This window comes from Polaribacter sp. OB-PA-B3 (assembly GCF_054589375.1).
The window spans coordinates 57,672-115,342 of sequence record NZ_BAAIIX010000007.1 but is presented as its reverse complement, the minus strand read 5'-3'; the positions used below and the strand labels follow the sequence as shown (position 1 = coordinate 115,342).

At 30.3% G+C, this 57,671-nt stretch carries 51 protein-coding genes, 3 tRNA genes and 1 pseudogene (2 of these 55 cut by a window edge); 31 read left to right on the top strand and 24 right to left on the bottom strand.

What is annotated here, in order from left to right:
• The 9 genes and pseudogenes from ACYPV9_RS12735 to ACYPV9_RS12695 form a co-directional block, all read left to right on the top strand.
• Window positions 1-747, top strand: partial view of a DUF5107 domain-containing protein gene (locus tag ACYPV9_RS12735; RefSeq protein WP_459744275.1) — the 3' end only. The gene continues 2,553 nt to the left of window position 1, outside the view; 747 of the gene's 3,300 nt are visible here — the last part of the coding sequence; its start codon lies beyond the left edge, outside the window; the stop codon is at window positions 745-747.
• A gap of 15 nt (window positions 748-762) precedes the next feature.
• On the top strand, window positions 763-2,274 hold the full coding sequence (locus tag ACYPV9_RS12730; protein ID WP_459744272.1) for a sulfatase family protein: 1,512 nt from the start codon (window positions 763-765) through the stop codon (window positions 2,272-2,274).
• Between the two features lie 172 nt (window positions 2,275-2,446).
• Complete coding sequence (locus ACYPV9_RS12725; RefSeq protein WP_459744270.1) at window positions 2,447-2,629, top strand: hypothetical protein; 183 nt, start codon at window positions 2,447-2,449, stop codon at window positions 2,627-2,629.
• Window positions 2,630-2,721: 92 nt separating this feature from the next.
• Window positions 2,722-5,445 carry a sugar-binding domain-containing protein gene (locus ACYPV9_RS12720; protein WP_459744267.1) on the top strand — a complete coding sequence of 908 codons (2,724 nt, stop codon included), beginning with the start codon at window positions 2,722-2,724 and terminating at the stop codon, window positions 5,443-5,445.
• A 24-nt stretch (window positions 5,446-5,469) separates the two neighbouring features.
• Window positions 5,470-6,354: a glycoside hydrolase family 16 protein gene (locus ACYPV9_RS12715; RefSeq protein WP_459744265.1), complete on the top strand. Its 885-nt coding sequence runs from the start codon at window positions 5,470-5,472 to the stop codon at window positions 6,352-6,354.
• Between the two features lie 102 nt (window positions 6,355-6,456).
• On the top strand, window positions 6,457-7,305 hold the full coding sequence (locus tag ACYPV9_RS12710; protein WP_459744264.1) for a T9SS type A sorting domain-containing protein: 849 nt from the start codon (window positions 6,457-6,459) through the stop codon (window positions 7,303-7,305).
• Between the two features lie 131 nt (window positions 7,306-7,436).
• Complete coding sequence (locus tag ACYPV9_RS12705; RefSeq protein WP_459744262.1) at window positions 7,437-7,724, top strand: hypothetical protein; 288 nt, start codon at window positions 7,437-7,439, stop codon at window positions 7,722-7,724.
• A 249-nt stretch (window positions 7,725-7,973) separates the two neighbouring features.
• Window positions 7,974-8,102: pseudogene (locus ACYPV9_RS12700) on the top strand (sugar-binding domain-containing protein); the annotation flags it as partial.
• A gap of 178 nt (window positions 8,103-8,280) precedes the next feature.
• Window positions 8,281-8,436 (top strand): glycoside hydrolase family 2 TIM barrel-domain containing protein, encoded by a 156-nt coding sequence (locus ACYPV9_RS12695; RefSeq protein ID WP_459744426.1) that lies wholly within the window; start codon window positions 8,281-8,283, stop codon window positions 8,434-8,436.
• A gap of 103 nt (window positions 8,437-8,539) precedes the next feature.
• Here the strand turns inward: ACYPV9_RS12695 and ACYPV9_RS12690 are convergent, their stop codons facing one another.
• The 5 genes from ACYPV9_RS12690 to ACYPV9_RS12670 all read right to left on the bottom strand — a co-directional run bounded on the left by ACYPV9_RS12690 (window position 8,540) and on the right by ACYPV9_RS12670 (window position 13,747).
• Window positions 8,540-9,241 carry a hypothetical protein gene (locus ACYPV9_RS12690; RefSeq protein ID WP_459744260.1) on the bottom strand — a complete coding sequence of 234 codons (702 nt, stop codon included), beginning with the start codon at window positions 9,239-9,241 and terminating at the stop codon, window positions 8,540-8,542.
• A gap of 2 nt (window positions 9,242-9,243) precedes the next feature.
• A complete protein-coding gene (locus ACYPV9_RS12685; RefSeq protein ID WP_299063283.1) occupies window positions 9,244-12,318 on the bottom strand; it encodes a T9SS type A sorting domain-containing protein in 3,075 nt (1,024 codons plus the stop codon).
• Between the two features lie 1,151 nt (window positions 12,319-13,469).
• Window positions 13,470-13,555 (bottom strand) — tRNA-Leu (locus ACYPV9_RS12680).
• Between the two features lie 25 nt (window positions 13,556-13,580).
• Window positions 13,581-13,652: transfer RNA gene (locus tag ACYPV9_RS12675), tRNA-Gly, on the bottom strand.
• A 21-nt stretch (window positions 13,653-13,673) separates the two neighbouring features.
• Window positions 13,674-13,747: transfer RNA gene (locus ACYPV9_RS12670), tRNA-Asn, on the bottom strand.
• 185 nt (window positions 13,748-13,932) lie between these two features.
• Between ACYPV9_RS12670 and ACYPV9_RS12665 the strand changes: the two genes are divergently transcribed.
• From ACYPV9_RS12665 to ACYPV9_RS12645, 5 genes are all read left to right on the top strand, one after another.
• Window positions 13,933-16,668 carry a 2-oxoglutarate dehydrogenase E1 component gene (locus tag ACYPV9_RS12665; protein ID WP_299063286.1) on the top strand — a complete coding sequence of 912 codons (2,736 nt, stop codon included), beginning with the start codon at window positions 13,933-13,935 and terminating at the stop codon, window positions 16,666-16,668.
• A gap of 187 nt (window positions 16,669-16,855) precedes the next feature.
• Window positions 16,856-18,079, top strand: coding sequence for a 2-oxoglutarate dehydrogenase complex dihydrolipoyllysine-residue succinyltransferase (gene odhB / locus ACYPV9_RS12660; protein ID WP_459744256.1), 1,224 nt, complete (start codon window positions 16,856-16,858; stop codon window positions 18,077-18,079).
• Window positions 18,080-18,236: 157 nt separating this feature from the next.
• Window positions 18,237-18,917, top strand: a complete 681-nt coding sequence (locus tag ACYPV9_RS12655) for a YiiX/YebB-like N1pC/P60 family cysteine hydrolase (RefSeq protein ID WP_459744252.1) — start codon at window positions 18,237-18,239, stop codon at window positions 18,915-18,917.
• Window positions 18,918-18,946: 29 nt separating this feature from the next.
• Window positions 18,947-19,315 (top strand): DUF2200 domain-containing protein, encoded by a 369-nt coding sequence (locus ACYPV9_RS12650; RefSeq protein WP_459744249.1) that lies wholly within the window; start codon window positions 18,947-18,949, stop codon window positions 19,313-19,315.
• Window positions 19,316-19,369: 54 nt separating this feature from the next.
• Window positions 19,370-21,775, top strand: coding sequence for a helix-turn-helix domain-containing protein (locus ACYPV9_RS12645; RefSeq protein ID WP_459744247.1), 2,406 nt, complete (start codon window positions 19,370-19,372; stop codon window positions 21,773-21,775).
• Window positions 21,776-22,020: 245 nt separating this feature from the next.
• Here the strand turns inward: ACYPV9_RS12645 and recJ are convergent, their stop codons facing one another.
• Together recJ and ACYPV9_RS12635 are read right to left on the bottom strand one after the other, a co-directional pair.
• The gene (gene recJ / locus ACYPV9_RS12640) at window positions 22,021-23,706 is read right to left on the bottom strand and encodes a single-stranded-DNA-specific exonuclease RecJ (RefSeq protein WP_459744245.1); all 1,686 of its coding nucleotides are present in this window, start codon (window positions 23,704-23,706) and stop codon (window positions 22,021-22,023) included.
• A gap of 18 nt (window positions 23,707-23,724) precedes the next feature.
• Entirely contained in the window at window positions 23,725-24,150 is a 426-nt protein-coding gene (locus tag ACYPV9_RS12635; RefSeq protein ID WP_299063304.1) for an OsmC family protein, read from the bottom strand.
• Between the two features lie 81 nt (window positions 24,151-24,231).
• Between ACYPV9_RS12635 and ACYPV9_RS12630 the strand changes: the two genes are divergently transcribed.
• Both ACYPV9_RS12630 and ACYPV9_RS12625 read left to right on the top strand, forming a co-directional pair.
• Complete coding sequence (locus tag ACYPV9_RS12630; protein ID WP_299063306.1) at window positions 24,232-24,822, top strand: carboxymuconolactone decarboxylase family protein; 591 nt, start codon at window positions 24,232-24,234, stop codon at window positions 24,820-24,822.
• 209 nt (window positions 24,823-25,031) lie between these two features.
• Window positions 25,032-26,009 (top strand): hypothetical protein, encoded by a 978-nt coding sequence (locus ACYPV9_RS12625; RefSeq protein ID WP_459744241.1) that lies wholly within the window; start codon window positions 25,032-25,034, stop codon window positions 26,007-26,009.
• On the opposite strand, the gene ACYPV9_RS12620 is transcribed toward ACYPV9_RS12625, so the two are convergent.
• The 4 genes from ACYPV9_RS12620 to ACYPV9_RS12605 all read right to left on the bottom strand — a co-directional run bounded on the left by ACYPV9_RS12620 (window position 26,006) and on the right by ACYPV9_RS12605 (window position 30,117).
• Entirely contained in the window at window positions 26,006-27,727 is a 1,722-nt protein-coding gene (locus tag ACYPV9_RS12620; RefSeq protein WP_459744239.1) for a M28 family peptidase, read from the bottom strand. The genes ACYPV9_RS12625 and ACYPV9_RS12620 overlap by 4 nt on opposite strands.
• Before the next feature lie 34 nt (window positions 27,728-27,761).
• Window positions 27,762-28,334 (bottom strand): uracil-DNA glycosylase family protein, encoded by a 573-nt coding sequence (locus ACYPV9_RS12615; protein ID WP_299063313.1) that lies wholly within the window; start codon window positions 28,332-28,334, stop codon window positions 27,762-27,764.
• Window positions 28,335-28,339: 5 nt separating this feature from the next.
• Window positions 28,340-29,701 (bottom strand): dihydrolipoyl dehydrogenase family protein, encoded by a 1,362-nt coding sequence (locus tag ACYPV9_RS12610; protein WP_459744236.1) that lies wholly within the window; start codon window positions 29,699-29,701, stop codon window positions 28,340-28,342.
• Window positions 29,702-29,775: 74 nt separating this feature from the next.
• The gene (locus tag ACYPV9_RS12605; RefSeq protein WP_459744233.1) at window positions 29,776-30,117 is read right to left on the bottom strand and encodes a HopJ type III effector protein; all 342 of its coding nucleotides are present in this window, start codon (window positions 30,115-30,117) and stop codon (window positions 29,776-29,778) included.
• A 129-nt stretch (window positions 30,118-30,246) separates the two neighbouring features.
• On the opposite strand from ACYPV9_RS12605, the gene ACYPV9_RS12600 reads away from it, so the two are divergent.
• Genes ACYPV9_RS12600 through ACYPV9_RS12590 form a run of 3 tightly spaced genes read left to right on the top strand, consistent with a single transcriptional unit; the run spans window position 30,247 to window position 31,656 of the window.
• Entirely contained in the window at window positions 30,247-30,762 is a 516-nt protein-coding gene (locus tag ACYPV9_RS12600) for an RNA polymerase sigma factor (RefSeq protein WP_459744230.1), read from the top strand.
• On the top strand, window positions 30,743-31,147 hold the full coding sequence (locus tag ACYPV9_RS12595) for a hypothetical protein (protein WP_299063325.1): 405 nt from the start codon (window positions 30,743-30,745) through the stop codon (window positions 31,145-31,147). Before ACYPV9_RS12600 ends, ACYPV9_RS12595 begins: the two co-directional genes overlap by 20 nt.
• Before the next feature lie 26 nt (window positions 31,148-31,173).
• Window positions 31,174-31,656, top strand: coding sequence for a hypothetical protein (locus ACYPV9_RS12590; RefSeq protein ID WP_299063328.1), 483 nt, complete (start codon window positions 31,174-31,176; stop codon window positions 31,654-31,656).
• Window positions 31,657-31,721: 65 nt separating this feature from the next.
• Here the strand turns inward: ACYPV9_RS12590 and rsmI are convergent, their stop codons facing one another.
• Together rsmI and ACYPV9_RS12580 are read right to left on the bottom strand one after the other, a co-directional pair.
• The gene (rsmI, locus tag ACYPV9_RS12585) at window positions 31,722-32,399 is read right to left on the bottom strand and encodes a 16S rRNA (cytidine(1402)-2'-O)-methyltransferase (protein ID WP_299063331.1); all 678 of its coding nucleotides are present in this window, start codon (window positions 32,397-32,399) and stop codon (window positions 31,722-31,724) included.
• 6 nt (window positions 32,400-32,405) lie between these two features.
• The gene (locus tag ACYPV9_RS12580; RefSeq protein WP_459744227.1) at window positions 32,406-32,765 is read right to left on the bottom strand and encodes a cupin domain-containing protein; all 360 of its coding nucleotides are present in this window, start codon (window positions 32,763-32,765) and stop codon (window positions 32,406-32,408) included.
• A gap of 182 nt (window positions 32,766-32,947) precedes the next feature.
• On the opposite strand from ACYPV9_RS12580, the gene aspS reads away from it, so the two are divergent.
• From aspS to ACYPV9_RS12565, 3 genes are read left to right on the top strand one after another with little or no spacing between them, the layout of a single operon-like run.
• The gene (aspS, locus tag ACYPV9_RS12575) at window positions 32,948-34,708 is read left to right on the top strand and encodes an aspartate--tRNA ligase (RefSeq protein ID WP_459744224.1); all 1,761 of its coding nucleotides are present in this window, start codon (window positions 32,948-32,950) and stop codon (window positions 34,706-34,708) included.
• A 45-nt stretch (window positions 34,709-34,753) separates the two neighbouring features.
• Window positions 34,754-35,464 (top strand): DUF6503 family protein, encoded by a 711-nt coding sequence (locus ACYPV9_RS12570; RefSeq protein WP_299063339.1) that lies wholly within the window; start codon window positions 34,754-34,756, stop codon window positions 35,462-35,464.
• Entirely contained in the window at window positions 35,465-37,240 is a 1,776-nt protein-coding gene (locus tag ACYPV9_RS12565; protein WP_459744221.1) for a chloride channel protein, read from the top strand. It abuts the gene before it with no gap.
• Window positions 37,241-37,368: 128 nt separating this feature from the next.
• On the opposite strand, the gene ACYPV9_RS12560 is transcribed toward ACYPV9_RS12565, so the two are convergent.
• Together ACYPV9_RS12560 and glpQ are read right to left on the bottom strand one after the other, a co-directional pair.
• On the bottom strand, window positions 37,369-37,902 hold the full coding sequence (locus ACYPV9_RS12560) for a tubby C-terminal domain-like protein (RefSeq protein ID WP_459744219.1): 534 nt from the start codon (window positions 37,900-37,902) through the stop codon (window positions 37,369-37,371).
• Window position 37,903: 1 nt separating this feature from the next.
• A complete protein-coding gene (gene glpQ, locus ACYPV9_RS12555; protein ID WP_459744216.1) occupies window positions 37,904-38,884 on the bottom strand; it encodes a glycerophosphodiester phosphodiesterase in 981 nt (326 codons plus the stop codon).
• A gap of 48 nt (window positions 38,885-38,932) precedes the next feature.
• Here glpQ and ACYPV9_RS12550 point away from each other — a divergent pair, with 48 nt between their 5' ends.
• Window positions 38,933-39,172, top strand: a complete 240-nt coding sequence (locus ACYPV9_RS12550; RefSeq protein ID WP_459744212.1) for a hypothetical protein — start codon at window positions 38,933-38,935, stop codon at window positions 39,170-39,172.
• Here ACYPV9_RS12550 and ACYPV9_RS12545 read toward each other — a convergent pair whose 3' ends face one another.
• Window positions 39,173-40,150, bottom strand: coding sequence for an endonuclease/exonuclease/phosphatase family protein (locus tag ACYPV9_RS12545; protein ID WP_299063353.1), 978 nt, complete (start codon window positions 40,148-40,150; stop codon window positions 39,173-39,175).
• Window positions 40,151-40,477: 327 nt separating this feature from the next.
• On the opposite strand from ACYPV9_RS12545, the gene ACYPV9_RS12540 reads away from it, so the two are divergent.
• Window positions 40,478-40,816, top strand: a complete 339-nt coding sequence (locus ACYPV9_RS12540; protein WP_459744209.1) for a hypothetical protein — start codon at window positions 40,478-40,480, stop codon at window positions 40,814-40,816.
• Between the two features lie 188 nt (window positions 40,817-41,004).
• Window positions 41,005-42,216 (top strand): GTPase HflX, encoded by a 1,212-nt coding sequence (gene hflX, locus ACYPV9_RS12535; RefSeq protein ID WP_299063359.1) that lies wholly within the window; start codon window positions 41,005-41,007, stop codon window positions 42,214-42,216.
• Window positions 42,217-42,273: 57 nt separating this feature from the next.
• On the opposite strand, the gene ACYPV9_RS12530 is transcribed toward hflX, so the two are convergent.
• The 6 genes from ACYPV9_RS12530 to ACYPV9_RS12505 all read right to left on the bottom strand — a co-directional run bounded on the left by ACYPV9_RS12530 (window position 42,274) and on the right by ACYPV9_RS12505 (window position 46,695).
• Window positions 42,274-43,392 (bottom strand): CNNM domain-containing protein, encoded by a 1,119-nt coding sequence (locus tag ACYPV9_RS12530; RefSeq protein ID WP_459744206.1) that lies wholly within the window; start codon window positions 43,390-43,392, stop codon window positions 42,274-42,276.
• Between the two features lie 89 nt (window positions 43,393-43,481).
• Window positions 43,482-44,399: a DUF3078 domain-containing protein gene (locus ACYPV9_RS12525; RefSeq protein ID WP_459744204.1), complete on the bottom strand. Its 918-nt coding sequence runs from the start codon at window positions 44,397-44,399 to the stop codon at window positions 43,482-43,484.
• Window positions 44,400-44,463: 64 nt separating this feature from the next.
• Window positions 44,464-45,330, bottom strand: coding sequence for a DUF3078 domain-containing protein (locus ACYPV9_RS12520; protein ID WP_299063366.1), 867 nt, complete (start codon window positions 45,328-45,330; stop codon window positions 44,464-44,466).
• Window positions 45,331-45,377: 47 nt separating this feature from the next.
• Window positions 45,378-45,887, bottom strand: coding sequence for a DUF2480 family protein (locus tag ACYPV9_RS12515; protein WP_459744201.1), 510 nt, complete (start codon window positions 45,885-45,887; stop codon window positions 45,378-45,380).
• A 50-nt stretch (window positions 45,888-45,937) separates the two neighbouring features.
• On the bottom strand, window positions 45,938-46,258 hold the full coding sequence (locus tag ACYPV9_RS12510) for a DUF59 domain-containing protein (protein WP_077810979.1): 321 nt from the start codon (window positions 46,256-46,258) through the stop codon (window positions 45,938-45,940).
• Window positions 46,259-46,269: 11 nt separating this feature from the next.
• The gene (locus ACYPV9_RS12505; protein WP_299063373.1) at window positions 46,270-46,695 is read right to left on the bottom strand and encodes a SufE family protein; all 426 of its coding nucleotides are present in this window, start codon (window positions 46,693-46,695) and stop codon (window positions 46,270-46,272) included.
• Between the two features lie 73 nt (window positions 46,696-46,768).
• Between ACYPV9_RS12505 and ACYPV9_RS12500 the strand changes: the two genes are divergently transcribed.
• The 3 genes from ACYPV9_RS12500 to ACYPV9_RS12490 all read left to right on the top strand — a co-directional run bounded on the left by ACYPV9_RS12500 (window position 46,769) and on the right by ACYPV9_RS12490 (window position 53,265).
• On the top strand, window positions 46,769-47,695 hold the full coding sequence (locus ACYPV9_RS12500) for a PfkB family carbohydrate kinase (RefSeq protein WP_299063376.1): 927 nt from the start codon (window positions 46,769-46,771) through the stop codon (window positions 47,693-47,695).
• An 83-nt stretch (window positions 47,696-47,778) separates the two neighbouring features.
• Complete coding sequence (locus ACYPV9_RS12495; protein WP_459744197.1) at window positions 47,779-49,677, top strand: amidophosphoribosyltransferase; 1,899 nt, start codon at window positions 47,779-47,781, stop codon at window positions 49,675-49,677.
• Between the two features lie 126 nt (window positions 49,678-49,803).
• Window positions 49,804-53,265 carry a T9SS type A sorting domain-containing protein gene (locus ACYPV9_RS12490; protein WP_459744195.1) on the top strand — a complete coding sequence of 1,154 codons (3,462 nt, stop codon included), beginning with the start codon at window positions 49,804-49,806 and terminating at the stop codon, window positions 53,263-53,265.
• A gap of 74 nt (window positions 53,266-53,339) precedes the next feature.
• Here ACYPV9_RS12490 and ACYPV9_RS12485 read toward each other — a convergent pair whose 3' ends face one another.
• Both ACYPV9_RS12485 and fbp read right to left on the bottom strand, forming a co-directional pair.
• Window positions 53,340-53,948 carry a superoxide dismutase gene (locus ACYPV9_RS12485; protein ID WP_299063384.1) on the bottom strand — a complete coding sequence of 203 codons (609 nt, stop codon included), beginning with the start codon at window positions 53,946-53,948 and terminating at the stop codon, window positions 53,340-53,342.
• A gap of 109 nt (window positions 53,949-54,057) precedes the next feature.
• A complete protein-coding gene (gene fbp / locus ACYPV9_RS12480) occupies window positions 54,058-55,068 on the bottom strand; it encodes a class 1 fructose-bisphosphatase (protein ID WP_459744191.1) in 1,011 nt (336 codons plus the stop codon).
• A 211-nt stretch (window positions 55,069-55,279) separates the two neighbouring features.
• Between fbp and ACYPV9_RS12475 the strand changes: the two genes are divergently transcribed.
• The 3 genes in view from ACYPV9_RS12475 to ACYPV9_RS12465 are tightly spaced (at most 53 nt apart) and all read left to right on the top strand, a layout consistent with a single transcriptional unit that may run on beyond the window.
• The gene (locus tag ACYPV9_RS12475; protein WP_459744188.1) at window positions 55,280-55,759 is read left to right on the top strand and encodes an N-acetyltransferase family protein; all 480 of its coding nucleotides are present in this window, start codon (window positions 55,280-55,282) and stop codon (window positions 55,757-55,759) included.
• A 2-nt stretch (window positions 55,760-55,761) separates the two neighbouring features.
• Window positions 55,762-57,015, top strand: coding sequence for an aspartate kinase (locus tag ACYPV9_RS12470; protein ID WP_459744185.1), 1,254 nt, complete (start codon window positions 55,762-55,764; stop codon window positions 57,013-57,015).
• A 53-nt stretch (window positions 57,016-57,068) separates the two neighbouring features.
• A protein-coding gene (locus tag ACYPV9_RS12465) for a GNAT family N-acyltransferase (protein ID WP_459744182.1) crosses the window boundary here: on the top strand, window positions 57,069-57,671 show its 5' portion. The gene runs 1,212 nt beyond the window's last position; 603 of the gene's 1,815 nt are visible here — the first part of the coding sequence; its start codon is at window positions 57,069-57,071; the stop codon falls past the right edge of the window.

Sequence of the window (57,671 nt, the reverse complement as noted above, 5' to 3'; positions counted from 1 at the left end):
TTAGATTTAACCAATTCTAGAGACGATTTATATTTGGAGCGTATTTCACTATACAATTTAAAAGGTGATTTTGAAAAAGCCAAAGAATTGATAGAAAACCGTCAGTTTCATCCTTGGGAAGGGGGAGAAGGTAAAGTGCCATTTCAATATTTGACTTGTTATACAGAACTTGCTAAGAAAAATATCAATGCAAAGAATTTTGAATATGCAATTGAGTTGCTAATTGCGGCAAAAACGTATCCTCATAATTTAGGAGAAGGTAAATTGCATGGCACAGTTGAAAATGATATTGATTATTGGTTAGGTTGCGCTTATGAAGGTTTAGGAGATACAGATAAAGCAAAAGCATATTTTCAACTAGCCTCAGAAGGGTTAAGTGATCCAAGTCCTGCAATATTTTATAACGATCAACAACCAGATAAAATTTTCTACCAAGGTTTAGCTCTACAAAAATTAGGAAAATCTAAAAAAGCAGAAAAGAGATTCGATAACCTCTTAAACTATGGTACAGAGCACATGAATGATAATGTAAAGTTAGATTACTTTGCCATTTCACTACCAGATTTGTTAATATGGGAAGAAGACTTAAATGTTATCAATAAAATACATTGTAACTATTTAATTGGTCTTGGTCAGTTAGGTAAAGGTAATGATGCCGAGGCTATTGAAGCTTTCGATAAAGTAAAACATACAAACCTATCACATATACCGGCAAATATTCATGCGCAATTGATAGGTGTATCATAATATTATTTAAACTTTATGAACTTTAAATTTTTAATTTATTACAGTATTATTTTCTTCTTTACGGGAGTAAATAATACTGTTTTTTCTCAAAAGAATAAAACCAATATTGTCATTATTTATGTAGATGATTTAGGTTTTGGTGATATTGGAGTAAATGGTGCAATAGGTGTAGAAACACCTTATATTGATACTTTAGCAAAAAACGGTTTAATTCTTACTGATGCACATAGTTCATCAGCAACTTGTACACCATCTCGTTATTCTTTATTAACAGGTAGTTACGCTTTTAGAAGTAATGCTGCTATTTTAGAGGGTGATGCTCCCTTAATAATAGATACCAAAAAAGAGACATTACCAAAAATGTTGCAAAAAGCAGGGTATACAACAGGTGTAGTTGGTAAATGGCACTTAGGTTTGGGTAAAGGAAAAATAGACTGGAACAAGCGTATTCCTATAGGGCCAAAAGAAGTTGGTTTTGATTATAGTTTTTTAATTCCTGCAACTGGAGATAGAGTACCTTGTGTGTTTCTTGAAAACCAAGAAGTTGTTGGTTTAAATAGTAACGACCCAATAACTGTAAGTTATGGCACTAGAATTGAAGGTTATCCATGGGGATTTAAACATCCAGAATTATTAAAACAACATACTGATCCTTATCATCAAGGAGCTGTAATTAATGGAATTAGTAGAATTGGTTATATGAAAGGCGGAAAAGATGCACTTTGGATTGATGAAGATTTTCCTTTTGTATTAACTAAAACCGCTAAAAGTTTTATAGAAGATCATAAAGAAAAACCATTCTTTTTATATTTTTCTTTGCATGATATTCATCAACCAAGAGTAGCCAATAAAAAGTTTGTAGAAAGCAGTACCATGGGACCTCGTGGAGATGTTATCGCTCAAATGGATTGGTGTGTGGGTCAAATTACAGAAAGTTTAAAAGAACAAAATCTTTTAGAAAATACGTTAATCATTTTTACTAGTGATAACGGACCTATTTTAGATGATGGGTATATTGATTATGCTAGAGAACTAGTTGGAGAGCATAAGCCAGGAGGTATTTTTAGAGGAAGTAAATATTCTGTTTATGAAGCAGGAACTAGAATGCCAACAATAGTGCATTGGCCAAAAGAAGTAAAACCAGGTACAAGTTCTGCATTGTTATCTCAAGTAGATTTGTATAAATCTCTGGCTTGTTTAGTAAAGCAAGATGTTGAAAAAGATGCGGCTCCAGATAGTCAAAATTTTTTAAAGTCATGGCTAGGTAAATCTAATAAAGGACGTAAATTTTTATTAGAAGAGGCATATACTTACGGCTTAAGAATGGGGAAGTGGAAATACATAAAACCTAAAAAGAAACCTGTACCTAATTGGATTGTACAAAAATTTGTAGATCCAGGATTTAGAGAAGAAGTGCAATTATTTAATTTAGATGAAGATCCATCAGAAGAAAATAATTTAGCTTTAAAATATCCAGAAATTGTTGATAAAATGAAGGCAAAATTGAGTGAAATATTAGAGAAATAGATTGTTTTGAAATACGTATTCTACATATTATGCTTCTTTACAATCTTGTCAAAAGCAATTAAATAGAGCTCTTTTAGATAATTACCCGCCAGTTTCAATAACGATTTCTGCTTTACCATATCAAAAATTTGATAAAAATAATAAGGCGATAGAAGTTTTAAATAAATATTGTATGAGTAGCAATCAAGATTGGCAGTTATCTTTAATGTGTATAAATTATACGCTTTATTTTAAAGATAGAAAACCATTTCAAATAGCAGTTGAAGAGCTATTAAAAAGACATAATCTTAATGGGCATGTTAAGAGTGCGTGCCATGATTTTATTAATAGTCAAAAATTTAAAAACACGATTTAAGCAGTACTTAAAAAACTGAAAAACACATGAGAAAAATACTCCACATTACAATTATAATAGCGCTTTTAATTTTAAGTTCTTGCACTTCCAAGATGCATAAGATAGATCTTTCTGGTCAATGGCAAGTAAAGTTAGATTCAACAAATATTGGTAATTCACTAGGTTGGGCCAAAGACAAATTTACAGGAACTTCTATAAACTTACCAAACACTTTAGATGGTGCAAAAATAGGAACACCAGATACCCTAAAGCCTGCTATTAACAATTATGTAATGTCTAATTTAACTAGAAAACATCAATATATTGGTAAAGCATGGTATCAAAAAGAAATAGAAATTCCAACTTCTTGGAAAAATAAAAATATTCAATTAGGTTTAGAGCGCATAATATGGGAATCAACAGTTTATGTAGATGGAAGATTGATAGGAAGTGCAAATAGTCTTGTAGGTAGTCACAATTATAATCTAACAAATAACTTAACCCCAGGAAAACATTTGCTTACAATATGTATAGACAATTCGAATAAGTTTCCATTAATTAATGTTGCAGGTACAATGTATCCAATTAAGGTTAACCAAGATATGGCTCATGCCTACACTAACCATACGCAAATAAAATGGAATGGTATTTTAGGGGATATGAAGTTAGTTTCTCATGATAAAAACGAACCAGAAAACATTCAAATCTACCCAAATGCAGAACTGAATAAATTGAAAGTAACATTTACGCAACCGAGTCAAGTTGGAGAGTTTGTAAGTCTTATTATAAAATCTACGGATGGTGTAGAGGTGTATAATAATAAAGTAAAAGCCATTAAAACAGAAGGTAATGAGTTTGTATTAGATATAAATAAACCTAACGATTTAGAGTTATGGAACGAATTTAATCCTAAGCTTTATGATGTTGAGGTAGTTACCAATACAGGTAAAGCTAGTGCAAGATTTGGTTATAAGTTTGTGAGTAGTAAGGATGGAGATTTGTTATTAAATGATAAACGAATTTTCTTAAGAGGAAATTTAGAATGTGTAATTTTTCCTTTAACAGGTCATCCACCTACAAAAAAAGAAGAATGGGCTACATTAATAAAGCAAGCCAAAGATTATGGATTAAATCACTTACGTTTTCATTCATGGTGTCCACCAAAATCGGCATTTGAAGCAGCAGATGAAGCAGGTTTTTATGTGCAAGTAGAATTGCCTCATTGGAGTTTAAAAGTTGGTGAAGACAAAAACACAACCAAGTTTTTAAAAGAAGAAGCAGATAAAATAATTAAAGATTACGGAAATCATCCTTCATTTATTTTTATGGCTTTGGGTAACGAATTGCAAGGAGATATAAGTGTTTTAAATGATATGGTTGCAGATTTAAAACCTAAAGATAATAGACATTTATATGCAACTACTGCATTTTCATTTCAACAACCAACCGGTACAAGACCAGAAAAAGAAGATGAGTTTTTTATAGCACAATGGACAGATAAAGGATGGATTAGAGGTCAAGGTATTTTTAATGCAAAAGCACCTCACTTTAATGCGGATTATACATCAGGAGCAGGTCATATAAACGTACCTTTAATATCCCACGAAATAGGTCAGTATTCTGTATACCCAGATATGAGTGAAATTAAAAAGTACACAGGAGTATTAAAACCATTAAATTTTATAGCTGTAAAAAATGATTTAGAGAAAAAAGGACTTTTAGATTTAGCGCCAGATTTTACGTATGCTTCAGGAAAATTAGCGGCATTATTATACAAAGAAGAAATAGAACGCGCACTAAAAACACCAAGTTTTGATGGTTTTCAATTATTGCAATTGCAAGATTTTCCGGGTCAAGGTACAGCTTTAGTAGGTCTGTTAAATGCATTCTGGGAATCTAAAGGTGTAATTTCTGCAGAAGAATTTAGTCAATTTAATAGTGAGTTAGTTCCGTTAATTCGATTTGAAAAAGCAGTTTATGAAAATGGAGAGACATTAGAAGCTTCTATAGAAATTGCTAATTTTTATAAAGAGTTAAAAAATAAGACTATAGATTGGGTTATTACAGATGAAGCCAAAAATATAGTGAAAAAAGGATCTTTAACAGATGTAAATTTAATGATAGGCAACAATACCGATTTAGGTAAAATTGTCCATACTATTAAAATTAATCAGGCTAAAAAGCTAACCATAACAGTTAGTGTAAATAATACGAAATATAAGAATAGTTGGAATATTTGGGTATATCCTAAAAACCCTTCTATTACAGATGATGATATCGTTTTTACCACATCTATAGCTGTAGCCGAAAAAGCATTAAAAAAAGGAAAAAAGGTGTTTTTAAATCCAAAACCAAAATCTTTAAAGGGAATTACAGGTCGTTTTGTTCCTGTATTTTGGAGTCCTGTTCACTTTCCAAATCAACCAGCAACAATGGGAGTATTGTTAGATGAAAAACACCCTGCATTTAGAAAATTCCCAACAGATTCTTACAGTAACTGGCAATGGTGGGATTTATGTATCAATTCAAAATCAATTGTTGTAGACGCCATTAATGCTAAACCTTTAGTAAGGGTAATAGATAATTTTGTAACTAATCACCACTTAACCAATTTATTCGAAGCTAAAGTTGGTAAAGGTCTATTAGTGTTTTCTTCTATCGACTTAACTTCAAATTTAAATAAAAGACCTGTTGCTAGACAGTTAAAACACAGTGTTATAAATTATATGAAAAGCAGTTCTTTTAATCCTTCAAACGCAATAACTATAGAAGATGTAAACTCTTTAAAATTAAAGGGAAAACAATCTAATTTCTCTGCAAAAGATATTTATCAATAATAATATATGACCTAAAAAAATATAATGTATAACAAATATAATATTCAAAGCAGTCTCTTTTATTTTAGTGTTTTTTTATTCGCTTTTGTATTTGTTACCTGCACAGAGGGTAATTCTACATCACCTGATGATGAAAAATTTAATGATTTAGATGATGATACAGTTACAGCTATTAAACCATTTCTAAATTCGGTAAATACAAGTAATTGGATTTTAATATTTGAGGACAATTTTGATAAATACGAACCTACTAAATGGACTAAAAATAACTCAATAAAAAGTAGAGCTGCACGTCCTGGAATAGGTGTAAATCAATGGTTTTGGAAACCAGAAAATGTAATTTGTAAAGATGGAAACTTAGTTTTAAAAAGCGAAAAAGTAGCTAAAGATATACTGCATTGTGGAGGTGTTTTTACAAACAATTTATTTGAATTCAAATACGGTTATATAGAAGCTAAAATAAAAATTGCAGAAACCTTTTTTGGAACTCATACCGCTCTATGGCTGCAAGGAGATAATATGGGAAATATAGATGGTACAGGCAATGACGGTGCAGAAATAGATGTTTTTGAATCTGCTTGGATTGGTGATTATACAAAAAGTGTCGTACATATAGATGGCTATGGACAAAGCCATAAAGCAAATACAAGACGTTATGAAACTCCTAATATTCACTCTGGTTACCATACTTTTGGATTACTTTGGAATGAAGATAAGTTAGAAGTTTATTATGATGGGCAATTTAAAACACGTTATCAAGGTATATGGGTACCACAAGTAGAAGAATTTCTTTGGTTATCTACAGGCGCAAGTTTTGGAGGTGCTGAAAATACTAATTTCTCAGAAAGAAATATAGGAGAGTTTACAGAAGCTAAAGTAGATTATATTAGAGTATGGAAAATGAAGTGAGTTAAAAAGTAATTATGTTTATGTTTTACTAATTTAAGTCCATTTTTTAGTTAGTTTAAATAGGTAGTTTTATGTAAAACAATTTTAACTAAATACTTTATTATGAAACTAAAAATTACTTATTTATTCATTTTATTAATTAGTTCAGTAAACTTAATGTTTGGGCAGACTACAATTAATGACTTTGAAAACGGTACAACAGATGACGCGCTAACAAATGTAGGTGGAGGTATTACCACCGAAATTGTAGATAACCCAAATGCTAGCGGAGATAATACTACTGCAAAAGTTTTAAAAATTGGTAGAAACGCCGCACAGTGGTGGGTTTTTGCAGGCATCGATGTTGCAGATATTGCCATTTCAGATACTGAAACAAAGTTTTTGAGTTTTATGGTTTATGGCCCTAAAACTGATTTAGCTGTAAGATTTAACGCAATATCTGACGATAATAACGGAACTAATGGAGGTATTATAAGACCTTCAACTTTACATTCAGGAGAAGCTCAATGGGAACAAATTGTAATTCCAATTGTCGATAGCCAGACAGCTACAAGTTTTACAGGCGGTACACTCTTTAAATTAGTATTTCATCCAGATATAGCTGATGCAAGTATTGTTGAAGGTGGACAAATTCTAAACGATACAGATACCTTTTTATATATTGATGAAATCAAAATTTTAGATAGTAATCCACTAAGTATATCAAACTTTGAGTTGACTAATAATATCTCTTTATCTCCTAATCCTGCAAGTAACATTTTTAAAATAAATAGCTTTAATAATACTATTATAAAAGAGGTTTCTATTTATAATGTTTTAGGTAAACAAATAAATGCTCTTAACGTTGGTACAAATCAGTTTGATATTTCTTCTTTATCAAGGGGAATGTATATGGTAAAAATTACGGATGATAGAGGATTAATTGCTTCTAAAAAATTATTTGTCCGATAATAATAACTACATTTTTACTATCGAGTTTACTTGATAAACTTTGACAAAAAACAGATGTATTTATATATCTGTTTTTTTTAATAAACGATTATAATGTTCATATTGTAAAGTTATTTTTACAAATATTCTTGTTGGTTTTACTAATTAGTTCTTGTAATCAAGAGACCAAATTTAATCCTAAATATACTGCAAAAGTATGGGTGAACCCAGAATGGGGAAATCTAGAAATATTTCAAATAAATAGAGAATTTCCAAAAGCTACTTTTTACAATTACGACAACTTAAATAATGTAATTCTTGATACAAACTGGAAACTATCTTTAAATTATGAGCTTTTAAACGGTGCTTGGAATTTTTATAACTCAGATAGCGTTCAAGTAAGACTAGAAGATTTTTATAAAGAGGACACTTTAAGATAGGTAGTTGGGATACCACTTCTGTATCTTCTAACTGAGAATTAAAAGGTTTTAGTGTCTATCTATACTAATGTTGTTTATGTTTTTCCAAAAAACCTACCATCTATTCCTTATAAAATAAACAATGTAGGAAGATATAAACATGATTTTTAAATCTCCAAGAACTAGAAAAATAAAGAAGTTTATTTGCATTTTGCTGGTGTAAGTGCAGCTATATACGGATATATAAATGGATAAAAAGTAGGTTACTCTAAAAGAAGTAAAACCCTAGCTAAGTTTCATATTTCTAAATATATTAAGTCAGGAAAAAATCTGATTGCATTAAAAGTTTTACGTTGGTCTGACACGAGTTATATCGAAAATCTAGATTTTGGAGACTAAGTAGCATAGAAAGAGATATATATCTAAGAGCAGACCACCCAATTGCAATTAATGATTTTAGAGTAGGTAGTGGTTTGATAAATAATTATAAAGATGAGGCATTTAGCATGGTATAGAGCTGAAAAATACAAAACAATCTATTGTAAAAAAAGAAAACTAGAGGTTACACTTTTATACGATTATAAAAAACAAAGTTAAAAATAGTCAATTTTTAGTAAACGGAAAAGCTGTTTTAATTAAGGGTGCTAATCTTCACGATCATGATGAAACTACAGGGCATGTGGTTGATGAGGCTTTAACTATTAAATATCTTAAGGTTAATAAAACAGAGTAATACAAATGTCATACGTTGTAGTAATTATCCTAAAAACACCCTTATTTTAGTTATTGTCGATAAGATAAGGGTGTTTAATTAACAAAAAATCCAAATAATAAATTTAAAAATTATTTACTTTAAAATTCCATATTGGGCTATTGGTTTCTCCACCTTTATCATCTTTAACGGTTACTTGCCAATAGTAAGTAGTTTGAGGGGAGTCGGCAATTACAGTTAATAAAGTTTGCTCTGTATTCTCTAACATTAATTTAAGATCGTTTTTATTTTTACCAAAATAGACATCATACTTTAAAGGATCATTATCTACATCAGAAGCTGTCCATTGCAGGTCTAAAGTATTTATTCCGTCAAAATTTTGTCCAACAAAAGGAGTAACATTATCAGGAGAAAAAGGTAAGTTGTTACTATTGGGGATTTCTTCTGTGTAGAATTGAGAAATGTTTGAATAATCACTTTCAATACCTTTGCTGCTTTTTGCTTTTACTCTCCAGTAATATGCAAGTCCCTTATCAAGAGTTACAATTTTTGACAAAGAAGTTTGCACTTCAGATACGATAGTAGTTGAGAATTGATTGTCTGCTGCAATTTCAAAAATATAGACTACAGAGCTTCCATCATCATTTGTTGATGTGTTCCATTTAAATTCAAGCGTATTATCTATACACAATTGGTTTTGCGCAGGATATACTAAAGAAGGAGCAGAAGGAATACTATCTGTACTTGGGTTTAAATCACCATCATCATTTTTAGAACAAGATGAATATATCATGCTACAAATAAAAATATATAATAATTTTCTCATATTTATTTTTTTATGATTTTAATTGTTTTCGGCTTTTCTAAATTTAATCTTGCAAAATAAACTCCAGAAGCTATGTTTTTAACGCTAACCCTTACTTTATTGTTAATTACTGGATATTGTTTTTTTAATATTAGACCAGATTCTAGAGAGTATAACTCTATAGTGATTTGTTTATCAGTTACAAGAACTGGAACTTCAAAAAAGTTGTCTGTAGGGTTTGGAAATGCCTTTAGTTTAATTGTTTCGCCAATAGTTTTTGTGATTTTTCCTTCGCAAGATGCTTTTGATGCTACTTGAACAAAATCGCCTTCTTTTACAGGTAAGCTAAAAGATGTACTATGCGTTTCTAATACTTTAATAGTGTTTATGTAAACTGTATATGGTGCAGTTCCAGATTTTAGTTTTATATTAATTTTATTAGATTTCACAGAGGTTTTAGCTGATAAAAGTTTAGATTCTTTAATTTCTAAAATAGTACAATAATTATATGTTGTATTGTCTATACCAATGCAAATGTTGTAAGATCCAGGTTCTAAATTTGGTACATTTAAAGTGTTGTCGAAATTATATTTTACACCAGAAATGGTTACATTGTAATTGTGTTTAAATTTTGTTTCAATTTTTAATTTACCGTTTTTACCTACACAGGTTTCATCTACCACTTCAATTTTAAAATTATCTGGGGCTACATAAATAGTAGAAAAATCTTCGTTAATTCTAAAGTCTAAAATACCGCTACCATAGGTTCCGTATCTTACTAAATTTTCATTTGTAATGAACTGTACTGCAGAGTATCTAATTTCTTTTGGGAGTTTATTGCTTTCCATTTTAAACCACTTGTCCTGTTGTACAGAAAAAACCCAAGCACCATCAAATACACAAGCAGCAAAAATATATTGGCCATTTGGAGAGGCAGCTAAACTTACTATTCTGTCTACATCTAATCCGTCGTTATGATTTGAGAATGTTTTTCCTCCATCTGTAGAAATTAAAAAACTATTACCTGCACCTGCATAATACACTGTTGCTTCATCTATAGGGCTTGTTGCAATAGCTGGAGATCTTTTTCTAGAAGTACTGATACTACCTTTTGGCCAAGTGCCAGAATAATTAGATTGTAAAAAGCTGCTACCTCCATCTGTAGAATACATGAGTTTACCTGAAGCTAGTGCTACATACCATCTATTCGTATTTTTTTTTGAATAGCCAAAACTAAGTATAGATTCTGGAAAAACAAAAGGGTGAAATGTTCTATTGATTTTGCTTCCATCATATGAGATTTTATGTAATTGATCTCCCCAAGGAATGTATACAGCATCTTCTGTAATATTTGGAGAGGCAACCATCATTGTAGCTGTCCAGTTATCGTAAAAATCTTTTTTAGAAACTGTATTAATATTGCCACCATCAACTACAGAACTTCTTCCAATTGTACCATAATAATACCAATACCATGCAGATTCGCCGCCTTTTGCTGTAGCCACTCTCAAAACGTCTGTATTTGCTTCTCTTAACGCAGGCGAAACAAATCCTTCTTCCCCTTTGTCATCACCCAAAATACTTTGAGAACCTCTATCTTGATTTCCACTATATATTCTATTATGTTTTTCACTAGTTGTTGAATCATAACTCATCATTGCAGGTGTACCCTTGTTGATTGGAATCCAAGAATCCCATTTTTCTGGAGTAGAGGAATAAAAAGAACCAAAGTCAAATCCACTGAATGTAAAAAAAGTTCCATTTTCTTTTTCGTAAGACCTCATGTGTTGTAAATCCCAAACATGATTTATTGGAGGTAGTTTATTTCCGTTATGAACCCAAGTATTACCATAGTCAAATGAAATATTTAACCTTGTAAATCCAGAAAAACAAATGTTTGGCTTAGTAGGGTGTATGTCTATTATATCTCTATCTTGAGGAGTGCTTCCTGTTTTTGTCCAAGAACTACCTAAATCAGTAGAGTAATAAATTGTGTTATTATTATAACTAACATAAATAGTAGTGATGCCATTAACAGTAGTACCTTTTAAAGAAGTTACAGCGTCTAAACCAGGGTAAGTTTCGCTTAATAAAGTAAAATCTGAGTCGTTTTCCTCCATTTTATAAATTGATAATCTTTTATCGCTTGTTCTTAGAGCAAAATAATATATGGTGTTACTGCCATAGGGCTTAAGTATGTTAGTGTCGTAAGCAGGAGAGTAAACAACAACATTAGATTCACGATAATTTAAACCGTAATCATCAGATATATATATTACATCTTTCCAACCTGTTGTGTTTTTTTGATTACCAAAAGCAACAATTTTTTTGCCTGTTGTTGTTTCTGTTACTAGAGTTTTGTAATTGTTTCCGTTTGTAAAAAATGCTCCATTTGCATTTATCCATGTTCTTCCTTCATCATCAGAAAACTCCATACCACCGTTTTTTTGTTGATGTAGTAATCTAAACGAACCATTTGGTAAGTTAACGCCGTTAAAATGCAAACCTGCAAGTCTAAAATTATTATTTGAAAAATTTTTTTGATCATTTCTTAAAAGCCACTGATTTTCTGCGTCTTCTTCTATTTTATAAAGATGCCCCGCAAAAGAAACAATATAAAAATCTTTATTTACGGGGTCATAAACAGAACCATCTGCTCTAAAACCACTCTTATCAAATAAGGTGAATTCTTTTTGATCCCAAAAACCAGATAAAGTATTATTAGCATAAGAATCTTCTTCAGCCAATGTAGATTTTAGCATATTTTTTGAAGCTTTTTTTCTATAGGCTGCAAAATCTTGCTCACTATTAAACTTAAAACCTGAGGCATTTAGTTTCGTAAACCGTTTATTATAGTCTTCTAATTCTTTACCTTGAAGTTTAGAAGGATCAAAAACTGCTGGATGACCATCTTTTTCCATAGCCATTTCAAAAGCAATTTCTTCCTCGGTTTCTTCATAATCTTCACCATATTCTTTATGGTATTCATCAGTATCATGACTTATACTTTCATCTAATATAGTATTGTTTATTAAAAGTAATATTAAGAAAGCTGATATAGAAATAAAACTTAGAAGCTTAAAAGTATTTTTTTTCATAAATAATAATTTTTTTAGAAAAGTAAACTTATTATAAAATAGGTTTATTTACATTAATTAAACTGCTGTTTATATGGATATTAATACTTCTCTATAATGAAAAAACATTTTAAATCTATCGAACATCACTAGTAAATATCAAAAGTTTAAATTCAGCTAAAAAAAAGAGGGTACAAATTATTTAATTATCAATATCGTTAAGAGTTGTTAGAATTTGTTATCCTGTAGAAAAGGAATAAGAATAAAAGAAAACGAACACGTATCGTGTTAGTTTGTTTTTGTTAAGTTAAAGGGATTTATTATTTTTTTTGAAGTCAAACACATTAATGTACTATTCAATAATATTATAATTATAAACTGTTTGTCACCTTACTTTCTAGAATAGTAATCTTTCATAAATGATTTAGTATTGTAGATTCATTATATACAGAGCTTAAATGGGGTAATTTCATTTTTTAAAGTTATCATTCCTTGTTATAGGTAAAATCACACAAGTAATTAAATAATTTAGTTTAGCTTATACCCTGAGAAGTCATTAATTATTAACTAGTATGTAAACTTGGAATTAAAAAAGGAAGTGTTTCCTACACATATCTACTATACAAGTCTTGAAATAGATTTAAAAGAGATTTGGGCTAAAATGCTCAATGGAAAGATTAGATAACTCGAATAATTCATAAAAAAAGATCTTAAATAATATACAAGAAATGATATACTGATAAAAATTATTGGTTTTAGTTTATCACTCAGCTCCTTTTTTTATTGTCTTTACAAGAAAAGATAACTAAAGGTAGTAGGATTAAAAAATATCTTATTTTTCTTCAAAACAACAATTATAAATTCAACCAATATTTCTTCAAGGAGTTTTAATTTGATATCAATACTCATTTATCTCTTTTGCATTGATGTTAACTTTAGTCTTATTGTTTAACTTTTCTTTTTATTTAAGAATTCAATTACTTTAGTATTAAAAAAGATTTTTAATGAATTATGTGTAGAGGTTCAAGTTTATTATTTTTAAACTGATTTACCTATAATTAGATTCTTGCGAACTAACGTCCTTTGATGAATTATGTGTTTTGATCTTAGATAGAACATCAATTTGTTGTACAAATAAAAAAAACCGTAACAAATTAATGTTACGGTTTTAGTACTGAAGATGGGACTTGAACCCATACGAGCATTACTGCTCACTGGATTTTAAGTCCAGCGTGTCTACCAATTCCACCACTTCAGCATTGGTATGCTTTGTCATAAATTAGAGCGAAAGACGGGATTTGAACCCGCGACCCTCACCTTGGCAAGGTGATGCTCTACCCCTGAGCTACTTTCGCAGTCAATGTTTATGAACTTTGCTCCTCTTCAAGGACTCGAACCTTGGACCCTCTGATTAACAGTCAGATGCTCTAACCAACTGAGCTAAAGAGGAGTTTGCGACACTATTTGTGTTTTGCGAGTGCAAATATACACCTTTTTTATACTTCACCAAATAAATTTTAAAAAAAAATGATTTTTTTTTCATTTTAATATATTTGGAATAAATTCTTCTTTAATTTCAAAATATTGTATTTTTGCTATAATAATATGCTTAAAACATAAAGCACAAACTATTATATGGACAAATTTTCGTTCTTAAACGCAGCACATACGGGCTTTATAGCCGATTTATACGATCAATATTTAATTAATCCTGATTCTGTAGAACCAAGTTGGAGAAGCTTTTTTCAGGGATATGATTTAGCAAATGAAAATTATTCTTTTTCTGATGAAGAAACATCTATAGAGATTCCTCAAGATGTAAAAAAAGAATTTTTAGTAGTAGACTTAATAAATGGATACAGAACTAGAGGTCATTTATTTACTAAAACAAATCCTGTTAGAGATAGAAGGCAATACAAGCCAACATTAGAATTATCTAACTTTGGATTAACCGAAAACGATTTAGACAAAGAGTTTTCTGCAGGAGATGTATTAGGTTTAGGTAGAGTAAAACTATCTGTAATTATAAATCACTTAAAAAGCATTTATTGCGATTCTATTGGTGTCGAGTATATGTATATGCGTAATCCAGAAAAATTAAAGTGGTGGCAAAATCGTTTGAATGAAAACGATAATCATCCTAAGTATTCTGTAGATGCAAAGAAATATATCTTATCAAAATTAAACCAAGCAGTTTCTTTCGAAAGTTTTTTACAAACTAAATACGTTGGTCAAAAGCGTTTTTCTTTAGAAGGAGGTGAAGCTTTAATACCAGGTATTAGTGTTGCATTAAGAGAAGCAGCAGAAACTTTTGGTGTTAAAGAATGTGTTTTAGGAATGGCACACAGAGGTCGTTTAAATACATTGGTTAATATCTTTAAAAAACCAGTTAGAGATTTATTTAGCGAGTTTGAAGGTAAAGATTTTGAAGATGATGATATTGATGGAGATGTAAAATACCACTTAGGTTTAACTTTAAGTAAAACTTACAGAGATGGTAATGAAATAAAAATGAATTTAGTTCCTAATCCTTCGCATTTAGAAACTGTTGCAGCAGTAGCAGAGGGTATTACAAGAGCTAAAATTGATAGAAAATACAACGGAGATTCTAGTAAAATTTTACCAATCGTTATTCATGGTGACGCAGCAATTGCTGGTCAAGGTATTGCTTATGAAATTGTTCAAATGGCAAAACTAAATGGATACAAAACAGGAGGTACAATTCATATTGTAGTAAATAACCAAGTTGGTTTTACTACAAATTATTTAGATGCACGTTCTAGTACATATTGTACAGATGTAGGTAAAGTTACTTTATCACCAGTTTTACACGTAAATGCAGATGATACAGAAGCAGTTTGTCATGCAATGCAAATGGCTTTAGAATTTAGAATGAAGTTTAAGACCGATATTTTTATTGACCTATTAGGTTATAGAAAATATGGGCATAACGAAGGAGACGAACCTCGATTTACACAACCTAAATTATACAAAGCAATATCTAAGCATAAAAATGTTAAAGATATATATGCTGATAAGTTAATTCAAGAAGGTAGTATAGATAAAGGTTATTTAGCAGAAATAACTTCTGAGTTTAAAGGAATGTTAGAGCGCGAATTCGATTTATCTAAAGAAGATAAAACTTCTAAGGTAAAAGAATTTATGCAATCTACTTGGGAAGGTTTTGATAGAGAAGATTTAACTACAATGTTAGAGCCTGTAGATACAAGTTATAAAGCAGAGCAACTTAAACATATTGCGAAAGTAGTTTCTACGGTACCAGAAGGCGTTAAGTTTTTAAGAAAAGCAGAACGTATATTGCAAGGTAGAGCTAAAATGGCTTTTGAAACCAATGAATTAGATTGGGGTATGGCAGAAAACTTAGCGTATGGATCTTTAATGGAAGAAGGTTTTAATGTCAGAATTTCTGGTCAAGATGTAGAAAGAGGAACTTTTTCTCATAGACACGCTATTTTAAGAGATGAAATTACAGAAGAAAGAATTAATCTTTTAAATACAAACCCAGAGAATAAAGGGCAAATGTATATTTACAACTCTTTATTATCTGAATACGGAGTTTTAGGTTTCGATTATGGTTATGCCATGGCAAATCCTAATACACTTACAATTTGGGAAGCTCAGTTTGGAGATTTTTCGAACGGAGCTCAAATTATGTTTGATCAATATATTTCTGCAGCAGAAGATAAGTGGAAGTTACAAAACGGAATTGTTGTTTTACTACCACACGGTTATGAAGGACAAGGATCTGAACATTCATCTGCAAGAATAGAACGTTACTTACAATTGTGTGCAGAAGATAACATGACGGTTGCAAATTGTACAACACCTGCAAATTTTTATCATTTATTGCGTAGGCAAATGAAACGTGACTTTAGAAAGCCGTTAATTGTATTTACGCCAAAGAGTTTATTAAGACATCCGAAAGCAATCAACACTATAGAAGAGTTAGCTACTGGTGAATTCCAGGAAGTAATAGATGATACTTTAAACCCTAAAAACGTTAAGAAATTAGTTTTCTGTATGGGTAAATTCTACTATGACTTATTAGAAGAAAGAGAAAAATTAGGTAGAGAAGATGTTGCTCTTGTTAGAATAGAACAATTATTTCCTTTACATTTAGATAAATTACAAAAAGTAATAGATAGATATCCAAACGTAGAAAATTATGTTTGGGCACAAGAAGAACCAAGAAACATGGGAGCATGGAGCTTTATGTTAGAACGTTTTGATTTGGTAAAATTAAATGTACGTTCTCGTAAATATTATGCAGTACCAGCAGCAGGTTCTAGTACAAGATTTAAAAAACGTCATAAAGCGGTTATTGATAGCGTTTTTAATGATAATGAGTAAGCGCGTTAAGGATTGAAACGACATCCTTTTAATTTTGTCAGTTCGAGTAAATTTGAGAAGAATGAGCAAATTTGTATCGAGAACAAAAATTAAAAGATATAGTGTAAAGCCTGTTTAAACGCCCAAAAAGAATAGAAAATAAAGTAATTAAAAAGCTAATTATTTAGCAAAAGTAAAATAAGAAACCATGAGTGTTTTAGAAATGAAAGTTCCTTCTCCGGGAGAATCAATTACAGAAGTAGAAATTGCAACTTGGTTAGTTGAAGATGGAGATTATGTTGAAAAAGATCAACCAATTGCAGAAGTAGATTCAGACAAAGCAACGTTAGAATTACCTGCAGAAGAAAGTGGAATTATAACTTTAAAAGCAGAAGAAGGTGATGCAGTAGCCGTTGGCGCTGTAGTTTGTTTAATTGATACAAGTGCTGCTAAACCAGCAGGAGATGCTTCTAACGATGATGCAAAACCTACTAAAGAAGCACCTGCACAAACAGAAAAAGTATCGCCTGCAGTAGAGAAAAAAGACACGTATGCCTCTGGTGTAGCATCGCCAGCAGCAAAAAAGGTTTTAGCAGAAAAAGGTATTGACGCTAAATCTGTTAACGGAACAGGTAAAGATGGTAGAATTACTAAAGATGATGCAGTTAAAGCTGTACCTTCTATGGGAACTCAGCCAGCGAATGGTTCTAGAAATACAGAGCGTAAAAAAATGTCTATGTTACGTAGAAAAGTAGCAGAGCGTTTAGTTGCAGTTAAAAGTGAAACAGCTATGTTAACTACTTTTAACGAAGTAAACATGCAACCAATTTTTGATTTACGTAAAGAATACAAAGAAGATTTTAAAGCAAAACACGGTGTTGGTTTAGGTTTTATGTCTTTCTTTACTTTGGCAGTTGTTAGAGCTTTAAAAATGTATCCAGATGTAAATTCTATGATTGATGGAGACTTTCAAATAAAACACGATTTTCAAGATATTTCTATTGCGGTTTCTGGACCTAAAGGTTTAATGGTACCTGTAATTAGAAATGCAGAAAACTTATCTTTTAGAGGTGTAGAAAGCGAAGTTAAACGTTTGGCTTTAAGAGCAAGAGATGGGCAAATTACTGTAGACGAGATGACAGGCGGTACATTTACAATTACTAACGGTGGTGTTTTTGGTTCTATGTTATCTACACCAATTATTAATCCTCCACAAAGTGGTATTTTAGGAATGCATAATATCGTAAACAGACCAATGGCTGTTAATGGTGGTGTTATAATACAACCTATTATGTATGTTGCTTTATCTTACGACCATAGAATTATTGATGGTAGAGAATCTGTAGGATTCTTAGTAGCTGTTAAAGAAGCATTAGAAAACCCTGTAGAATTGTTAATGGACAACAATCCTAAAAAGGCATTAGAAATGTAAATAGTATTTTACTTTATTTATATAAAAAATCCCAAGCTTATTAGTTTGGGATTTTTTTTGAAGCTTTTTTAATGTATTTCAACTTTACATTTTGAAACGATCATAATCAATTCAGTAAAAAATACTTACTTTGTAAAATAGAAAAAATGATATAATAATGACACGTACAACAATAAATAAATCGATATCTACTTTTTTAATCATTCTAGTTTTTTTTAGTTGCAATACTCATAAAAAAGATGATGGTTTTGAATTACAGCACGGAGATTTATTATTTCAAAATACAGGATCAGACGAAATTGATAATGCTATAAAGGATGTAACTGCAACCTCTAAAGCTAAAAATTATTCTCATGTTGGTATTGCTATGAGAGAAGGCGATAAATGGTTTGTGGTAGAAGCAATTCCGAAAATAGGAGTAAGTAAAACACCAATAAACGAGTTTTTAAATCGAAATAAAAACAAACAAAACAAATCTCAAACTACTGTAGCAAGATTAGATAGTATATATCAACCTTATATTTCTGAAGCAATTACGTATGGAATCGACAGAATTGGCACTCCTTATGATGCAGTCTTTCTATGGGATGATAGCTCTTATTATTGTTCTGAGTTAGTTTATAAAATGTTTTCTACACAAAACTTATCTAAAAAAGATTTGCCTTTTCTTACACATCCAATGACGTTTAATGATAAATCGGGTACACCAATGGCAAGTTGGGTAAAGTATTATAAAACACGTAACCAACCAATACCAGAAGGTATAGAAGGTACAAATCCTAATTTAATGGCGAGCAGTTCTAAAATTACATTTGTACACGATTATGAAAAAGAGTAAAAAGATTTCTATAACTTAAATCTAAAAACATGAAAGTTACACCAGACAAAAATGAAAAAGTTGCAAATATGATTTTCGGTTCTATTTATCCTCTTTATTGGAATAGATTAGAAAAAAATGGACGAACGAAAGAAGAATTTCATCAGGTTTTAGAATGGTTAACTGGTTTTAATGAAGAAAAATTACAATCTTTAATTGAAGAAAAAGTAACCTTTAGAGAATTTTTTAATCAAGCCAAAATGCATCCCAATGCAGAAAAGATTAAAGGTGTGGTTTGTGGATACAGAATTGAAGAAATTGAAGATGAATTCGAAGTCTATAAAAAATGTAGACAAATGGAAAAGTTAGTAGATGAGCTTGCCAAAGGAAGAAAAATGGAGAAAATTTTGCGTTCTTAATATTTAGATAGATTTTTCTTTTTGAATTTATTTACCTTGCAATAAAAAGCTACAATGTCAAAAAACCCAGAGTTAGAACTTGCTTTACAATTTATAGAAAAGACAGACCGTAATTTATTTATTACCGGTAAAGCAGGAACTGGAAAAACTACATTTTTACATAAAATAAAATCAGATTCTCTTAAACGAATGGTAATTGTTGCGCCAACAGGTGTTGCTGCAATAAATGCAAAAGGGGTAACGATTCATTCTTTTTTTCAAATGCCGTTTGGACCTATTTTACCAAATCAAATAGCAAATACAAATCAACAACGTAAGTTTTCGAAAACCAAAATAGATATTATTAAATCTTTAGATTTAGTTATTATTGATGAAATTTCTATGGTTAGAGCAGATTTGTTAGATGGTATCGATCAAGTAATGCGTCGTTATAAAAATAGAAATAAAGTATTTGGTGGCGCACAAGTTTTAATGATAGGAGATTTGCAACAATTAGCGCCAGTTGTAAGACCAAACGAATGGAGTTTATTGCAACAACACTATAATACAGTGTACTTTTTTAGTTCTAAAGCATACCAAGAAGCAAACGTTGTTTCTATAGAATTAAAGCATATTTATCGTCAGAAAAATGAAGATTTTATAAAAATTTTAAATGAAATTAGAACAGATACCTTGTCTGATGAATCTGCTAAAATTTTAAATAAAAATTACAATCCATCTTTTTCACCTTCAAAAGACGATGGTTATATAACCTTAACAACGCATAATAATAGAGCCAATTTAATTAACAATTCAGAATTAAATAAAATAAAAAATAAGAGTTATTATTTTGATGCAGAAGTTTCTGGTAAATTTAATGAGAATTCATATCCAAATTCAGAAAAATTAGAATTAAAAATTGGTGCACAGGTAATGTTTATCAAAAATGATTCATCACCAGAAAAAAGATATTTTAATGGTAAAATTGGTATTGTAACAGATATTTCTAGAGAAACGGTAACAGTGCATTGTGGTGATGAATTAGATGAAATTGTTACAGAAAGAGAAAAGTGGGAAAATATCAATTATTCTATCAACGAAGAAACAAAAGAAATTAAAGAAGACATTTCGGGTTCTTTTTCTCAAATTCCGTTACGATTGGCTTGGGCAATTACAATTCATAAAAGTCAGGGATTAACTTTTGATAAAGCAATTATAGATGCAGAAGCTTCTTTTGCTCACGGGCAAACCTATGTAGCCTTAAGTAGATGTACTTCTTTAGAAGGTTTGGTTTTAAAAACGCCAATTACTAGCAACGCAATTATTAACGATAGAACCGTAAGTGTTTTTAATGAAAGTGTAGAAGAAAATCATCCAGACGAAACAGTTTTAAACAATTCTGAAAAAGAATTTCAGTTGAACTTAATTGCAGAATTATTTGATTACCAACCATTTTTATACCCAACTACGCGATTAATCGATATTTATTACAAAAATAAAACAAGTATAAAAGGTGATGTTATCGATCATTTACAAACAATAAAAGACGATGGAGTAGTAGCTTTAATGAAAGTTTCTAACGGCTTTAAAAGGCAATTGTTAGAAATATCAGAAGGTAATATTTTGCCAGAAAATAGTTCTCAAATTCAAGAGCGTTTTATAAAAGCAGTGAATTATTTTTTAAATCAAACTAAAAATAACATTTTAAAACCATTAAATACCATTGCGTTTTCTTCGGATAATAAATCGGTAAAAACTGATTTTAAAAAGCAATTTGATGCACTTCAAGAAAAACTTTTAGAAAAATTATTTGCTCTAAATAAAATGACAGAAGCTTTTAAAGTAGAAAAATATTTAGAAGTTAGAGCAAAAGCAGTTTTACAAAAATCTGCACCCACTGCAAAAAAGAAAAAAATATCGAATAGAAAAGACCCTTTGTTGGCGCTAAAATTACGTGAATTAAGAGACGAAATTAGGGTTGCAGAAAACATACCAGCATTTCAAATATTTACACAAGAAACGCTTTACGCAATGTGTGATGCTTTACCTAGAACCGAAAAAGAGTTGCTAAACGTAAAAGGTATGGGTAAAACACGTGTTTCTAAATACGGAGCAGAAATTTTAGAAGTTATAGAAAAATACTGTCAAGAAAACGGGATAAATAAACAAAACGAGCAAAAAAGAGAAGACAAAAAACCAACCAAACAAATTACTTTAGAGTTGTTTAGATCTGGCTTATCGATAAAAGAAATCGCTAAAGAGCGCAGCTTAACCACCAATACAATAGAAAGTCATTTAGCAAGTTATATCCCTTCTGGTGATGTAGATATTTTAGAGTTAATACCTTTAAAAAAATATAAAAAATTAGTAGACGAGATTGAGAAAATAGAATTTAAAAGCCTAACAGAACTTAAAGAAAAAGTAGATAAATCGTATTCTTTTATGGAGCTGCGTATGGTTTTAATGTCTATGGAAAATTAATTTAAAAAATTTTGAAAGTTTTTAAAATAAATTACGTCTAAAGAAATATGATAAGAAACTTCTTATCATTTCTTTTTCATAGCAATTTTCCCACTTCTTCTTAGAAGTGGGTTTTATTTTTTATTTAGAAGCTATTTCCTGCTTTCACTACTCGCTTTTTTTATTCAGAAAAAGAATAAAAAAGAGCTCAAACAAGCCGTTCAATCAGGGCTATACTTGTTTGCTAAAGTTTAGCTTAATGCTAGTTACTTTAAATCTTTTAAAACTAATTGTATCGATTTGTGACCATTCCATTCATTTTCATCTAATGCATAAGCTATATCAAAATCGTTTTTAACCAATTCAATTTTATTGCCCAAACCAAAACCAATTGCACCAAAAGTTTGCTTATTGTCACCCTGAAAAACATTTAATTTTAAATGCGTTTTATCTGCGCCAACTTGTTTACCATAACCATTATCTCTAACACAATTAGAAACAAAAATTGGTTTCATATTCATTGGACCAAAAGGTGCCATTTGTTCGATAATTCTAAAAAATTTTGGTGTAATTTCAGATAATTCTAAAGTGGCATCCACAGAAATTTCTGGTGTTAATAATTCTTTGTCAATTGTATTTTTAACAACTTCTTCGAACTTATTTTTAAAATTTTGATAATTTTCTGGCAATAAAGTTAAACCAGCAGCGTATTTGTGTCCGCCAAATTGTTCTATAAACTCTTCGCACTCATGCAATGCATTGTAAACATCAAAACCTTTTACAGATCTTGCAGAAGCAGCTAATTTATCGCCACTTTTTGTAAAAACTAAAGTAGGTCTGTAATAGGTTTCTATTAATCTAGAAGCAACAATACCAATAACACCTTTGTGCCAATCTTCTTGATACACTACAGAAGTAAAACGCTTTTCTTCTTCGTTGTCTATAATTTGAATTAAAGCCTGATCTGTAATTTTTTTATCTAAATCTTTTCTGTCGGCATTAAAAATTTCTATTGCAGCTGCAAATTCAACTGCCGAGTCAAAGTCCATTTCTGTTAATAATTCAACAGCATAATTACCGTGTTTCATTCTTCCGGCAGCATTAATTCTGGGTGCAATTATAAAAACTACATCAGTAATAGTAAGCGTTGTTTTTTTGGTTTGATGAATTATTGCTTTAATTCCGTTTCTAGGATTTTCATTAATTACCTGCAAGCCATGATATGCTAAAACCCTATTTTCGCCATTCATTGGTACAATATCTGCAGCAATTGCAGTAGCAACCAAATCTAAATAAGGTATAAAATCTTCTATGGTTTGGTTTCTTTTAGAACCTAAAGCTTGTATCAATTTAAAACCTACGCCACAGCCACATAGTTCATCAAAAGGGTAATTACAATCTGCTCTTTTAGCATTTAGAACTGCAACAGCTTCGGGTATCTTATCACCAGGTTTATGATGATCACAAATTATAAAATCTATGTTTTTTTCTGATGCATACGCAACTTTTTCGATGGCTTTTATACCGCAATCAAGTGCTATAATTAAACAGAAATCATTGTCATGTGCAAAGTCAATTCCCATATAGGAAACTCCATAACCTTCTGCGTATCTATCCGGAATATAAGTTGCAATATTCGAATAAATAGTTTTTAAATAAGAAGCAACTAAAGACACTGCTGTTGTGCCGTCAACATCATAATCTCCGTAAATTAAAATATTTTCGTTATTTGCAATTGCTTTTTCTATGCGGTCAACTGCTAAATCCATATCCTTCATTAAAAAAGGATCGTGAATGTCTTCTAAACTCGGGCGAAAAAACCTTTTCGCTTGATTAAAAGTTTCGATATTTCTTTGACAAAGTATGGTAGCAATTGTTTTATTTACTTGTAAATCTTTTGCTAATTTTTCAACTTTTTCTTTTTTTGGATTTTGCTTAAGCGTCCATCTCATAGCAATTTTTTCTACTTTTTATAAATTATGCAAATGAATTTCTATCTCTATATCTGCAAATTGACGAAACATTTCCATAACACCACAGTACTTAGTTACCGATAAATTTACCGCTTTCTGTATTTTTTTTGGTTGTAGTTCTGCATCAGAAAAATGGTAATCTACCTTTACTTTATTGTAAAATTTTGGATGCTCATCTGTTAACTCTGCAGTAACCTCAATTTTAAAATCTGCAACTTCTGCATGCATTTTAGTTAGTAAAGAAACTACATCTAAACCAGAACAACCAGCTAATGAAGACAGCATTAAAGCTTTTGGTGCAAAACCAACAACGTCTCCATTATCTTGCGATTTATCAAACATTGTAAATTTATGCCCACTTGGATTATCAGTTTCAAATTGCGATTTCTGTTTCCAAACCGTTGTAACTGTATTTTTAATCATAAAATCTATTTTTTTAAAAATGAAGTATTAAATTGTGCTTTAATACAAATGTAAGCACAAATTAATTAAAGATATAAAAATATGGCATTAGTAACCCCTTTAGAAGCAGAGCACGATTTAGAAACAAAAGAATTAGCAGAATTTTTTAACGAGACCCTAGGTTTTTGTCCTAATTCAGTATTAACAATGCAACGTAGACCAGCAATATCTAAAGCATTTATAAATTTAAATAAAGCAGTTATGGCAAATGAAGGTAGAGTTACTTCTGCTTTAAAAAGAATGATTGCTTGGGTTTCTAGTAATGCTACCGGTTGCAGATATTGCCAAGCGCACGCAATTAGAGCAGCAGAGCGTTATGGCGCAGAGCAAGAGCAATTAGATAATATTTGGGAGTACAAAACGCATCCTGCTTTTTCAGAAGCAGAAAGAGCAGCATTAGATTTTTCTTTAGCAGCATCAATGGTGCCAAATGCAGTAGATGCAAAGATTAAAGAAGAATTATATAAGTACTGGAACGAAGGAGAAATTGTAGAAATGTTAGGTGTAATTTCTTTATTTGGCTATTTAAATAGATGGAATGATTCTATGGGAACAACTCTAGAAGAAGATGCAATTGAAAGTGGTGATAAGTACTTAGGAAAACATGGTTTTGAAGTTGGTAAACATGTTTAATTTTAAAATTACTTAGAAACTTTTTATATTTACAAAAAGAAAGCCTCTTCAAATAATACTGAAAAGGCTTGTTTTTTAAAATGTAAAGGTCCCCCAACCTCTTCAATTTAATTTCAAATTTAGTTAAATAAAGAAGGTTATTATTGCAAATTTCACAAAATGGTAAATTATATTTTGTAAAATTTGATAGAAGTGAATGAAAGGACAGAATGAATAAGGCAGAAGAAAGATTATTTAAGTTAATTAGAGAAAACTTACCAAAAAATGTCTCTTTAATTGAAGACGTTGCTAGTGTTTTAGATATAAATTACGATGCAGCTTACAGAAGAATAAAAGGTAAAACAACTCTTACTTTAAACGAAGCACTTGTTTTATCTAAACACTACAATTTAGTTCTTAAAAATTTATCATCAGAAAATTCATCTGAAAATAAGGTAATAAGCGTAGAGAAAACACATGGTGAAATTTCTATAGATTTCTTATACAATTATTTAAATACATGTAATATTGAAATTCAGGCAGTATTAAATTCTAAAAAAGGAAAAATTATAAGCTGCGCAAATGATTTACCATGTTATCACATTAATAATAGTATTTTAAAAAAATTTAGAATATATCTGCTAGTAAGTATGTTGCCTAAAAAGGAGAGTGTTAAAACAATTTCTTTTGTTAATTTTAACCCTTCAGATACAATTTTAAATGCTTACGATTCTTTTGTAGATAATTATAAAAAAGTAGCTTTAATAGAAATTTGGAACGATTTTACAATAGATAATTTAATAAACCAAATAACTTATTTTTTTGAGATTGGCTTATTAAAAGAAGATGAAGCTATAGCAATTTTAGAAGGTTTGGTAAATACATTACAGCAATTAGAACAACAGGCTAAAAATGAAAAGAGAGTCGTAAATGATAATGCTTTTAAACTATATTGCAATAATCTTATCTCTTTATCAGATACTATCTTTATGCAAACAGATAGTTTAAAAAAAACATTTGTGCCCTACACTAATTTAACTTATTTAAAAGTTACAGATGCAGAAACATGTGCTCAAGTAGAAAAACATTTAAATAAACAACTGCAATATTCTACAAATATTTCTGGTGAAAGCTCTATTGCTAGAAAAATGTTTTTTAATAAGATGTATCAAAAAATAGAAAAGAGCAAACAAAAATTAATGCTTTAATTTTTTGTGAGCTTTAGTATAATAGTTTTAGATATAGAATCTATTAACTTTTTAGAATGCTCTATTTCTTTAGTAATATCATTTTTATTGATTACTAAATCAGTAGTAGTTTCAATAGATTTTTGGTACCAATTATTCCAAGCAGAAATTATTTCTATTTGCGTTTCTAGAGATTGGTTGTTGTTTATGGCTATTTTACTTTGCTTAAGTTCTTCATTAAGTCTATTTTTTGCAGCGGTTTCAATTTCATTTATTATTGATTTTGCGGTTTCAACATCAGCATTTAATAAAGTGTAAGCTGCAATTAATGCCGTGGTACCAACATTTTTTAGAGTAGTTTTAGAAACTTTATCAATTCTGTCATTATCGGTATGATAAAATTGATCTGTAAAGTGCCAAAATAAAACACTTGGTATGTTTTCTCTTAAAAAAGGAACATGATCACTACCACCCTCAAAAGGATTTGTACTTACTGGCCAATTAGCAAGTTTACCTTGAGCTTTAAATTCATTTATTAAAAAATCGTTTAAATAATGAGGTTTCATTTGGTTCAAATTCATTTTAGAACCACCCCATTCTGTATGTTTATCATTTCCACGTGTCCAAATAGCACTTGGATCTGGCATTTTTTCAATAAGAAAAACTCCACCTGTTTTTTTGGTATTCTCACCAACCATGTCCAAAGAAATTCCCCATTTTATATTTTTTGCTCTAATAGTATCTTCTTGAACATATCTTCTTGTAGAAACTATTTCATCTCCCCATAAAAAAGTTAAGGTTCTTTTAGGTTGAAATTCATTTTTATTGATAAATTTTGCCGTTAAATTAGCCATTTCTAAAGCAACACCAACTCCGGTAGCATTGTCATTAGCGCCAGGTTCTTGTATATGCGCACTAAATACTAAACGTTCTTTAGGCTTTTCTGTACCTTTAATATCTGCTATAATTGTTAATTCTTCGGATGGATAAATTTTAGTTTGCACGTTTACATTTAAAGTTACTTTTCCTTTTTCTAAAGATTTTTTTAAGCGTTCTTTTGCTTCATAAGATAGTGCTATTGCCCAAGGTTTATTTATGGTATCTAAAGGAATTGATCGAAACTGAATTGAAGTTGTATTTTTTTCTGGTTGTAAGTACTCGGGATTATTGTACGTTAAAATTCCTGCCGCTTTCCCTTCAATAATTGCAGTTTTAAAAATTCTATACGGACTCGTTTCTGCAAATACTATTTTACCTTTTACGTTTATTTTAGCAAGATTTTTTATATCTTTAATGTATACAACATCTGCTTTAATACCTTTTTTTGGTGTGCTGTAAGAGTTTAACGCAATCATGTTTCTATTTGTAGAATGTAGTAATAATGGCCTTTTCTCATTATTCAAAATTATACTTGCGTCTACAGATTCCCAAGTAGGTTTTTTAAGTGGTCGTTTTTCTATTCTGTAAGTTAATAAATCACCTTCGGTAGCATTTTCTTCTAATATATAACCTGCTTTTTCTAAGTTTTTTGCAATATTATAAACACTTTCGTTAAAGCCAGTATTACCAACCACACGCCAATATTTTTCTACAAAAGCAGTTGTTTCGTAGGCTAAATCTCCTGTAAATTCATTATTAATTACATCAGAATAATTATCAATAGTAAGTTTTACAACTTCTTCTTTTTTACAGTTAATTATAAATATCAATAATAATAAGACTACAATTTTTTTAAACATAACTCTAAATTTAGAAGTTATAAATGTAGTTTTTTTATTTGATAATTTTAGAAACTGTTTTTTGTAAAGTAGGCACTACATCTTTTTCAAACCAAGGGTTTTTTGTCAACCAAAATCTATTTCTTGGCGAAGGATGAGGAAGTACAAAATAGGTAGGTAAATATTCTGGATAATTATCTACGGTTTCTGTAAGTGTTCTTTTTGCTTTCTCTTTTAAGTAGTAGTTTTGAGCATACATGCCTATTAAAACAATCAACTCTAAATTTGGCATATAATCGAATAATTGCTGATGCCATTGTGGGGCACACTCTTTTCTTGGTGGTTTGTCTCCAGATTTTCCTTTTCCGGGATAACAAAAACCCATGGGAATTATAGCGAATTTTTCGACGTCATAAAAATCTTTATTTGTAACATTTAACCATGTACGCAACTGTTTGCCGCTTGCATCATCCCATGGAATTCCAGATTTGTGAACCTTTGTACCAGGAGCTTGACCAATAATTACAATTTTAGAATTTTTATGAGCGGTAACAACAGGGTTTGCACCTAAATCTAGATGAGGTTCGCAAATTCTACATTTTTTTATTTCTGATAAAAGTTGTTTCACACGTATTAATCTGAATCTTTTAGCATAGATTTTAAGTCGCTTGCAAAAGATGGATATGTGAAAATAAGCTTTTTAAATTCTTTTGTCTTCATTTTTTGATGAATTGCCATCGAAAAAATATTAATGCACTCATTTGCTTCTGCAGATAATATATGAGCGCCAACAATAACTTTAGTTTTATCATTTACTATTATTTTATATGCATACAAATCTGCGTTTTCTTTTTTTGCATTGTAAAAGTGAGAAGCATCACCTTTAAAAACTTTGACAGCACTATATTGCTCTTTAGCTTTTTTTTCTGTTAAACCTACAGTTGCTAAATTAGGATTTGTAAACACAACAGAAGGTACCAACGGATTGCTAAATTTTTTCGAATTATTTTTTAAAATATTGTTACCAACAATATAACCTTGCAACCCAGAAAGCGGAGTTAATGGTAAAGATTTACTAGAAACATCTCCACAAGCATACACATTTTTATTAGTGTTACTTTTTAAATAATTATTTACTAAAACACCAGTTTCATCATTTTTAATATTTGCGTTTTCTAAATCTAATAAATTTGTTGCTGGCACACGACCAGATGTATTAAATACTACAGTAGATTTAATTGATTTTATCTTATCTTTTTGTTTAAAATGAATTCTATAATTTTTTCTAAGTTTTTCTACGGAATCAATTTCTGCCTCAAACACAAAATTTACGCCATTCTTTTTCATTTTATCTACAAGTTTTTCTACTAAAAAAGGTTCGAATTGAGACAACGCCATTTCGCCTCTATCGATAATTGTAACTTTGCAACTAAGTGTTGCTAAAAGATAAGAAAACTCCATACCAACATAACCAGCGCCGATAAAAGTTGCAGATTTTGGTAGTTTTTTTAGATTGAAAAAGTCACTAGAAGTTTTCAAGAAATTAGCACCTTCGAAGTTTAGTTTTCTTGGTGTTAAACCAGTTGCAATAACAAACTTATCTGCAGAAATTAATTTTCCTTCAACCAAAATTTCATTTTTACTTTTAAATTTTGGAGTTTGATGGTATAAATCGATGTCTAATTCCGTTAAGTTTTCTTCGGTTGTTTTAGGAACTTTTTTTACAAAAGAATCTTTAAATTTTAGGATATCTTTCCAGCTAACTTTTGGTGCTTTTTCAATACCTAAACCTTTTAAATCTGCTGTTTTTTTTAAAATATCAGCAAACTGAAGCATTACTTTTTTAGGGTCGCAACCTCTAATAGCGCAAGTACCACCAAAAGCTTGTTTGTCTGCAATGGCAACTTTTAGTCCGTTTTTAGCACAAATTTTAGCAGATGTTTGTCCTGCAATTCCGCTTCCTATTACAAAAACGTCGTAATGTTTAGATTCCATAAAATTAGATTTTCATCAAAAATAGAACAGAAAAAAGCCTAAGTTTAATGCAATTACTAATTTTATGAACTTATTTACTTTAAAGTTAATGCCTCACTTTCGAAAGTTAAACCATTAAAACCAGTATTCATAAAGTTTCTAATATTTTGATGAGAAGTACCGTTTGCATCCTCTAAAACATTTTTATAATGCTCTCCAAAACAAAATAAAGTTTCTTCTTTTGTTAATTTTTGAAGTTTTGCAAAAGCAAATAATTTACAAGAGCCAGCATTTTCACCTGCTTTATTTTCGATGGTTCCGTTTTTAAAAGCAGTTGGTGTAAAATTATAATTATCTTCTATTACTTGCATTGTTTCTGCAAATAATATAGCATTAGGATTCGATTTTAATTTTGTTTTAAATTCTTGAATGATCATTTTTTTGTTTTTGAATGAAGTGAGATTCTCAAGTCAAAAATACTACAAGTAAAATCAAATTTTAAGAAATTTCAAATAAATACCAAATCGTTGTTATAAATATATATACTTTAACGTTATATAGATAGAATGACCAAACAAGAATTTAAACATACTGTTTTTTCTTTATCAGAATTGCTGTTTCCTATGGTAGGTAGGATGTTGGGTAGCACTTCTAAAGCAGAAGATGCGATACAAGAAATAATGATAAAACTATGGCACAAGCGCAAACAGTTAAGCAAACACCCTGATATTAAAGGTTTTGTAGTTTTAACTGCTCGAAATTATTGTTTAGATCTACTAAGAAAAAAGAAAGTTTTATTAGAAGATTCTTCGGATGTTTTAAAATTAGTAAAATCTACTAATGAGCACCTAAATTTAGAATGGGAAGAGTTAAACAAACATATAACTACAATTTTAAAAACGATACCAGAGCAACAGAAAGAAGTATTTATTATGCGAGATATAGACGGTTTTGAATTTGATGAAATAGCTGCCGCATTACAAATTAAAATTCCGCATGTAAGAGTTTTGCTTTCTAGAGCCAGAAAACAAATTAGTACAACCTTAGAAAAAACATACCGTTATGAAAGAGGAAAATATTAAAGACCTAATCGAAAAATATAAGTTGGGCAGCACTACTTTAAAAGAAGAAGCTTATTTATTTGAGAACGTAAATAATAAAGATGACGAATTAGGTAGTTGGGCTAATTTTGTAAAAGCAAATAAAAAAGTTGTTCCAGAGAATTTTAATGAGAAATTATGGAACTCTTTTGAGCCTAAAATAGAAAATAAACACAATTACAGGTATAAAATTTTAGGAGCTGTAGCTTCTGTAGCGGTTTTAATTACACTAACTTTTTTTAATTTTTCTAATAATAATCAAAGCCTTGAAGAAAAGGAATTGTTACTGAATGAAGCGAAAAATATGTTTACAAGTAATGAGAGCATCATTTTTGAAGACGAATTGATAATTGTATATACTAAATAATAATAAACTATAAATAAAGAAGTATCATGAAAAAAATAACAATCTTATTAGTGCTATTTATGGCATGTAATTTTACCTTTTTAGCCCAAAAAACAAATAAGAAAAATCTATATGTAAAAGTAAATGATGATAAGAAGCCACTAATTATAGTTGATGGTAAAAAGTTTGAGTTTCCTGTTGAATTAATAGATCAATCTCAAATAGAATCGATGCATATTTTAAAGGGAGAACAAGCTAAATCTACTTATAATGCCCCAAACGGAGTAATTATTATCAATACAAAACAGTATAAACCTATAAATTGGTCTGATAAAACTCAAAAAGAGAAATTAATTAAAGACTCTAAAAAGGAACCACTAGTTATTATAGACGGAAAAGTATCAAATAAAAAAGCTTTAGATGGTTTAGTACCAAAAAATATTCAAAAAATGGAAGTTTTAAAAGGAGAAAAAGCTATTAAAAAATACAATTCTCCTAATGGTGTAATTATTATTACTACAAAGAATTAAAATTAAATTTAAGCAATAATTAAAAACCCCAATAAATTGAAAAATTATTTATTGGGGTTTTTAATTTATTTTGATGATTTACCTTCAACAATAATAACAATTTCACCTTTTGGAGGTTTTTTTGTAAAATGTGCCAAAACCTCGGTTGTGGTTCCTCTTACAGTTTCTTCAAACATTTTTGTGAGTTCTCTAGAAACAGAAATTTGTCTTTCTGCACCAAAGTATTCTACAAAATGCCCTAAAGTTTTTACTAATTTGTGTGGAGATTCGTAAAAAATCATGGTTCTTTTTTCTTCTGCTAAAAATAGAAAACGGGTTTGTCTCCCTTTTTTTACTGGTAAAAACCCTTCGAAAACAAATTTATCATTTGGCAATCCAGAGTTTACTAACGCAGGTACAAATGCAGTTGCTCCAGGTAAACATTCAACATCAATATTATTTTCTACACATGCTCTAGTTAGTAAAAAACCAGGGTCTGAAATTGCTGGTGTTCCTGCATCAGAAATTAATGCACACGTTTCTCCATTTTGAATTCTCTGCACAACACCTTTTACAGATTTATGTTCATTATGCATATGATGACTGTGCATTTGTGTAGAAATTTCAAAATGTTTTAATAGTTTTCCACTTGTACGCGTGTCTTCCGCTAAAATAAAATCTACTTCTTTTAAAACTTTTATAGCTCTAAAAGTTATGTCTTCTAAATTACCAATTGGTGTTGGTACTAAATATAATTTACTCATAATTTCTTAAATGCTTTCGTAAGTTTCTACGGTAATATCTGCAACCACGTCTCCTGTATGTTTTATACTTAAAGGTTCAAACAAAACAATATGTACTTCTTCTTTTGCAATAGGTTTGTGTTCTATTCCTTTAGGTACAATATAAAATTCACCTTCGTTTAAGGTTATTGTTTTGTCACGAAATTCGATATCTAAAGTTCCTTTAACAACCATAAAAAGTTCGTCTTCATTGTCGTGTTTATGAAACACAAATTCGCCTTTTAGTTTTGCCAATAATATTTGTTGTCCGTTTAATTGCCCAACTTTTTTTGGAGACCATAAGTCTTGAAACAATTTAAATTTTTCTTGAATATTAATTACGCTCATAAAGCAAATTTACAAAGAATAAGACGGATTCTGCGTTACCGATTGTAGCAATTGTTTGAGCTCTTTTGAGGTACGAAAAAAGCGAGTGCGAAAAGCGGGCCATTTCTGATAAGAAATGAACGCCCAAAAAACGAATATTTATAGGAAATTGTTTAATTTTGCGTCTTAAATTTTTAGATATAATGTATAGAAGTAATTCTTGTGGCGAGTTAAGAGCATCGCATATAAATACAGAGGTAACCTTGGCTGGTTGGGTACAAAAATCGCGTGATAAAGGTTTTATGGTTTGGGTAGATTTGCGTGACAGATACGGAATTACACAACTTATTTTTGATGAAGAGCGTACGCCAAAAGAGATGATGGATAAGGCAAAATCTTTGGGTAGAGAATTTGTAATACAAATTACCGGAACTGTAATAGAACGCGAGTCTAAAAATACAAACATACCTACAGGCGAGATAGAAGTTTTAGTTTCTAAACTAGAAATTTTAAATGAAGCAAAATTGCCGCCTTTTACTATTGAAGATAAAACGGATGGAGGAGAAGACATCCGAATGAAATATAGATATTTAGACATTCGAAGAAATCCTGTAAAAGACAGTTTAATTTTTCGTCATAAAGTGGCAATGGAGGTTCGTAAATACTTGTCTGATCAAGAATTTATAGAAGTAGAAACACCATATTTAATAAAATCTACGCCAGAAGGAGCAAGAGATTTTGTTGTGCCTTCTCGTATGAATGAAGGGCAGTTTTATGCGTTGCCACAATCGCCACAAACCTTTAAACAATTGTTAATGGTTGGCGGAATGGATAAATATTTTCAGATTGTAAAATGTTTTAGAGACGAAGATTTACGTGCAGACAGACAACCAGAGTTTACACAGATTGACTGTGAAATGGCGTTTGTAGAGCAAGAAGATATTTTAAATATTTTTGAAGGATTAACTAGGCATTTACTTAAAGAAGTAAATAATGTTGAGGTAGAAAAATTCCCAAGAATGTTGTATGATGATGCAATGCGTTTGTATGGAAACGACAAACCAGATATCAGATTCGGAATGGAGTTTGGCGAGTTAAACGAAGTTACACAACATAAAGATTTTGGTGTTTTTAATAGCGCAGAATTAGTTGTTGGTATTGCAGTTCCTGGCGGAAATGCATATACAAGAAAAGAGATAGATAATATTATTAAGTGGGTGAAGCGTCCGCAAGTTGGTGCTTTAGGAATGATTTATGCACGTGTAAACGAAGACGGAACATTCAAATCTTCTGTAGATAAATTCTATGATCAAGAAGATTTAGCAAAATGGGCAGAAATTACAGGAGCAAAACCTGGTGATTTAGTTTGTGTTTTATCTGGTGATACTAATAAAGTAAGAGCTCAAATGTCTGCTTTACGTATGGAATTAGCAGAGCGTTTAGGTTTAAGAGATCCAAAAGTATTTGCGCCGCTATGGGTAATTGACTTTCCGTTATTAGAATTAGATGAAGAAACGGGGCATTACCACGCAATGCATCATCCATTTACATCGCCAAAACCAGGGCAATTAGAATTGTTAGATTCTAAACCAGGAGAGGTAAAAGCAAATGCGTACGATTTAGTTTTAAACGGAAATGAAATTGGTGGAGGTTCTATTAGAATACACGACAAGCAAATGCAAGCAACCATGTTAAAGCACTTAGGTTTTTCTGAGGAAGATGCCAAAGCACAATTTGGATTTTTAATGGATGCTTTTGAATACGGAGCACCACCTCACGGAGGTTTGGCTTTCGGTTTGGATAGATTGGTTGCTATTTTAGGAGGACAAGAAACTATTAGAGACTTTATTGCGTTCCCTAAAAATAATTCTGGTCGAGATGTAATGATAGATGCACCAGCTTTTATAGACGATGAGCAACTAACAGAATTAAGTTTGAAATTAAATATTCAAGAAAGAGAATAGAATTATAAATCCCGCTTTTGCGGGATTTTTTAATACTTTTAAGTTATGAAAAAAATTACCACATTATTTTTACTTTTAGTATCTATAACACTTTTTTCACAAGAGATTACCGGAGATGAATTGTTAGAGAAAGCAATAAATTATCACGATCCTAATGATAATTGGTCGACCTTTTCTGGAGAATTTTTTGTATTGATGGAAACGCCTAAACGAAGTCCTAGAAAAAGTAGAATCAGAATTAATTTACCAGAACAATATTTTTTTTTAAAAGCAGCAAGAGATACAATTATTACAGAATATGCAGTGCATAAAACAGATTGTAGTTTTGCTATTAATGGTAATACAAATCCATCCGAAGTACTAAAAAAGCAATATAGTTTAAATTGTGAACGTGCTAAATTCATGAAAAACTATTATACTTATTTGTATGGTTTACCAATGAAATTGAAAGATGCAGGCACAATCATTAATCAAAAAGTAGCTAAGAAAACTTTTAAAGGAAAAGAATATTTAGTGTTAAAAGCTACTTACAATAAAGAAGTGGGTAAAGATACTTGGTATTTTTATTTTGATCCTAAAACATATGCTATGGAAGTGTATCAGTTTTTTAAAGATGAATCTAAAAACGACGGAGAATATATTTTGCTTTCGGGTTTAGAAACTATAAATACTATAAAAATGCCCAAAAATAGAGCTTGGTATTATAATAAAGACAATGGGTATTTAGGAACAGATATTTTATCAGCTAAACAATAAATGCCTACAAAATACAAAATACTTAAAAAGGTTTTAATTTGGAGATATAAGCATATTTCTGAGAGACAATTTATATATGTTTTAAGTGTTTTTGTTGGTTTTTTGGCAGGTTTAGGTACTTTTATTTTAAAGTATTTTACTTTTATAATAGAAGATTTGTTACAAGGTAACCTTATTAAAGATTATCATTATTCTTTGTATTTTATCTTTCCAATAATTGGCTTGTTTTTAGTGTATTCTATTAAAAAGTTTGTAATTAATAAGGAAATTGGTCATGGTATTTCTACAACATTACATTCCATTTCTAAGAAAAACGGAATTATAGAAAGGTATAAAATGTATGCCTCTTTAGTAACAGCTCCTTTAACCGTTGGTTTTGGTGGTTCTGCAGGTTTACAAGGGCCTGCCGTAAGTACAGGTGCAGCTTTGGGTTCTAATGTTGCGCAGTTATTTCATATGAATGCAAAAACAAGAATGCTATTAATTGGTTTTGCAACTGCTGGTGCAATGTCTTCTATGTTTAAAGCGCCAGTAGCAGCTATTATTTTTGCGGTAGAAATTTTTAGTTTAGATTTAGCTTTTGCATCATTGGTTCCGTTATTATTGGCATCGGTTTCGGCAATAATTACATCTTATTTTTTTGCAGGTACAGACGTTTTATTTGGTTTTAAGTTGGTAGATGTCTTTCAAGTAAAAGACATTCCTTTTTATATTGTTTTAGCATTTCTAACCGGAATAGCCTCTGTATATTTTTCTAAAATGTATTTTGCAATTACACGTTTTTTCGAGCGTTTTTCTAGTCCGTTTAAAAAACTAATTATTGGGGGTTTCGCTATCGGAATTATGTTGTATTTAATTCCGCCTTTATACGGTGAAGGTTATGGCTTAATAAATAGTTTATTAAACGGTAACACTGCAAAAGCCTTAAAAGATATTCCTTACAACATAGATTTAAACAACGTATATATGGTTGTTTTTATGCTGTTAATAATCGCGATTTTTAAAGCCATTGCCATGACAACTACTTTTGCAGCTGGCGGAGTTGGAGGTATTTTTATTCCAACAATATTTATGGGTTCTACATTAGGTAATGCTATTGCAAAAATTATAAATCACTTAGGTTTTTCGGTTTCAGAATCTAATTTTACTTTAATTGGTATTACGGGGTTAATGGCCGGCGTTTTACATGCGCCGCTTACTGCAATTTTCTTAATTGCAGAAATTACAGGTGGTTACGAGCTTTTTGTGCCTTTAATGTTGGTGGCAGCAATTTCTTTTGCCATCACAAAATATTTTATTTCAAACTCTATTTATACTGTAGAATTAGCAAAAAGAGGCGAGTTAATAACACATAATAAAGATAAAAATGTGTTAATGATGATGCAAATAGACAAGCTTATAGAAAAGAATTTTAAACCAATAACACCAGAAAACACTTTTGGCGAAATGTTAAAAAATGCTGTAGCCAAATCGAAACGAAATATTTTTCCGGTTTTAGACCAAGAAAAACGTTTTCTAGGAATTGTGTTATTAGATGATATAAGGCCAATGATGTTCGATCAAACACAATATGAAACTACATTTGTTTCAGATTTTATGAAATCTGCTCCAGAAATTATTTTTTACAACGATTCCGCAGAAAAAGTAATGCAAAAATTTAAAGAGAGCAATGCATGGAACTTACCTGTTGTAAAAAACGAAAAATACGTTGGTTTTATCTCGAAATCTAAACTGCTAACAGCATACAGAAATAAGCTAATAGAAGTAACTAATTAATTTTTTTGAAGCTATTTCCTGCTTTCCGCTATATCTTTTTATTTATAATTTATTCATACTTCAAAAATTAAAAATAAAAAGGATGCCGCTTCAATCAGGGCTAAAATGTTTGCTAATTTTTTGTATTACTAAGAAGACCATTCATCTTTTATAGAAATCCATTCTTTTTGAGATTTCATTATCGGTTTTTGATGTGTTTCACCAGTTTTTAAACAAGAAAATAAAACAAATACAAATTCTAAATATTCTTTATCACAAAGCAATACATTACTGATGTTTTTTTCTTTAGAAGTAGAAAAAGAATCATCGATTTCTGCAATTTTATTTCCATTTTTAAAAATAGATTTTTTATCAAAATAATGAATTTTAACTTCAAAAATATCTTCATTTAATTGAAGTTTAAAAATTGAATTTTGCTTGTTATCAGAAATTAAAATTAATTTTTTGCCTTCTTTAGTTTCAATTTCATAAGAAATACGCCATTTCCAGAATTTAAACTTCTTGGTAATTTTATAAAGAATTTCTTTTTTGGTGTTGTAAATTTCTGCTGTTGTTTTACCAAATTCTAGAAACCAACTAGAAAAAAATAGGCACTCGTTCTCTGTATTATAAATCTGTAAATTATTTGTGGCATGACTAATTTTATAAGTAAGTTTATCCATATTAATTATTCGAGTGTATAAAATTTAGCATTTTGTCTGGAAAATCTGTAAAAGCACCATCTATGTTTGCTTCATAAATTAAGGTTTGCATCATTTCTTCGAAAGTAGAAAATTCATCTAAAGCATCTGCCCTAAATGTATAAGGATGCACCTTTAACCCCAATTGATGTGCGTCTGTAACCAAAGAAGTAAACTGCCATTTGTCATTAACTTTTTTATCTAAAATTTGCTTGTACCATGGTCCAATTCCGTCTGCATAAGTTGCAAAGTGTTTTAAATTGTTAGTCTCTTCTTTAAATTCCATTAATTGCACTAAAAATAAATCAGAATTCAAATCTTTTCTAATTCTTTCTAATTCTTTAGCATCAAAACATTGTAAAATACAATTGTCTTTTTTGGTTGTGTAGCCATAATCTGTTAGAACTTTTAAAACGATTTCTGTTAATTTTTTACCTTCATTTTTATGAAACTCAGGTGCTTTAATTTCTGGGTAAATCCCTACGTTATTTTTAGTAGAAGTATTTAAACCTTGTATCAATTCTATTTCTTGTTGTAAAGAATGTAGTTTAAAATTGCCAGTTTTTGTAGGAAATCGGTCTTTGTAAACTTGCTTGCCAGTTCTTGGATTAAAACGCTCGTAAACATTAAGAGTTTGCAATTCATAAAAAGTAAAATCTATTACATAAAACCTGTTGTCTTTTCTTTTTCTGTTTGGAAACTTTGTAGCAACATCTGTAACATCATCCAAATAAATATCATGAATAACAATAGGAACATCATCTTTACTTAGCACTAAATCTTGCTCTATAAAATCGGGTTTCAGTGCAAAGGCCATTGCTTTAGCCTCTAGGGTATGTTCTGGTAAGTATCCAGAAGCGCCTCTGTGAGCAATCACAATTTTGTTATTCATTGTAAATTTATTTTTGTTTGAAGTGCAAGAAATAAGTAATAAACCAAGTAAAAATACTAAAATCGATTTCATTTTTAATAAAATTAGAAATTAAAGATAGAACTTTTGTAATTTTGCAACATGAAATTAGCGTTAAAAATAATGTTTGTTATCTTTTTAGTTTGGATGGCATTAGGAGCTTACTTAATTAGCACAGAACACGAAAAGGCTCAAGTTGTAATGGGTTTAGGTGTTTTATATTTATCTTTTATATTTATGCCGATATTTATTTATTTTAGATACAAAGATGGTAAATACAAAAAGTATATTATTAATGATGAAAAATTAAGAAATGCTTTTAAAAATGTGGGTAAAGAGTAGTTAATCGTCTTTTTTCTTAAGAAAAGCATACACCGGAAAATGATCTGAAAATCCGCCTTGATACCAAGGACCAATATAAGTTCTAAACGGACTGCCTTTTAATTTTCCTTTAAAAATTTTTAACCATTCTTTATTAAATACTTCGGCGTGTTTAAAGTAAAGTTTCCCTTCTTTCTTTTCTGTAAAGTTTTTAGAAAATATAATTTGATCAAATAAATTCCATTTACCATCATAAGTTAAAGAACCTAATTTTTCTCTGTCTAACATTGTTTCCATCGGATTTATAAAATCATCAGAAACCAAGGTTTTTACACTTTTACTTGTTGGGTCATCATTAAAATCTCCCATTACAATAATTTTAGCATCGTAATGTTTGTCTTTAATGTCTTTTATAATACTTCTCGCAGTAATTGCTGCGGTAACTCTTTTGTGTTCTGTTTCTGCTGCACCTTCTCTTCTAGAAGACCAATGGTTTACAATAATATGTACAAGTTCACCATGTAAATTACCGCTAACTTTTAAAATATCTCTTGTATAATCTCTTTCGCCTTCATCATCTTCTAGAAAAACTGGGTATGTTTCTGATTTTAAAAATTCGAAAACTCTTTTATTGTATAACAAAGCAACATCAATACCTCTTTCATCAGGAGAATCATAATGGGCAAAACCATAATGATGTTTCTTTAAATTAGAAGAATTTATCAAATCTCTAACAACCTTAGCGTTTTCTACTTCTACCAAACCAACAATTGCAGGCGGATATTTAGATCTGTTTAAACCCAATTGAGATATTACAGAACCTAATTTTTTTATTTTTATTTTATATCGTTTGTATGTCCATTTTCTTTTGCCTTCGCTTGTATAATCATCATCAAAAGTTTTAGGATTGTCTTCTGTGTCAAACAGATTTTCTACATTGTAAAAACCAATTGTAGTAATTCTTTTACTTTGCTTAGATGACTTAATTGAAGGAAACATATAAATATTTTAAGGGTAAAAGTAACAAAATAATCTACAGACTTTACATTAAATTAACTAGTGATTTTATAGAATTAAAATCTAAAAGCTATTTGTATTATGATATTAATATTAAACTGCTTTTTTTTGTGATAACTCGCTTTAAATTTTAAACTTTTTAATAAATTATAAACAATATATCTAGAGTGTTAATTTCTTTGTAATTAACTGATATCTAACTTAAAAAAGTTGTTATTATAACATTTTATTTTGATTTTTTTAGAGCACTTGAACTAATTTTACAGTGCAAGTTAGCAACACAAAAAAAGAACTTTTAAAAAATTAATCATGAAAAAATTCGCAATTGTATTTTTAGTAGCAGTAATGACAAGTGTATCTACGTTTTCTAATAACGATGATAGCGTTAAAGAAATCGATTTAAAGTTAAGAAAAAAGATAATAGAATTATTAGGGAATTATAAAGGTAGTTTAGACACAAATTTAAAAACTACTGTCGATTTTATAATAAATAAAAAAGGAGAAATTATTGTTGTGTCTGTAGATTCTAACAAACCGAATGTAGCTTTATTTATTAAGAACAAATTAAATTACCAAATAGCATCTGTAGAAAATTTACAAATTTTAAAAACATATAGAGTACCTGTAAAGTTTTTAAAACAAAACTAAGTTAACAAAAATTAAAGGGTTTCTTAATATAGAGAATACATAGTTCTCTTATATATAAACTACTTTTATCGTGCAGAAAACGTTGTAAACTTTCTGTTTTTGAATTTGAATTAGTAATATAAAACCTTCGTTTTTGCGAAGGTTTTTTTTATTCTAAAAGACAAGAATTGTTTGTATTTTTGCATTATATGATAGACGCAAAAGAAGCAATTTCAGAAAAAGCAGTTTTAATTGGTGTTATTACACAACAGCAAAACGAAACGCAGTCTGATGAATACCTAGATGAATTAGAGTTTTTAACACAAACTGCCGGCGGTGTTGTGGTTAAACGCTTTGTTCAGAAAATGGAAAGACCAAATCCTAAAACCTTCTTAGGAGCGGGTAAGTTAGAAGAAGTAAAAGATTATATACAAGCCAATACAATTGGTACAGCTATTTTTGATGATGAATTATCGCCTGCACAATTAAGAAATATTGAAAAGATTCTTGATTGTAAAATTTTGGACAGAACCAATTTAATATTAGATATTTTCGCCCAAAGAGCACAAACTAGTTCTGCTAAAACACAAGTAGAACTTGCGCAAAGCGAATATTTGTTACCTCGTCTAACAAGACTTTGGACTCACCTTGATAAACAAAAAGGTGGTATTGGAATGCGTGGACCTGGTGAAACAGAAATAGAAACCGATAGACGTATTATTCGTGATAAAATATCAGTTTTAAAAAAACGTTTAAAAACAATAGATAAACAAATGGCGATTCAAAGAAAGAATCGTGGTAAGATGGTTAGAGTCGCTTTAGTTGGTTATACCAATGTTGGTAAATCTACATTGATGAATGTGATTAGTAAAAGTGATGTGTTTGCAGAAAATAAGCTGTTTGCAACTTTAGATACAACTGTTAGAAAAGTTGTTATTAAAAACATTCCTTTTTTAATGACAGATACTGTTGGGTTTATTAGAAAATTACCAACACAATTGGTAGAATCTTTTAAATCTACTTTAGATGAGGTTAGAGAAGCAGATTTGTTATTACATGTTGTAGATATTTCTCATCCGAATTTTGAAGATCATATTGCCTCTGTAAATACAATTTTAGACGATATTAAATGCGCCGATAAGCCTACATTAATGGTTTTTAATAAGATTGATGCTTACGAGCACGAAACAATTGATGCAGACGATTTAGAAACAGAAAAAGGAAAAGAACATTATACTTTACAAGATTGGAAAAAAACGTGGATGAACGATAAAGAAGTTGAATCGATATTTATTTCTGCTTTAAATAAAGAAAACTTAGAAGATTTTAAAGACAAAACGTACGAAGAAGTAAAGAAAATACACATACAGCGTTTTCCTTATAACGACTTTTTATATTACGAATATAAAGAGGAAGAATAAAAAAAAATCCTACTGTAATTATTATAGTAGGATTTTTTTATTTTTAAATTTTAAGGTTTATTCTTTTGAATCACCATCTTTTATAATACCCATTCTTTTTGCTCTATTTTCCCATGATTTTCTTGCTAATGCTTGTAAATCTGCAACAGAATCACTTTCATCCATAATTTCTAAACCAAGCAAAGTTTCTATTACATCTTCTTGAGAAACAAGACCGCTTACAGAACCATATTCATCTACCACAAGTGCAATGTGTTCTTTTTCTTTGATTAGTTTATCAAACAAATCTGGTATAGATAATTCTCTTTCTGTAACAACAATATCTCTTTTAATGGTAGCTAAAGTTTCTTCTCCTTTACCATTAATTATTGCTTCTAGTAAATTATCTTTTAAAAAGTAACCTGTTATTGCATCTGGATTTTCAGAAAAAACAGGAATTCTAGAGAATCTTAATTTTTTATGATCGTTGTAAAAAGAACTTATCGTTTGAGTTTCATCTGCAGTTTCTATTACAGATCTTGGGGTCATTACATCGTTTACTTTAATTTCTTTAAAACCAAGTAAGTTTCTAATAACCTTACTTTCATTTTTCTGAAAAACGCCCTCTTTTTCTGCCATATCTGCCATTACTAAAAAGCTTTCTCTGCTTAAAATACTACCATGTCCTTTACCTCCAATTAACTTTGTAGTTAATTGTAAAATCCATAATATTCCAGTCCATTTTAATGGGAAAATCATTATTTTTAAAGCTTTAGCCGTAAAATTAGCAAGTTGTTTCCAGTAAGTAGCACCTATGGTTTTTGGTATTATTTCTGATGCTACTAGAATTAAAATAGTCATTATAGTAGAAACTAAACCAACCATTACATCTTCTGTAATTTTAATTCCGAATACTATTTTTACGTCTGTACCATACATTTCTGCGTAAGCAACTTTTGCTTGCACACCAACTAAAATTGCACCAACCGTATGTGCAATGGTATTAATTGTTAAAATAGCAATTAAAGGCTTATCAACATCCTTTTTAAAAGTTTCTAATTGTGTAGCATATTGTTCACCTTCGCTTTTTTTAAGATTGATAAATGTTGGTGTAATACTTAACAATACAGCTTCTAGAATAGAGCATAAGAAAGAAAAGAAAATAGATATTGTTGCAAAAATTATTAATAAAGTCATGTATTATTTATTTGAGATGCTAATTTACACAAAATAAAAAAACCTCGAGAATTTCTTCTTGAGGTTTCTTCTAAAATATTGTTATCTATTTAGAAAGCATAGCTCATACCAACTAAGTAGTAAGATTGTAATTTGTTATCTACAGTAGAAAAAGTTTCTGCAGGATTGTCTACTAAAGCATTATTTAAGGCCTCTTGTTTGTTTTTACGTAAACCTAATTCTAAACCAACTCCAATTCCTTTCCAAACAGTGTAACCGAAAGAGTTTGTCCAAGTCCAGTTAGATAAATCAGCAGTCTTATAACTTTGAAAGATAGATAAGTTAGATTTTACACTTAATTTACCATACTTCTTATTATAATCTGCAACAACTTTAGCACCTAAAGAAGATTCGAAAACAGTTTCGCCACTACTAAATACAAAGTTGTAGTTTCCTGGGTGCATTACTACTACTAAGTTATTTGTTGGCGTCCAAGTAACACCAGCACCAAAATCTAAATAACCAGGATCGTTAAAATTATCTATAATTGTAGTTCTGTATTCTGCAAGAGCAGATAAAGCCCATTTTTTATTTAATCTTTTACCGTATAAAGAAGAAATTGTAAATACATCTGTAGCAGTATCAAAACCTTCGTCTCCGGCAACCCCTTTTTCATCTAACTTAACCCAACCTAAGTTAATTGCAGCAGAGTTTCTCCAGAAAAAATCTTCTTCTATTAAATTAGCAAAACCATTTACAGTTACACCAATATTACCTGCAGATGCAGTAGGTGCTGTTCTAGCGTACCAGTTGTTAAAACCAGATAAACTAGCACCAATGGTACCAAAAGCACCTTTTCTCCAGCCTGGTAAAGCATCAATTTTTGCTTGTAAAGAGTTAACTTCTCCTTGTAATTTAGCAATTTGAGCTTTTTTAGGAGCTTGTTCTTTCTTTAATTCTTCTGCAGTTTGTGCGCTTGCAGAAAAGCTAATAAATACCAATAAAATTAAAATTGATAATTTTTTCATGTTGACTATTTTTTAAAATTAAGCGTGCAAAAGTACACTTTTATTGTTTTTAGACAAGAAAATATTAATAAGTCACTTTTTCATGGAAGCTATAATTCATTCCCAAGCCAAAAAGTTGTCTAAACTGAATTTTACTAGACGAGTTGTCATCAATAATTGTATGAAAAGTCATGTGCATTTTAATATGCTTATTCACTGTAAAGCGTAGGTTTGTTTGATAATCTAGATCGACATTACCAACATTTGCAAGGTAATCTGTATACATTGTTAAGATGTTTTCCATCTCGATGTTTTTCATTAGGCCAAATTTATAATAACCAGAAAGATTAAAACCTAACCCAAATGCAACAGTTTTACCTTCGTCTACACCAAATTTTCCAGAGAAAAATTCATTTACAAATGTATATCTTGCGGTTGCTGGTGCTACGTTTAAATTTAAATCATCAGATTTTTTCCATAACATACCTGGTCCAAAAGTTAAATAGGCAGGAGATAAAAATTCTGAAACTAATAATTTAGGCTCTTTTGCATAATCGAACCCTTTGGTGTATTGAGTCTTAAAATTGGCAATAAAAGAAAGAAACCAATAAGTTGTTGTTTTTATACCAAGTAGCGAATTTAATTCAAATCGATCATTAGTCTTTCTGTAGCCTTTTTCACTTATATGACTTAAACCGTAACCAGATAATAATCGGGTATCCCAGTTTACGTTGTTTTTCTTATAATTAAAATCGTAATTTATGTTTATGTTTCCTGCAACGGTGTTTTGTCCACCAGAAGCCCAGTTTGAAAAAGAAGATTGATTAAAAACAAATGCAAGTCTACCATTAATTTTCCATTTTGGTTTAGGTAAGGTATCTAGTTTCTTTTTTTGAGCATTAGAATTAAATGCTATAAAAGTTAAAAAAAGAAGTGTAGCTAATCTTCTCATTGCAAGTTTTTTAATATTAGTTTTCTTCTGGTTATAAATGTATAAATTTATTTTTTTGATTTATATAATGGTACAGTAGAGCATGCTTCGCCAAACATAATAGATTTAGCAATTGGTTGTAGTTTTGCGATTAGAAAAGCAAAAGCAGATTCTGGTATTGGTTTTTCTGCACAACCTTTAATTATTACGGGGCAATCTTCAAAATCTCTTAAATCTACAAAGTTTAAAAGTTCTTGATATAATACTGTTTCTAATAATTCTAAATTACCAATAACAACCTTGTTTGCATAAGGTGTAACTTCTGCAGCAATTAACATAAAAGCCCATGATGGTATAATTGCGTCTACAGAGCAGTTAATAGCAACAAAGCAATTTTTGTATTGTGACCAATCGTGGTTTTTAACAGAGTTTCTAAAATCTTTTTCTTTTAAAATAATTTCTTCAAATAGCCAGTCTTTAATGTCAAAAGAAACTCTTTTTCCATCAGGATAGATTTCTTCAAGATCAAAGGTTTTTAACTTACTATTTGCTACTCTATTTATGATTTCTTCTGCCATTGATAGTTTTTTGTTTTAATTATTGTAAATAAATAAAACATTGTTAAGTATTATAGCATACCTAATTCTAGTTTTGCTTCTTCACTCATCATTTCTTGTGTCCAAGTTGGATCGAATGTAATTTCAACTTCGCAGTTGTTTAATTCTTTTAAAGACTTTACTTTATCTTCAATTTCTACGGGTAAACTTTCTGCAACTGGGCAGTTAGGAGACGTTAATGTCATTAAAATTTTTGCATTATTTTCATCAGAAACAAAAACATCATAAATTAAACCAAGTTCATAAATGTCTACAGGTATCTCTGGATCGTAAATTGTTTTTAAAACACCTACAATTTTATCTCCAATTTCTTCTAATTCTTTATCTGTCATTATATAATTTCTTAATTCTGTAATTTAGTTTGTTGCGCAATTGCGTACAATTTTATTTGCTTAACCATAGAGACCAATCCGTTTGCTCTTGTTGGGCTTAAGTGTTCTTTTAAACCTATTTGATCTATAAAAGTGGTTTCTGCAGTTAAAATATCTGCTGGTTTTTGTTCCGAGAATACCCTCAATAATAGTGCCACAATTCCTTTGGTTAAAATAGCGTCACTATCTGCAGTAAACTTAATTTTATCTGCATCTAATTCAGAATACAACCAAACTTTAGATTGGCATCCTTTAATTAAATTTTCGTCTAATTTATGTGCATCTGCAATTATAGGCAAAGATTTACCAAGTTCTATTATGTACTCGTAACGATCCATCCAATCATCAAACATAGAAAACTCATCAATAATTTCTTCTTGTATTTCTTTGATAGTCATTTTTAAAACTTATTTTTGCGCTTTCAAAAAGCGTTTTATTGTAAAAAGCAAAATTACGCATAAATTATAAGAAATGAGTAAATTATTAGCAGTTGGTACAGTAGCTTTTGATGCTATTGAGACACCTTTTGGTAAAACAGATAAGATTTTAGGAGGTTCTGGAACTTTTGTAGGTTTAGCGGCATCTCAATTTGGAGTAGAAACAGGTGTTGTATCTGTTGTAGGAGGAGATTTTCCTGATTCTTATTTACAAATGATGAATTCTAAAGGAATTAATACAGATGGTATAGAAGTAGATAAAGAAGGTAAAACTTTTTTCTGGAGTGGTAAATATCATAACGATATGAATTCTAGAGATACTTTGGTAACAGAATTAAATGTATTAGAAACGTTTACACCAGTTGTGCCAGATTCTTTTAAAGATGCTGGTATTGTAATGTTAGGTAACTTACACCCGCTAACACAAGCATCTGTTTTAGATCAAATGACAGAGAAACCAAAATTAATAGTATTAGATACTATGAATTTTTGGATGGATATTGCTTTAGATGATTTACATACTGTTTTAAAAAGAGTAGATGTAATTACTATTAATGATGAGGAAGCTCGCCAATTATCTGGTGAATACTCATTAGTAAATGCTGCTAAGAAAATCCACGAAATGGGGCCTAAATATGTGGTAATTAAAAAAGGAGAACACGGAGCTTTATTATTTAATGAAGGAAAAATGTTCTTTGCACCTGCGTTACCGTTAGCAGAAGTTTTTGACCCTACTGGTGCCGGAGATACATTTGCAGGAGGTTTCTGTGGATATCTAGCAAAAACAGAAGATATTTCTTTCGAAAACATGAAGAATGCGATAATCTACGGATCTAATTTAGCCTCTTTTTGTGTAGAGAAATTTGGTACAGAACGCATGCAAGAGCTAACAACAGATGAAGTTAAAACACGCTTACAGGCTTTTAAAGAATTAACACAATTTGATATAAAATTATCTTAATGTAAATCCGCGGTTTTGACTGCGGATTTTTTTTTGATATAATTGCAACAATAACAACACAATACAACTAAAAACATTATAAAATGAGTGATGCTATTAAACATGAATGTGGAATTGCACTTGTTAGATTAAAAAAACCATTACAGTTTTACAAAGATAAATACGGTACTGCTTTTTACGGAATTAATAAAATGTATTTATTAATGGAAAAGCAACATAATCGTGGTCAAGATGGTGCAGGTTTTGCAAGTGTAAAATTTAATGTAGAACCCGGTACAAGATATATTAGTAGAGTACGTTCTAACAAATCGCAACCAATACAAGATGTTTTTGGACAAATTAACGATCGCTTAAACGGTGTTTTAGAACAAAACCCAGACAAGAAAGATGATGTAGTGTGGCAAGAAGAAAATATGCCATATATAGGTAACTTATTTTTAGGTCATGTTCGTTATGGTACTTTTGGTAAAAATAGTATCGAAAGCGTGCATCCTTTTTTACGTCAAAGTAACTGGAAACATCAAAACTTAATTGTTGCAGGTAACTTTAATATGACAAATTCTAAACATTTATTAGAAGAGTTAATAGAGTTAGGGCAACATCCAAAAGAATTTACAGATACAGTAACGGTTATGGAGAAAATTGGTCATTTCTTAGAAGATGAAGTGGCTAAGTTGTACCAAAAAGCAAAAAAGAAAGGCTTTAATAAAAAAAATGCTTCACCTTATATTGAAGAAAATTTAAGCATTAAAAAAGTTTTAAAAAGATCTTCTAAAAACTGGGATGGTGGTTATGCTATGGCAGGATTAGTTGGTCATGGTGATGCTTTTGTTTTAAGAGATCCTAATGGAATAAGACCTACATATTTCTTCGAAGATGAAGAAGTAGTAGTTGTAGCATCAGAAAGACCAGTTATTCAAACTGTATTTAACATAGAAATTGATAAAGTACAAGAATTAGAAAGAGGTCATGCATTAATTATTAAGAAAAATGGTAAAACCTCTATTAAACAAGTTTTAGAGCCAAGAGAAAATAAAGCTTGTTCTTTCGAGCGTATCTACTTTTCTAGAGGAAGCGATGCGTCTATTTATGAAGAAAGAAAAAACTTAGGTAAATTAGTGTTTCCTAAAATCTTAAAATCAATAGATAGCGATATTTCTAACACTGTTTTTTCTTATATACCAAATACTGCAGAAACTTCTTTCTACGGAATGACAGAAGCCGCAGAAGATTTACTAAATCAGCAAAAAACAGAAAAGATTTTAGCGGGTGGTACTAAGTTATCTGCAGAAAAAGTAACAGAAATTTTATCTGAAAGAGCACGTTTTGAAAAAATAGCAATTAAAGATGCAAAGTTAAGAACATTTATTGCAGATGATAGTTCTAGAGACGACCTTGTAGAGCACGTGTATGATATTACTTACGGGGTTGTTAAACCTACAGACAATCTTGTAATTATAGACGATAGTATTGTAAGAGGTACAACTTTAAAGAAAAGTATTATTAAAATCTTAGACAGATTAAATCCTAAGAAAATAATAGTAGTTTCTTCTGCACCGCAAATACGTTATCCAGATTGTTATGGTATAGATATGGCAAGAATTGATGCATTTATTGCGTTTAAAGCTGCTGTAGAATTACTAAAAGATTCAAATCAAGAACATATTATAAGCGAAGTTTATAAAAAATCTAAAGGGCAACAAGCTAAATCAGATGAAGAAATTGTAAATTTTGTAAAAGAAATTTATGCACCATTTACAACAGAAGAGATATCAGCAAAAATTGCTCAAATGTTAAAAACAAAAGATGTTAAAGCAGATGTAGAGGTGATTTATCAAACTGTAGAGAATTTACATAAGGCTTGCCCTAATAACTTAGGAGATTGGTATTTTACCGGAGATTATCCTACACCTGGTGGTCATAGGGTTGTAAATGAAGCTTTTATTAATTACTATGAAGGTAATGATAAAAGAGCTTATTAATTGTAAAATCAAAATAAAATCCTTATTTTAGTGATATAAACATTCTCAATATTAAAATTGATGTAAGAAAAATTCCCCCAAGAATTAGCTTATGTAATGTGTTAACAAGTTTAAAAAAATTTAAAGATGTTAAAACAAGCAAAAAGAATAATTTTTATTTTTTATCTTTTTTATGGCGCTGCTCTGAGTGCTCAAACTTCAACTGCAACGTACAGTTTAGGAGATATTCCAACAGGTTTTGAGAATTCTAGTCAATGTGCGCCTTTGTCAGAGTTACAAGTTACTATCCCACCGGGATCTATTGTTACTAGTGTAGATGTTGTTTATCAAATGACAGCACGTGTTCAAGGATGGATGTCAGACCAAAGGTCTAGGTTAATTTATGTTGAAGGTGCTTTAAGTGAGAACAATTATACTGCAGGTGTAGGAGATAGCCCAGGAACATTGTCTTACGCTCGATCGGGTTTAACAATCGCAAATGGCGTAAGTGTATCTGGGGTTTTGACTTTTCAAATGGATGTTCTAAGGGTAATTTGGGAAGGTACAGGAGTTGGCTGTAGTGTTAATGAAAATAAAGTTGATAATAATAGTTGGATAATTACTGTGAATTATACAACTCCGCCTCCTGTAGCAGAAGGGTATTTAGGTCCGGGTGGAGTAGGTAGTATTGATGGTACTTCGAGCCTTGTGTTATGGACAAATCCAGATGATATTTCTGAAAACGACAATGATCCTTTTGCTTCATGGTCAGATTTATCGGGTTATAATTCAACCTTAACTCAAGAAGATGCTAATTTTCAGCCCGTAATTAAGAAAAATATTGTTAACGGTTATGATGCAGTTAGGTTCGAAGAATCTAATAGACGTTTGAGAAAAACAAACTTCACAAACTTTCCAACAACAGCAATTTCAGGATTTTATGTAAATAAAACTGAAAATGCAAATGAAGGAGGTGACGGAGTATTATCTTATGCGTCATCATCTGCTCTTAATAACGATTTTTTACTATTTAATAGTAATAATTTATCTATGTATGTTACTAATCAAGCAAGAGGTTCTGGTTTAAACGTAAGCACTGCTAACTGGAATGTTGTTGGTTATAGATGGCAGACTTCTGGGGGTGCAAATATATCTCTTAACGGAACTGATAGAAATATTAATTTTCCTAGTGGTAGAGTTATAACTCCTGGCGGTTCTTTAGCTTTGGCTGGTGAACAAGATAGTGAAGATGATGGAGCAGGAGGAAATGATGGTGATTATGTAGCTTCACAAGCGCATCAAGGAGACTTTGCTGAGGTAATTATGTATGATAAATATATAAATGAAGCAGAAAGAATTATTGTAAGTAATTATTTGTCGGCAAAATATAATATTACTCTAAATTCAAATAATTTTTATAACGAAGATGACCCAGGAGCGGGTAATTTTGATTATGATGTAGCTGGAATAGGACAAGCATCAGATGGTTCTAACCATACGGATTCTCAAGGAACAGGAGTTGTTAGAATCTATAACCCTAGTAGTTTGGCTAATGATGAGTTTTTGTTTTGGGGTAGAGATAATAAAGATGATATAATATTTGAAACAAATGAAGATAACTACCAGCAAAGAACTTCTACTAAGTGGCGAGTAAGTAAAAGAAACGATGTTGGTAGTGTCAGTTTTATATTAGATTTATCATCCATAGATATTTCTAGTAAAGAAGATTGTGCTGTGCTAAAATTAGTTATAGATAATGATAGTGATTTATTATCGCCTACATCTACTTATGATTTAGCAGACATAGGTGGTGGCTTATATCAAGCTAACAATGTAGTTTTTTCTGATAACGATTATTTTACTGTAGAATACCAAGATTTAATAGTTGTTGATGATATGCAATACTATAATGGTTCTGCCACTACAAATGTGCCAGATTTAACAGATGGTTGTTTTAAATTGTTGGTAAAAAGTACATCTAATGGTTCGCTAACTTTAACTGAAGATGCTATTGTTAGAGAGATTGAGATTGAAAACGGAGGAGTTTTATCTGTTAATTCTGGCGTTTTACTAAAAGTTAAAAATGGTATTTTAAATAACGGAGAACTAAGGTTAGTTGGTAATTCTCAATTAGTACAAACTCATACAACAGGTAATAATTTAAACTCAGGAACCGGTAAGCTTTACGTAGATCAAACTGCAACAAGCTCATCGGTATATCAATCTGGTTATTGGTCTTCGCCAGTAAGTAATTCTGGTACAACACCAGGCACTCCTTTTTCTATAAACGATGTTTTAAAAGATGGTACAAATGTAGCTACGGCTGCAACTCCAACTGTTGGTGAAGCAGCTGATATTAATTTTATATCAGCTTTTGATGGTGATTCCTCATCAGAACCTATAAGTATAAGTTCTAGGTGGTTGGCTAAGTTTGTAAATGCAAACGACTGGACTAGGTTTATAAGTCCTACAGATCCTATTTTTCTTCCAGGAGAAGGATGGAATATGAAAAGCGTTGGTGCTACTTTTACTTTTTCTGGTATACCTAACGATGGAGATTATGCATTTACGTTAGATCAAAATAAATTTAATTTAATAGGTAATCCGTATCCCTCTGCACTAGATGCAGAAGCGTTTATAAATGATAATTCATCAGAATTTAATGGTGTAATTTATATCTATAACGGTTCTTCTGATAATACTCATGTTAGAGGAGATTATTCTGGAACTTATAACACTATTGTTAGTGGTGTAACTGTGGGTGGAGGAAGATATTTACCGATTGGGCAGGCATTTTTTGTGACAAAAGAAACACCTGGTTCTGGTACTTTAGTTTTTAAAAATTCACAAAGAACTTTAAATAATTTATCTGATACTGGTGTAATTGTTGCTAAAACATCATCAAAACAAAAAAGTACAAGAGATTTTTCAACCATAAAGATTGATTTTAAATTTGAGTTATCAGAAAGTGAAGTCCGAACAAGACAAGTAGCAACAGTGTTTAGAGGTTTAACAGATGAGTATGATATTGGTTTTGATGCAGTAATGTGGGGTTTACAACCAACAGATTTGTATTTAAAAGTTAAAGGTTCTGATAGTCCTTATATTATTACTGGTACGTTTAATTTTGACGAATCTTTAGAAATTCCTATGGTAGTTCAGTTAGATCAAGATCGAGAAGTTACTTTTTCTATTAATGAAAAGATAAAAATTAACACACCAGTATATTTGAATGATAGAGTTTTAAATAAATTTTATAATTTAGATGAAGCTCCAAAATCTCTAAATTTAGCATCGGGTATTTATGATGATAGGTTTTTTATCACTTTTACAGATAAAACATTAGGCAGTGCAGGTTTTAAAGAGGATAAATTTTTATTAAGTATTCAAGCCGGAAATAATGGTGAGTTTTTAATTAAAAACACATTTAATTATCAGATAGAAACAGTAAGGTTATTTAATGTTTTGGGAGCTGAAGTTTTTAATCAAGATATAAATAGTAATGAAAGTGAGCTAAACTTTAAATTAAACAAGCTGTCTAAGGCGGTATATATTTTAGTTATTAAGACAGAAAAAGGATTGTTCAATAAAAAGATTATTATTGATTAAAGCTTTTTTTTGTTTCAGCAAAAAAAGCATCCTTTTTAAGGATGCTTTTTTTGCTTAATTAGTAAGATGTAAATTTATTTTGCTGCAGCATATCTACGCTCAACCTCGTTCCAGTTAATTACATTAAAAAATGCATTAATATAATCTGGTCTTCTGTTTTGATAGTTTAAATAGTATGCGTGTTCCCAAACGTCTAATCCTAAAATAGGGGTACCTTCGCAGTTTACACCTGGCATTAATGGATTGTCTTGGTTTGGTGTAGAACAAACTTCTACTTTACCACCTGGTAAAACACATAACCATGCCCATCCAGAACCAAACTGAGTAGCTGCTGCTTTAGAAAAAGCGTCGATAAATGCTTCTTTAGATCCGAAAGCGCTTTCAATAGCGTCTTTTAAATCTCCAGATAAATAACCTCTATCATTTGGGTTCATAACAGTCCAGAACAAAGAGTGATTGTAAAATCCACCACCATTGTTTCTTACAGCACCATTGCTCATATCTAAATTAGTTAGAATATCTTCGATAGATTTTCCTTCTAAATCAGTTCCTTCAATTGCTCCGTTTAATTTTGTTGTATATCCGTTGTGATGTTTTGTATGGTGAATTTCCATAGTTCTAGCATCTATATTAGGTTCTAAAGCATCGTATGCATATCCTAATTCTGGTAATTGAAAAGCCATTTTTTTAAGTTTTAAAGTTCGTATTATTTTAATACTGTAAATTTACTCAATATGATGCAGTTGAACAAAATATTATCCTTTTGTTAACTTATAATAGTATAAATAAGATTTATTCGCCGTATTTCTGCATAAATTCTTCTAATTTTAATACCATGTTTTTACTTCCGCAGATAAAAGGAACTCTTTGATGTAGTTCTGTTGGTTCTACTTCCATGGTTCTTGAGTATCCATCAGAAGCATAACCATTAGCTTGTTCAGCTAAAAAAGCCATAGGATTACACTCGTATAACAAGCGTAATTTTCCATTGGGATTTCTAGAGCCCTTTGGGTACATATAAATTCCACCTTTTATCATATTTCTATGGAAATCTGAGACCAAAGAACCAATATATCTACTTGTGTAAGGTCTTTCTCCTTCTTCTTCTTGACAATATTTAATGTACTTTTTTACACCTTCTGGAAAATCGAAATAATTTCCTTCGTTAACAGAGTAGATGTTTCCGTCTTCTGGGAAAGTCATGTTTGGGTGCGATAAATAAAATGTACCAATAGCAGGGTTTAATGTAAAACCATTTACGCCATCTCCGGTTGTATAAACTAGCATTGTAGAAGTACCATAAACCACATAACCAGCTGCAACTTGCTCAACGCCTTTTTGTAAAAAATCTTCTAATTGAACAGGACTTCCTGTTGGTGTAACTCTTCTGTAAATAGAAAAAATTGTTCCTACAGAAACGTTCACATCAATATTAGAAGAACCATCTAAGGGGTCTATCAGTACAACATATTTATTCTGATTGTTCTCATCAATACTGTTAATAGATATAAAACTATCCTCTTCTTCACTAGCAATACCGCAAACAATATTTCTTCTAGTTAGTGTTTGTATAAATTTATCATTTGCATAAACATCTAACTTTTGTTGGTCTTCACCTTGAATGTTTGTGTCTCCGTGAGCACCAATTATATCTACCAAACCAGCTTTATTTACTTCGTGATTTACAACTTTTGCAGCTAATCTAATTGAGTTTAATAAACTAGATAGTTCGCCAGAACTGTATTTAAAAGCGTGCTGATTTTCAATAATAAATTCTCCTAAAGTCTGTTTTTTTGGTAACATGTTGTTGTGTATAGTTAATGTTACAAAGATGCTAAAATTTAGAGAACTACACCGTTTTCGTAGTGCTTTTTTTTGGTAAAAATCTAACTTGTTTTTTGCGTAATAACTATTTATTATTTTAAAATTTAAACAAATCGAAAATAACTGTGCAAAATATTTAATTATTTTTAAGCGAAAACGAAAGGACTATCTTTGACAAAAAATTAGAAACATGGACTTTAAAATTAGATTAGGACAAGAAAAAGACATGCAAGCTGTACTCGATTTAATTACAGAATTGGCTGTTTTTGAAAAAGAACCAGATGCTGTAGAAATAACAGTAGAAGATTTAGTAAATGATGGTTTTTCTAAAGATCCTAAATTTAAGATTTATGTGGCAGAACAAGAAAATGCCATTATTGGCATTGCGTTGTTTTACGAGCGTTATTCTACCTGGAAAGGAAGAACAATACATTTAGAAGACTTAATTGTAACCAAAAGCAAGCAAAAAATTGGCGCTGGTAAAGCACTTTACAAAGCTGTTTTAAAATATGCTTTTGATAATAATTTTAATAGAGTTGCTTGGGAAGTAATTGATTGGAATAAAAATGCAATCGATTTCTACAAAAGTACAGGTGCTACTTATTTAAACGATTGGTCTGTAGTACAAATGAACAAAGAAAATTTAGCAAAATTTATTCAAAATAATTAGAAATGAAGATTTTTAAATTTGGAGGAGCTTCTGTAAAAGATGCAGCAAGTGTAAAAAATATAACAAGTATTTTACAAAACGAAGGAACAGAAAATACGTTAGTAGTAATTTCTGCAATGGGTAAGATTACAAATGCTTTTGAAGAGGTTATAGAAGCTTACTATAATAAAACAGATAAATTATCTGAAAATTTAGGTGTTATAGAGGATTTTCATAAAAATCTAATGTCTGATTTATTCGACGAAAATGATGCTATTTTTAAAGAAATAGACATTCTATTGGGTGAGTTAAGTTGGTTTTTAGCAAGAAATACATCACAAAGATATAATTATGTTTATGATCAAATTATTTGTTTCGGAGAGCTTTTATCTACTAAAATTGTAAGCGCATATCTAACAAAAGTAGGTATTCAAAATAATTGGTTCGATGTTAGAAACTATATAAAAACAGATAGTAATTATAGAGATGCTAAAGTAGATTGGACTTTAACGCAACAAATTATTACAGAAAAAGTAGATGCAACTAAATTAAATATAACACAAGGTTTTATAGCTGCAAATGATACCGAAAATACAACAACTTTGGGTAGAGAAGGTTCTGATTATACTGCAGGAATTTTTGCTTATTGTTTAAATGCAGAAAATGTAACAATCTGGAAAGATGTACCAGGTGTTTTAAATGCAGACCCTAGAGTTTTTGAAGAAACCACTTTGTTAAAACAAATTTCTTATGAAGAAGCCATAGAAATGGCATTTTATGGTGCATCTGTAATTCATCCAAAAACATTGCAACCTCTAGAAAGAAAAGAAATTCCGTTATTGGTACGTTCTTTTGTAAACCCTAAAGAAGCTGGAACCAGAATTTCTAAAGGATCTAATTTAGAACCATTAATACCATGTTTTATTGTAAAAAAAGATCAAATATTAGTTTCTATTTCTGCGTTAGATTTTTCTTTTATGGTAGAAAATAATATTAGTTATATTTTTAAGAAACTACACGATTATCAATTAAAAGTGAATTTAATACAAAACTCTGCAATCAGTTTTTCTGTTTGTATTGATAATAAATTTAAAGGTTTCGACGCATTTTATAACGACCTTAAAAATGAGTTTAAAATTGATGTTCAAAAAGGTGTAGATTTATTTACTGTGCGTCATTTTGATGAGAAAGCTGTTGCAAGTATAGAAGAAAAAGGAGCTTCTTTGTTAACACAAGTAAACAAAGAGACTATTCAGATTGTTTTAGCAACAAATTAATAAAACAATATCTGTTTTTTTAGTATGTTTGCAGTTCGCTTTAATTATAATTTATGGCATTAGTAACATCTAAAGAAATTGCGCAAGTAATTGGTTTACAAAAGTTTGGCTTTTTAGGGACTTTTATTGGTTGGATTCTGTTAAGAATACTTCGTATTTCTGCTATCAATAAAATCTACGATAAAAATAAAAATAAATCTGATTTAGATTTTTTAAACGGAATTTTAGATGATTGTAATATAAAATTCGAAATTCCGGAAGAGGATTTAAAACGTATACCTAAAGACGGACCGTTTATAACTGTTTCAAATCATCCTTTAGGTGGTATTGATGGTGTATTATTGTTAAAATTATTAATCGAAAAAAGAGCAGATTATAAAATTATCGCTAATTTTTTATTGCATAGAGTAGAGCCGTTAAAGCCTTACGTGATGCCAGTAAATCCTTTTGAAACTAGAAAGGATGCAAAATCTAGTGTTGCCGGAATTAAAAGTGCTTTATTACATTTAAAAGAAGGGAAACCTTTAGGTATTTTTCCTGCAGGGGAAGTTTCTACTTATAAAGATGGTAAGTTAAATGTAGATAAACCTTGGGAAGAAGGCGCTGTTCGATTGATAAAAAAAGCAAACGTACCCGTAATCCCGATTTATTTTCAC

What these genes read in the sequence shown, in the direction of transcription:
- ACYPV9_RS12730 (WP_459744272.1), top strand. Translation starts at nt 763, where the DNA reads ATGAACTTTAAATTTTTAATTTATTACAGTATTATTTTCTTCTTTACG.
- ACYPV9_RS12725 (WP_459744270.1), top strand. Translation starts at nt 2,447, where the DNA reads ATGAGTAGCAATCAAGATTGGCAGTTATCTTTAATGTGTATAAATTAT.
- ACYPV9_RS12720 (WP_459744267.1), top strand. Translation starts at nt 2,722, where the DNA reads ATGCATAAGATAGATCTTTCTGGTCAATGGCAAGTAAAGTTAGATTCA.
- ACYPV9_RS12715 (WP_459744265.1), top strand. Translation starts at nt 5,470, where the DNA reads ATGTATAACAAATATAATATTCAAAGCAGTCTCTTTTATTTTAGTGTT.
- ACYPV9_RS12710 (WP_459744264.1), top strand. Translation starts at nt 6,457, where the DNA reads ATGAAACTAAAAATTACTTATTTATTCATTTTATTAATTAGTTCAGTA.
- ACYPV9_RS12690 (WP_459744260.1), bottom strand. Translation starts at nt 9,241, where the DNA reads ATGAGAAAATTATTATATATTTTTATTTGTAGCATGATATATTCATCT.
- ACYPV9_RS12685 (WP_299063283.1), bottom strand. Translation starts at nt 12,318, where the DNA reads ATGAAAAAAAATACTTTTAAGCTTCTAAGTTTTATTTCTATATCAGCT.
- ACYPV9_RS12665 (WP_299063286.1), top strand. Translation starts at nt 13,933, where the DNA reads ATGGACAAATTTTCGTTCTTAAACGCAGCACATACGGGCTTTATAGCC.
- odhB (WP_459744256.1), top strand. Translation starts at nt 16,856, where the DNA reads ATGAGTGTTTTAGAAATGAAAGTTCCTTCTCCGGGAGAATCAATTACA.
- ACYPV9_RS12655 (WP_459744252.1), top strand. Translation starts at nt 18,237, where the DNA reads ATGACACGTACAACAATAAATAAATCGATATCTACTTTTTTAATCATT.
- ACYPV9_RS12650 (WP_459744249.1), top strand. Translation starts at nt 18,947, where the DNA reads ATGAAAGTTACACCAGACAAAAATGAAAAAGTTGCAAATATGATTTTC.
- ACYPV9_RS12645 (WP_459744247.1), top strand. Translation starts at nt 19,370, where the DNA reads ATGTCAAAAAACCCAGAGTTAGAACTTGCTTTACAATTTATAGAAAAG.
- recJ (WP_459744245.1), bottom strand. Translation starts at nt 23,706, where the DNA reads ATGAGATGGACGCTTAAGCAAAATCCAAAAAAAGAAAAAGTTGAAAAA.
- ACYPV9_RS12635 (WP_299063304.1), bottom strand. Translation starts at nt 24,150, where the DNA reads ATGATTAAAAATACAGTTACAACGGTTTGGAAACAGAAATCGCAATTT.
- ACYPV9_RS12630 (WP_299063306.1), top strand. Translation starts at nt 24,232, where the DNA reads ATGGCATTAGTAACCCCTTTAGAAGCAGAGCACGATTTAGAAACAAAA.
- ACYPV9_RS12625 (WP_459744241.1), top strand. Translation starts at nt 25,032, where the DNA reads ATGAATAAGGCAGAAGAAAGATTATTTAAGTTAATTAGAGAAAACTTA.
- ACYPV9_RS12620 (WP_459744239.1), bottom strand. Translation starts at nt 27,727, where the DNA reads ATGTTTAAAAAAATTGTAGTCTTATTATTATTGATATTTATAATTAAC.
- ACYPV9_RS12610 (WP_459744236.1), bottom strand. Translation starts at nt 29,701, where the DNA reads ATGGAATCTAAACATTACGACGTTTTTGTAATAGGAAGCGGAATTGCA.
- ACYPV9_RS12605 (WP_459744233.1), bottom strand. Translation starts at nt 30,117, where the DNA reads ATGATCATTCAAGAATTTAAAACAAAATTAAAATCGAATCCTAATGCT.
- ACYPV9_RS12600 (WP_459744230.1), top strand. Translation starts at nt 30,247, where the DNA reads ATGACCAAACAAGAATTTAAACATACTGTTTTTTCTTTATCAGAATTG.
- ACYPV9_RS12595 (WP_299063325.1), top strand. Translation starts at nt 30,743, where the DNA reads ATGAAAGAGGAAAATATTAAAGACCTAATCGAAAAATATAAGTTGGGC.
- ACYPV9_RS12590 (WP_299063328.1), top strand. Translation starts at nt 31,174, where the DNA reads ATGAAAAAAATAACAATCTTATTAGTGCTATTTATGGCATGTAATTTT.
- rsmI (WP_299063331.1), bottom strand. Translation starts at nt 32,399, where the DNA reads ATGAGTAAATTATATTTAGTACCAACACCAATTGGTAATTTAGAAGAC.
- ACYPV9_RS12580 (WP_459744227.1), bottom strand. Translation starts at nt 32,765, where the DNA reads ATGAGCGTAATTAATATTCAAGAAAAATTTAAATTGTTTCAAGACTTA.
- aspS (WP_459744224.1), top strand. Translation starts at nt 32,948, where the DNA reads ATGTATAGAAGTAATTCTTGTGGCGAGTTAAGAGCATCGCATATAAAT.
- ACYPV9_RS12570 (WP_299063339.1), top strand. Translation starts at nt 34,754, where the DNA reads ATGAAAAAAATTACCACATTATTTTTACTTTTAGTATCTATAACACTT.
- ACYPV9_RS12565 (WP_459744221.1), top strand. Translation starts at nt 35,465, where the DNA reads ATGCCTACAAAATACAAAATACTTAAAAAGGTTTTAATTTGGAGATAT.
- ACYPV9_RS12560 (WP_459744219.1), bottom strand. Translation starts at nt 37,902, where the DNA reads ATGGATAAACTTACTTATAAAATTAGTCATGCCACAAATAATTTACAG.
- glpQ (WP_459744216.1), bottom strand. Translation starts at nt 38,884, where the DNA reads ATGAAATCGATTTTAGTATTTTTACTTGGTTTATTACTTATTTCTTGC.
- ACYPV9_RS12550 (WP_459744212.1), top strand. Translation starts at nt 38,933, where the DNA reads ATGAAATTAGCGTTAAAAATAATGTTTGTTATCTTTTTAGTTTGGATG.
- ACYPV9_RS12545 (WP_299063353.1), bottom strand. Translation starts at nt 40,150, where the DNA reads ATGTTTCCTTCAATTAAGTCATCTAAGCAAAGTAAAAGAATTACTACA.
- ACYPV9_RS12540 (WP_459744209.1), top strand. Translation starts at nt 40,478, where the DNA reads ATGAAAAAATTCGCAATTGTATTTTTAGTAGCAGTAATGACAAGTGTA.
- hflX (WP_299063359.1), top strand. Translation starts at nt 41,005, where the DNA reads ATGATAGACGCAAAAGAAGCAATTTCAGAAAAAGCAGTTTTAATTGGT.
- ACYPV9_RS12530 (WP_459744206.1), bottom strand. Translation starts at nt 43,392, where the DNA reads ATGACTTTATTAATAATTTTTGCAACAATATCTATTTTCTTTTCTTTC.
- ACYPV9_RS12525 (WP_459744204.1), bottom strand. Translation starts at nt 44,399, where the DNA reads ATGAAAAAATTATCAATTTTAATTTTATTGGTATTTATTAGCTTTTCT.
- ACYPV9_RS12520 (WP_299063366.1), bottom strand. Translation starts at nt 45,330, where the DNA reads ATGAGAAGATTAGCTACACTTCTTTTTTTAACTTTTATAGCATTTAAT.
- ACYPV9_RS12515 (WP_459744201.1), bottom strand. Translation starts at nt 45,887, where the DNA reads ATGGCAGAAGAAATCATAAATAGAGTAGCAAATAGTAAGTTAAAAACC.
- ACYPV9_RS12510 (WP_077810979.1), bottom strand. Translation starts at nt 46,258, where the DNA reads ATGACAGATAAAGAATTAGAAGAAATTGGAGATAAAATTGTAGGTGTT.
- ACYPV9_RS12505 (WP_299063373.1), bottom strand. Translation starts at nt 46,695, where the DNA reads ATGACTATCAAAGAAATACAAGAAGAAATTATTGATGAGTTTTCTATG.
- ACYPV9_RS12500 (WP_299063376.1), top strand. Translation starts at nt 46,769, where the DNA reads ATGAGTAAATTATTAGCAGTTGGTACAGTAGCTTTTGATGCTATTGAG.
- ACYPV9_RS12495 (WP_459744197.1), top strand. Translation starts at nt 47,779, where the DNA reads ATGAGTGATGCTATTAAACATGAATGTGGAATTGCACTTGTTAGATTA.
- ACYPV9_RS12490 (WP_459744195.1), top strand. Translation starts at nt 49,804, where the DNA reads ATGTTAAAACAAGCAAAAAGAATAATTTTTATTTTTTATCTTTTTTAT.
- ACYPV9_RS12485 (WP_299063384.1), bottom strand. Translation starts at nt 53,948, where the DNA reads ATGGCTTTTCAATTACCAGAATTAGGATATGCATACGATGCTTTAGAA.
- fbp (WP_459744191.1), bottom strand. Translation starts at nt 55,068, where the DNA reads ATGTTACCAAAAAAACAGACTTTAGGAGAATTTATTATTGAAAATCAG.
- ACYPV9_RS12475 (WP_459744188.1), top strand. Translation starts at nt 55,280, where the DNA reads ATGGACTTTAAAATTAGATTAGGACAAGAAAAAGACATGCAAGCTGTA.
- ACYPV9_RS12470 (WP_459744185.1), top strand. Translation starts at nt 55,762, where the DNA reads ATGAAGATTTTTAAATTTGGAGGAGCTTCTGTAAAAGATGCAGCAAGT.